Raw genomic sequence first — 57,671 nt, 5'->3', positions numbered from 1 at the left:
CCTCCACGGGTTAGCCAACCTCTTTATGTGTTCTATCAAAAGCAAATGATAAGTAAACCTAATCTAGAAAATTCTGATGCAAAGATAAGCTTTTTCTCCGAAAGTGATGCTTCATTTGGTAAAAAAAAGACGCCATTTGAACAAAAAGTATCTTTTTTATTGCCTGTTACCAAAACTCATTTCGTAAAAAACATGCATTCATTTCGTAAATTCAGTTGGTTTACAATCATTTACAGAGCATTTCTAAATTCATTAGGCGAACAGCCATAAGCAGAAGAAAAGACTCTTCTAAAGGTGGAAAGGGAATTAAATCCCGACTTCTCTGAAATCTCCAGAATGGAAGATTCTGAGTTTCGAAGCAGATTTTCCGCATAACGGAGGCGGTAATTGTTCACAAAATCATAGAACGTGCTGCCATTCTCCTGGTTGAAATACCTGCTGAGATAAGTGCGGTTGGTGCCCACCATGTGTGCCACATCCGAGAGCTTGAGTCGCGGATTGAGATAGATTTTCTCCACTTCAAAGAGACGCTGCACCTCGGTGGCGAGACCTTGCTTTTCCTCTTCACTCTCTTGCGGAGCAGCTTCTGCATGCGCTGCCTCCACATCCTTCAGTTCATCAATCACCGACTCATGTCGATACCCAAAGTAACAGATGAACATCCAGATAGCCAGGGAGCAGACCATATAAAGATTGTCGAAGCCTCCGTCGATGACAAAGCAGCTCAAGGTCCAGATAATCAGGATGAGGAAGAAACTGCCCAGGATGGCAAGGAGCCAGGAAAGGTTGATGTTCTCCTGATAGGAGAAACGCTCCTTGAGCTGGCGATGATACCTGCGGATGAGGAAGAAGAGTACAACGAAGGTGGTGACGCCATAAACGGCACCCCATACCGAGAGAATATAAAAATAGATGTTGGCACCCGAGATGAGAAACAAGAGCGGAAGCAGCACAAAAGGCAACTCCAGCACCACCGCCTTGGTCCAGGTGGTCCATCCCGGTTTCACCAGTTCCATCAGCACAAAGCTATAGAACGGAATGATAAACATATCGACAGCGGAGGTGAAATACCATCCCTCCGTACTGCCGAAACCCTTGTAGTAGAAGAGCACGAGGTCTTTCAGGCACTGTGCGTCCGCTATCAACATCAAAAGCATGATGAGGCGGAAGAGCCGTTCACTGCCCTTACGCCAAAACATCCATGCCATCATGGAAAAGAACATCATGCTCATTCCATAAATAAAACTCGTTACAGCATCCATATACTTATCTGTTAATTGATCTAGTTGCCAGGCTTACGCCTACAGTATTAATTTCTATGATTCTATTATTCCAATTCAAAAAGCAGTTGTCCTCCACTCACTATCTGCTGGTGAGAGAGGCGGTAACCAGTTAGTGGTTTTCCGTTAAGAGAGGTAGACTGGATGAGGTAGCTGCCTGCATCCTTTCTTCGGGCTGACAAGATGAACTTCTTTCCGTTTTCCAGATTCAGCGTCACCTTGTCGAAACCTGGCGTACCTATATAATAATAAGGTGTGCCAGGACAAACCGGGTAGAAACCCAGGGAGGAGAATACATACCATGCCGACATCTGACCCGCATCATCATTGCCCGACAAACCGCCCGGCGTATCATTATACTCCGTCTGCAGGATGTGGTGCACCCATTGCTGGGTCTTCTCCGGAGCTCCGGCAGCATCATAAAGATAGGCTATCTGATGGCATGGTTCGTTGCCATGCCAGTACCATCCCTTGTCGAACATCCTGTCCAGACGGTAGATGACCTTGTCTTCTGCCTTCTTCTCCTTCTTATCCATCGGTTTGCTATGGCGGATTACCTCAAACAATCCTTCCGGATTCTGAGGCACATACCAGGTATAATGACAGGCAGCGCCCTCGGTGATGAAGCTCTGGCGATGAACCAGGTCTTTATTGTTCAGCCATTTTCCATTCTCATATCTGCCATCCGCCCAACCCGAGACGGGGTTGATGACATTGCGCCAATTCTCTGAACGGCGCATCAGTTCGTTGTAATCTTCCTGATATTTCTGTCGCTGCGAAGCATCCCTGCAGGAATCCATCAACGCCTTCGCCATCTGCGCCACGGCAAAATCATCGTAGGCATACTCCAGGGTGCGTGAAGTCTGCTCGTTGGTATGACAAGCTTCCTCCACCATATCCTCCAAAGGAATGTAGCCATTATTGATATACGACTGGATGGCACGGCGTCCCTTTCCTTCCTGATACTCCTTATATATATAAGGTGTAGAGAAAGCATTCATGCGCATTCCCTCGTAAGCCTTCCGCGCATCGAAGTTGCGGATTCCCTTGACGTAGGCATCGGCAAGGGCGGCACTGGCATGGTCGCCTATCATCGCAGCCGTATAACTGTTCCAGCATGGGAAAGCTGGAAGCCAGCCACGGTTCTGATACATTCTGACCAGCGACTGCATCATCTCGCCCGAACGCTTCGGGGTGATAAGCGTATAGAGCGGCAATTCGGCACGATAGATGTCCCACATAGAGAAATCATCATATCTGATTTCATCACCCACATCACTCACTTCGTGAGGGAGGAAGGAACAGCGATACAGGGCACCATAAAACTGGTTGACCTTTGCCTGATCGCGATGCTCCACATCAATGGTATGCAGACGTTCGCACCACAAATCGGCAGCAAACTGCATCATGCTATAGAAATCCAAGCCGCCATAGTTGTAGTTCTCGGCATTGAGATTTGCCAGGGCTTTCTCGCGGGAGGTGAAGGAAGTGCCCGACATCCACTCCATCGCCTTGCCCGCCTTTCCACGGAAAGTGAGCCAGGCGCCGATGCGTGGCTTATCCTGCATCTTCAAGCCCTTGCTAATTCTGTTGTCACCTTCGAACACTCCGTAATCCACCAGATCTCTGGCATCGTAAGCCAGCACGAAGTGACCGCTGAAACCAGCCGACTCGCCCCATCCCTGGTAAATGCGATGCACCGGATTATAGCCATACACCACATGATTGAGGGTATCGATCTCGATGTAGCCCTGCCCTTCATCACTATTCGGATTGATGACCAGATGCACCAGCTGGTCCTTTTCGGGAGTGACACGGAGGATGGAGGTATGGCTCAATGCCGTCATCTCAGCCTTGAGATGCTCCTTCTTCAGATTCACCGCATAGTAATGAGGATGCGAAACCTCATCGGCATGACTGAAAGGAGTGGCACGCTGCTCGGGCTGGAGCCTCAACTCGTCGCCCAAGGCGGCAACGGTGAAGGAACCGTAATCCTGCATGCAGCCACCCACTATCCAATGGCTGCAGCGGAAACCCTGCAAAAGGGAGTCCTTATAATAATAAGGTGCGATGCACTTCTGTTCGGTATCCTGGGTCTGCGGAGTCCAGAAGTTCTGACCATTCGGAACGAGTACGGCAGGCAGGGTCTGTCCATGCTCCTCACTGCCCTTGCCAAACAGGCCGGCACTCAGGGTGTTGGACTGTGCCGTGCCCACCATCGTATTGATGGCATTCAGCTGGCGGATGTGCTCCAGGTCGTGGATGCGTTCGTACATCTGCTTCTTCCACTGGTTCCAGGGATAGTAGCACGTGCCATACTCCACCTGCGAAAGAATATTGAGCTTGATGTCCTTCTCATTGAGCATGAACTTCACCAAGACGGAATCCTGGGCATTCTTATAGAAAATCATCTGCAGATTCGCTGCCATCGGAACCACCCTATCCATCCTGTCCACATCATCGCCCAATACCACCTGTTCCTCATCATCCTTGGCACTTGGAGGAAGGTGGGCGGTATTGAAGAGGAGAGAAAGCAGGCGATAGAGCGCCGTATCATGACCGAAGCGAAGGGTTGCCGACGACTGGCGAGCACGCAGGGCGGCATCAGCCTCAGCCTCGATGTTCTGCCAGAGCGGAATGGCACAGCGTGCAGGAATCGACTCGTTGGTAGGTTCGTTACCATTGACGATGGTCATGCGACGGTTGTTTGCCTCATAGATGGCTTGGAACTCCTCGTCCGTGAAGAGAGCATTCAAGGCTTCTTCAATATCGATAGGATAAACCGGGAAATTCAAGCCCACATCCTGGATGGATGAAGTGATGGCATGCATCTCGACCATCAGTTTCATAGGATCATCTATCTTCGAGATGTCTTTGAAGAGTTGACGGAGAAATCTGTCGGGAGAAATCAGAGGTTCCACCTTGGTTCTGCTTGCCAGCGCCTTGATTTCGGGAGAAACGTGGGCTATCCATGCCATATCAGCAGAATCGGTCTTCACATCCAGGTTCAACTGGGGCTGGAGAATCTGTAATTCCGAAGTAAAGGCTTGCATACTCCTGGCACAACGGTCGGAGATGCTGGAACGTGCCTTCACCTGATTGCCGGCAGCAAAGATTTGCGGAAAGTGGGCAAACATGCGTCGGGCGATGCCCTGATGCTGAAGTGCACCGAGACGGGTGAGCTTTCCACCATTCCCCCTGGCATTCTCCCACATCCTTGCCAGCATTCCCTTCACCTGTAATCCGAGCGGAGTAAGATTACTCTCATCCTCGAAATGCCTGCATATCCATACATAACGGTCGTCATGCGCCATCCATCGGGAACCATGGCGACCGTAATGACTGATATAAAAAGGAGTAAATCCGGCAGGAATAAGACCCGACGAAGGAATCAGGGAATCCTTGAAAGCATGCTTCTGGGAATCTGGCAAAGCGCCTTTCAAGGAATCAAGCACACAACAAGAGTCTGTCCCGAAAGTTCCAGTCTGCGCTGACGGACCTCCGGGATAGGCGTAATAGATACCCCCCATCTGATGGCGGGTCTGTGCTTGCATGGAAAGGACGCAACCTAACCATATATATATTAATGTGACTATTCTGTTCATTGCAGTTTACTTACTCATTGCATCAATGAGGATTACTTTGCAAATATAAGCAAAAAAATCAATATCTGCAATTTTTCTACAAAGAAAATACACTTTGAAGACAAAGTTTCTACACTTTTCTTTCATTATCCGGAAGAATGAGGAAGAAGAAGAAGACAGAGTGCAAACACGCCACATGCATAAATATACTGCATAAAACATGCATAAAAACAAACTTTTAAAACATTTTATCGCTTAAAATGCATTTTCCCTAATATTTATTTGGCTGTTTCGCATATTTTATGTAATTTTGCAACCGCAAACGAATAAAAATACAACGTATGAAAGTAAAGAATAGCAGATTGGAAACATTGAAGATGCTCATCTCTAGTCAAGAGTTGAGTTCGCAGGATCAACTCTTGCAAGCGCTCGCCCAGGAAGGATTTGAGATTACGCAAGCCACATTGAGCCGCGACCTCAAGCTACTGAAGGTAGCCAAGGCAGCTTCATCCAGCGGCAAATACACATACGTACTTCCGAACGATGCACTCTACAAGCGGGTTTCCAACCATATCCCGATCAGCAACATGGCAATGGGAACAGGATTCCTCTCCATCAACTTCTCGGGCAACATGGTGGTTATCAGAACCCGACCGGGATATGCCAGCAGCATTGCCTACAACATTGACAACAGCGACATCACCCAGATTCTGGGAACCATCGCAGGAGATGACACCATCTTCCTCGTCAAGAAAAAGGGAATTACAGAAGAAGAGATCATCAATGCACTTTCGGTGGTTATTCCTGAACTCAGTCTGCACGACTGATTCAACCCATAAATTAAGAAATAGAAACAAGAACATTATTAAATATTTAAGAGAAAATGGAAGAAGTTAAAGTAATGGTGGCTGACGAAAGTCACATCAAGTACATCGACACCATTCTGACTACAATCGCAGAAGCAGCAAAGAAACGTGGTTCAGGTATCGCCAAGCGTTCACCTGAGTATGTCGCCACCAAGATGCGCGAAGCCAAGGCTGTTATCGCACTCCAGGGCGATAAGTTCGCAGGTTTCAGCTACATCGAAACATGGGGCAACAAGCACTATGTCACCACATCAGGTTTGATCGTTCACCCAGACTTCCGTGGTATGGGACTGGCTAAACGCATCAAGAACCTGACCTTTACGCTCGCCCGACAGCGATGGCCTCATGCCAAGATTTTCTCTTTGACATCCGGTTCGGCTGTTATGAAGATGAACACCCAGCTGGGTTATCTTCCTGTTACCTTCGCCGACCTGACCGACGACGAGTCATTCTGGCGTGGTTGCGAGGGTTGCATCAACGTGGATGTTCTCCATCGCACCAACCGCAAATACTGCATCTGCACCGCCATGCTCTTCGACCCAGAGGAGCATCTGCCTATCAAGCTTCCTCAGGAAGTGATTGAGAGAATCCGCAAGATTGACGGTCCTTCTGCAGAAATCTAAATCCTTATATATAATAAGGTGTTGGCAAGAATGCCATCTAAATATTATTCACCACATATTAAACATCAAATAAAATGGCAAATAAGAAAGTTGTAGTCGCTTTCAGCGGCGGTCTCGATACATCATACACAGTAATGAAGTTGACCCAGGATGGCTGGGATGTTTATGCAGCATGCGCTAACACGGGTGGTTTCTCTGCCGAGCAGTTGAAGACCAACGAGGAGAACGCATATAAGTTGGGTGCCAAAGCATACGTCACTCTCGATGTTACCCACGAGTATTACGAGAAATCTTTGAAATACATGATTTTCGGTAATGTGCTCCGCAACAACTGCTACCCTATCTCAGTTTCTTCAGAGCGTATCTTCCAGGCTATCGCCATCGCACGTTACGCCAAGGAGATTGGTGCAGATGCTATCGCTCACGGAAGTACAGGTGCCGGCAACGACCAGATCCGTTTCGATATGACCTTCCTGGTAATGGCTCCTGGAGTAGAGATCATCACCCTGACCCGTGACAAGGCGCTTTCTCGTAAGGAGGAGGTTGACTACCTGAACGAACACGGTTTCTATGCAGACTTCACCAAGTTGAAGTATTCTTATAATGTAGGTATCTGGGGAACCAGTATCTGCGGTGGTGAGATTCTCGACCCAACCCAGGGTCTTCCTGAGGAGGCTTATCTGAAGCACGTTACTGCCAAGGAAGAAGAGGCTGAACTGAAGATTACCTTCGAGAAGGGTGAGATTGTGGCTGTCAACGGCGAGAAGTTTGATGATAAGGTGGCTGCCATCCAGAAGATTGAGGAGATTGGTGCATCTTACGCCATCGGTCGCGACTGCAACGTGGGTGACACCATCATCGGTATCAAGGGTCGTGTAGCTTTCGAGGCTGCAGCTCCTAAGCTCATCATCGAGGCTCACCGTCTGTTGGAGAAGAGCACATTGAGCAAGTGGCAGCAGTATTGGAAGGACCAGGTAGGCAACTGGTACGGAATGTTCCTCCACGAGAGCCAGTACCTGGAGCCAGTGATGCCGGATATCGAGGCTATGCTGACTTCTTCTCAGCGCAACGTAAACGGTACAGCCATCTTGAAGCTCCGTCCATACAGTTTCCAGACTGTAGGTATCGATTCACCAGACGATTTGACCAAGTCTAAGCTCGGTGAGTATGGCGAGATGCAGCATGGTTGGACAGCAGAGGATGCGAAGGGCTTCATCAAGGTTTCTTCAACACCTTTGCGTGTTTACTATGGTATGCACCCAGACGAACAGCGTTAATTCACATTAGCAAGACACTTCAAACAGACACTCTTCACTTAAATTATGGTAAAAGTAGGTATTTTAGGAGCAGCTGGTTATACAGGAGGTGAGTTGATTCGCCTCCTTATCAACCATCCTGAGGCAGAGATTGTATTCGCCAATAGCGAGAGTAACGCCGGCAACCTGGTGGCTGAGGTTCACGAGGGATTGTATGGCGAGACCGACTTGAAGTTTACCGCCGAGATGCCTTTCGACCAGGTGGATGTCATCTTCTTCTGCTTCGGTCACGGCAAGAGCGAGGCGTTCCTGAAGGAGCACAATGTTCCGGAGAACGTGAAGATTATCGACCTGGCACAGGACTTCCGTCTTGCCCCAGAGACAGTGGTTGCTACCCAGCAGCCAACCCCAGCCGCTCACGATTTTGTATATGGTCTTCCAGAAATAAATGAATCAAAAATAGCCGTAGCTCAGCACGTGGCAAACCCAGGTTGTTTTGCAACCTGCATTCAACTTGGTTTGTTGCCTGCTGCTAAGATGGGCCTCATCAACAGCGATGTTTCTGTTAACGCCATTACTGGTAGCACCGGTGCTGGTCAGAAGCCAGGTGCCACTACCCATTTCTCATGGCGCAACAACAACATGAGCATCTACAAGGCATTCAACCATCAGCACGTGCCAGAGATTCGTCAGAGTCTGAAGCAGACACAGGGTTATCTTGATGCAGTCATCGACTTCATCCCTTACCGTGGCGACTTCGCCCGCGGTATCTTCGCTACAGAAGTAGTGAAGACCGACAAGCCTATCGAGGAAATCGTGGCAGGTTACAAGGAGTTCTACAAGGATGCCAAGTTCACTCACTATGTGGATAAGGCTATCGACCTGAAGCAGGTGGTGAATACCAACAAGTGCCTGGTTCATGTAGATAAGTATGGCGATAAACTCCTCATCACTTCCTGCATCGACAATCTCTTGAAGGGTGCCGTGGGTCAGGCTGTTCAGAACATGAACATCATGTTTGGTCTCGACCAGACAGCAGGTTTGAAACTCAAGCCATCAGCATTTTAGATAAAAGAATTCGGAAGAACGGATGAATATTCATTCGTTCTTCTATCATAAAAAATAGTTTATCACAAGATAACTCTATAAGTTGTCTTTCTTAAAACATAGATTTAACATGAAACTTTACGACGTATATCCTCTTTTCGATATTAATATTGTAAAAGGACAGGGCTGCAAGGTATGGGACGACAAGGGTCAGGAATATCTCGACCTCTATGGCGGTCATGCCGTTATCAGCATCGGTCATTGCCATCCTCACTATGTGGAGATGCTCACCAACCAGTTGAACAACCTGGGTTTCTATTCCAACTCTGTCATCAACAAGTTGCAGGTGAAACTCGCTGAGCGTCTGGGCAAGATAAGCGGTTATGAAGATTATCAGTTCTTCCTCATCAACTCTGGTGCCGAGGCAAATGAGAATGCCTTGAAGTTGGCTTCCTTCACCAACGGCAGAACCCGCGTGCTCTCTTTAGAAAAGGCTTTCCACGGCAGAACATCCCTTGCCGTAGAGGTAACAAATAATCCTAAGATCATCGCTCCTATCAATGACAATGGTCACGTAACCTATCTTCCTATCAACGATTTGGAGGCTTGGGAGAAGGAACTTGCCAAGGGTGATGTATGTGCTTGTATCATTGAGGCGATCCAGGGCGTAGGTGGCTGCAACATGGTAACTCCAGAATTTGCTCAGGGCTTGCAGGCTGCCTGCAAGAAATACGGCACCTTCCTGATTTGCGATGAAATCCAGTGCGGTTATGGCAGAAGCGGTAAGTTCTTTGCTCACCAGTGGTTGGGCATCAAGCCAGATCTCATCACCGTAGCCAAGGGTATCGGTAATGGTTTTCCTATGGGTGGCGTGTTGATTTCTCCAGAGTTTACTCCTGTATATGGTCAGCTGGGTACTACCTTCGGTGGCAACCATCTGGCATGTACTGCCGCTCTCGCCGTTCTCGATGTATTCGAGAAGGAGAACCTGGTACAGAATGCGCATGAGGTTGGCGAATATCTCATCGCCCAGCTGAAGGAGTTGCAGAAGCGCAACAGCCACATCACAGAGGTTCGTGGTCGTGGTTTAATGGTAGGAGCCGTTCTCGATATTCCTCACAAGGAAGTTCGCAGCAAGCTCATCCACGAGCAGCACTGCTTCACCGGTTGCGCCGGCACCAACATCCTCCGTATCCTCCCTCCATTGGTATTGACCAAGGAAAATGTGGATGACTTCATCGGAAGATTGGAAACTGTATTGAAGGAAGTATAGAAAGTGAAGAACGAAGAGTGAAGAGTGAAGAATTCAACAGCTCTTCAGCCATATATACAACCCATAAAAGAAATAGGAAACACTCCTATCTTGAGCAGCAAGCCCTTTGCGGTTTGCTGCTTTTTTGTTCCCCTTTTAGGAAAATGTCTCTACTTTCGAATAAAAGTAATAAAAGATATTTATAGTCGATTCAACTCTGCATTACCGGCACCAGTTCCCTTATACTTGCTACGTGTGGTATTGAACTTATAGCGAAGGGTGAGTTGCAGGTCTCTCGTACCTCGCTTAGACACTTGCAAGAGTTCCATCTTCTGGTTATAGAGCAAGTCGGCATCCCAACATTTATAAAGCAGGTCGTTGCCTTTTATTTCCAAGGTAAGGGCATCCTTTAGGAATGACTTGCTGATGCTGACATCCAGTACATGCTGCTCTTTGGCAAGATATACATTCATCGTGTTACCCTTGCTCTGATAGCGATAATCCACGTTAAAGGTGATGCCGCATGGCAAGGAGAAGGCATTGTTGAAGTTGCCCATGAAGATAGGACGATTCAAGCGATAAGATGCCACATCAGTATGGAGGGTGAACCAGGGCTTCTGCATGCCCAAGTTGATTTGCGGCGCCCAAATGCCTATCCTTGGAGCGGCACTGATGTAGGCGGTCATGCTCTTGAGACTCTTCACGTTCTTACGACTTATCATGGTAATAGCTTCGTTCTCAGGCATTTGCTCTGCCCAATAGATGATGGCATTGCGAGAGTCCTTGTAGTTGACCATAAACTGGATGAACTTCCATACACCCGATAATTCCACTCTGTGATTGGTTTCGTTGTCGAGATAAGGATTACCTGTTTGGCGAGTAAATCGATTCATATAAGATACATTGTTGCTCAGTTGACTATATGAAGGACGAGAGGTCTTTACCGAATAGCTCAACAGTGCCATTACCTTACCTATCTTCGCACCATAGCTGATGGTAGGAAAGAGGTTGCGGAAGGAGCGACTCTGCTCGGGCTGATAGATGCCTGCATCATAATACTTGAATCTTACATACTCGTATCGCAATCCTGCCGTGATGTTTCCTATCGGGGTGAGGCGCGCATATTGGATGAATGGACTTGCCGTCTGCTCCTCCAATTTGCTATAAGAGTTGGCGAGGAGATCGGTGCGATTCACTTCGTAGTCATCGTTACGATGAGTATTGATATACTCAGCTCCATAGGAGAGATTACCGCCTAAGAGAAGAGAGGTAATTACGAGTTTGGTAGCTACCATCTTATTGCTCACACGATTCTTGGAGTTGATGTTACGAGAATCGTGCTCCTGGCTCTGTTCATCGCTATAGGCATAAGCCCTGTTTGTACTGAAATAGAGGTCGGTATTCAGATCAATAGTGGTCTTACCCCAAATGCCGTTGTAGTAGGCATTCAATTGATGGCTAGGGCTGTTCTTGTCGACCGTCAGACCATCGGTTTTGATATAATCGTAAAACTTACCGTCGGCTGTCACCTGACTATCGAAAAAATCTTTTGAGCGAGAATAGCCTGGCGAGGTCAAGGTGTATCTCGCACCAATGGAATGATTGACATTGAAATCATAGCTAAAACCACTGATAAGACGATGCGATTCTATGCGACCTGTTACTTCGTTGTTGTTATGCTGTTGCCAAAGCGTATCGACATGTACAGTCTGTTCGTAGGAGGCCTTTTGCATCCATGTTGCATCAGAGAACTTATAAGTGGCAAAGAGATTCAGTCCATTATGACGATAGTTCATGTTAACCTGTTGGATGGTATTGTCATGCTTATTGTACCAATACACAGAGCGAGTATCAAAGCCGAAGCCTTCGCCTTTCTTCTTGATGGTTTTGATTTTGATTACCGCATTTACCGAAGCATCGTAGGCGGCTCCTGGATTCAGGATGACTTCCACACTCTTGATGTCGGAAGATTTGATGTTATCCAACTCACTGATATCTTGCATTTTCCTGCCGTTGATATATATAATAGGTGTACCCTTGCCGACCACCTCATATCCATCTTTCTTCTTCACGATACTCGGCACATGCTTCAATACATCTTCTGCCGTACCCATCTTGCTAAGCACAGTTCCTGCCACGTTGGTCAGCAGTCCTTCATGGGTCTTCTTATATTGAGGAAGATGAGCTTTCACCACCACTTCGCCAAGTTCTTTGGAGAACTTATTAAATAGAGTCGTGTCGGAAATCTGTTCGCCATTGATGTTCTGTGCCATCATCTGTGTTATGGTAATGCCACAGAAGGATGCTACTAACGCAAGTCTTTTCATTGTCTTATTATTCTTTATGTTGTTACTATTCTTATTTGTTGCTAAATAGCAAGGCAACGGCTATGCCAAAAACATAAGCAACTGATTATCAGAATATATAGAAAAAAGGCCATAAGATGACATGTCTAAATACTTGACACTGCTGTCTAATTATTAGACATTGAAGTTTCGCAAGTGGTTCAAGTACGGGCTGAAGGCCCAAAAGCTCCTAGCCCAGGGCATCGCCCTGGGTATAATAGCAATCAACAAGGCGCCCTGTAAGGGCAAAAGCTTTGTAAATTGCCTGATTCTTTTGAAGCTTTTGCCCTTACAGGGCGACAAACTTGCGTCCATGATTACCCAGGGCGCTGCCCTGGGCTAGGAGCTTCTGCCCTTTCAGGGCGTGTGGAGCTCACTTGCGAAACTTGAGTTAGACAGAAAAGCCATCAAAAAGGTTGCGAAGCTATACCATCCCTTCATATACTCATGGTATTATTATTGTATTCTTGCTACAAAAGACTGAAAAACAATGAAATAGCAAAATCTATCGCATTTTTACGAGGGACTTTTTAGAAGATTAATACACTTTTATGAGGGACTTTTCGAGCTATCCATACACTTTTATGAGGGACTTTTCGAGCTATCCATACACTTTTATGAGGGACTTCCTACTTTTTCGTCTTTTGCTGTATCTTTTTGTATTTCAATTGGCTCTATTTCCAACTGATCAAAAATTATTTTATCTGAATTGCAAATTTCATTCTTGAATTTAGAGATATTTTTATTAGAAGCATTATTCAAATATACGACAATTCTATTTTGAATAGGTCTGATACCAACAGCAACCCACCCAATTTCGTCTCGCAATGCAGCTTTCTTGGCAAAAGATACTTTCAATTTAGCGTTTAATTCTTTTAATTCTTGAAGAGAATAAGTACAAGATACAAATGTCACATTTGAATCTGTGCCTAGTCTTTTCTTTATATCTTCTATTCCTTTTGGACTTCCATTTTTGACCATGACAATAAGTTTATTTGCCTTGACATATGAGCCTCCAAAATATTCTGGTGTTATTATGTCATCAGATGTTGTGTTGTTTTTCCTTACTGCAACATTTGCATAAGAATCATATAACTTTTCATTAAGTTGTTCTATGTTGCTTGCATAAGAAGGCCTACACTTATTACTATTCTCTGCACAAGAAGAGATAAATCCTAAAAGGATTAAAGAGAAGATTGTAAAGTATAAATTCTTACTATTCATAGTTGATAAAATTTAATAATACTACAGCATAGGTTAGTTCCACCCATCGAGTCGGACTCATCGTAAAAGCATTCGAGCCCGCTTCTTTCAAAAGGGGGTCGAATTCGACCCCTTTAAAATTAGGGTTGTTCAACTGCTCACAAAGTCCTAAGTACTCCAAGGTGTTTTTGGAACGCAACCAATTCTTTACCACATCTTTGGGTTCAATGGGATTCTTCTGCCTTGCTATATCGGTAATGCAGATGTAATCAACACCATCTTTTGTTAGTGTTTTTTTCGTTTGGTTTCTTACAATAATCTTTGCCATAAGATATTTGTTTTTGCATTCATTTTTTATTTTTTGCGTTGTCGGTTTCCCGATTGCGAATGCGAATATACGAAAAATATCGCTAAAATGGGAACAAAAGAATAAAAAACGGATGAAATTTCGAAATAAGACTTGTTTTTTAACGGTTGTTATAGCATTGGCGCACGTTTATTGTAGTGTTAAGATTGCAAAGACTATAAATAATGGATGTTTCACCACATCAACTTTGGAATATGATGAAATTTTATAAACGTTACGCAGGGTATGATACAAAAGTGCTACGGAGCGTTGCACTTTTGCCGTGGTCGCACAATCTGCTGCTGTTGAGTAAGGGGCTGAATGATGAAGCCACGCTATAGAGGTAGAACTTGCACTTGAAGATATGGGAAAACCTATCGGAGTGGCAGACTATCAGCTGATAGTACCGAAAGAGAAATTACAGAAAGTCCTTACTGATGAGATAAAGGCATTTAGTGAGGAAAAAGAAAAAAAGATTAATTGAGCAAGCAAATGTCAAAAGCAAATAACAGAGCGGCAGCCGATACATTTTTGGCTGTCGCTCTTGGCGTTTTAAGAAAAAGTTATTACCTTTGCCAACAGGAAGAGACAACGCAAGAGTAGCCGACGAATTCTTCACTCTTCGTTCTTCACTCTTCACTTACGAACATGACAGAGAAACAACAGAAAAATGCTGCCGCTGCCTTCGCCAAGCGATGGGAAGGCAGGGGATATGAGAAGGGTTAATACAGAAGACTATGTGGTGTCAAATTGCTCCATGACCCGAAAATTTTCCTCCAAAAAGAGTGAGTTTCTCAGATTTAATTTGTAACTTTGCCATGTCATATCAGAGTTTTGCTTGTTTTCTTATCGCAACACTAAGATAAGTGAGAATTCTGACATAGCAAAGCCCCGGACAACTTTTTGTTGATCAGGCTCTTAAAAGGTTTAATTTACAATAGTGTTGCGGAATTAAGGATTATGAAAATATATCGTGTATTAGGTGTTATCTTAGTTGCATTATGCTTCTTTGCATGTAATAGCAATAAAGAAAATGAGTATGAATATCAGCCTCTGACTATAGATAATTACGCAGAGGTATCCTTGGGTGATACGACAAATCTCATAATAAATGGCGGAAGTGGAAACATTGTTGTTGAAGGAAACGACAAGGTGGACATTTCTACAGATCAGAATGACAAACAGAAAATCACTCTTATCGGCAAGGAAATAGGCACTACTAACATCTTCGTACGAGATAAAATCACGAACGAGTCATGTAGCATTGAGGTAAATGTGATTTTCCCATTTCTTACGTTGAACTTTGAAGAAGAGGGAGGAAACCACCTCAATATAATTCCATATAGCTTATTCGCTTTGGTTGCAAGTGAAGATAGCATATGTTACGTTTTTAGCTATAATAACATGCAGTTTAAGTACAATGACATACCAATGATGAAAGGAACATACCATATATCTCAAAATGGGACCATGTTGTCTTTCGACTTAAAAGGAGAAAATAGTACCTTCGAACATACCTTTAAGGTAAAAAACGATAATGTTGCATACCTTCTGTCAAACATGTCAAGCATAAGCACGCTACCAAAAACTTATTTAACGGCAAGTTTTACTGACGTAGAAACGGGCACTGACTTTCCGCATGTATTCATAGGAAATAAGTTCCTCAAGAATTTACCCAAACGAGAGTAGAAGCTCGTATAACAGTATTGAATTAAACGCAAACGTGTTTCTTCCGAAAGACGAAAATATGTACCAATGGGATTCATAAAGGCAGGGACAATCGTGACAGACCGCATACAAATAATTCCAGCAGCCAGCCTTTATCATAACTGTTCAAGAGGTATACGAAACCGCATTAACAGTCACAACCCTTGCCACATAGCCATTAGGCAAAGATGGCATATCAACTACCTCATTAACTGGATGCTCCTTAAGGAACTCCTCCCAGGTGGTATGAACTACTTTTAATTTATTGTTCTCTTTCATATCTACAAGCGCTTAATATAAATCAGTATAGAAGAACAAGTTCATTATTCCCCACAATAATGTTCCCAATCTGTCTCGTTCAGGTATTTCTCCACTTGAGCCTTGATTTCGGGAATATTCTCTTTTGCTGTAGCCCAAAGAATACGAGGCAACACCTGCGAATAACCATGCACCAAAACATGGCGCATACCTTCCACCTGTTTCCAAGGAATCTCCGGGTGACTTGCCTTGAATTCCTTGGTCAGCATATAAGCAGCCTCGCCTACTATCTCTACATTTTTCATCGTTGCAAAATAGACTAAAAGATTTGAGGAAAACTCCTCAAACTCTATCCCATCAATGATTTTGAGTACGTTGGAAGAATACTCCACAATATCTTCCAGTCTTCCTTTATCCCTAACTAGCTCTCTCATATACCAAGATTTTATCTCGTTCCACACTCTCCTGAGCATACGGACGCAAAGAGCCATCAACTACCAAGTCAACTTCACGACCTAGCAGTTGCTTCAATTCCTCATACATTCCTCCATGAGTAAGCAAAGTAAACGAACCATGCTCAAAATCGGGGACAAAGAGAATATCTATATCGCTCTGAGCCTTTTCTTCACCACGAGCAAAAGACCCAAAGATCCATGCCTTCAATACAGGCTTCTTAGACATATAGTCATGGATTATACGTATAATTTGATATCTATCCATATTTACCTCCTCATTTTAAATAGTAATCACGCTGCAAATATACGCTTTTTATTTTTTATCTCCAAACATTCCTGCCTAAAAGTGCAAACCTACCTCAAAAAAATAATCTTAAATGGCTCTACTTTCGAATGTCAGCAGTCCTTCGTGGGTCTTCTTATATTGAGGAAAATGAGCTTTCACCACCACTTCGCCAAGTTCTTTGGAGAACTTATTAAATAGAGTCGTGTCGGAAATCTGTTCGCCGTTGATGTTCTGTGCCATCATCTGTGTTATAGTAATGCCACAGAAGGATGCTACTAATGCAAGTCTTTTCATTTTCTTACTATTCTTTATGTTGTTACTATTCTTATTTATTGCAAAATAGCAAGGCAACGGCTATGCCAAAAACATAAGCAACTGATAATCAGAATATATAGAAAAAAGGCCATAAGATGACCTGTCTAAATACTTGACACTGCTGTCTAATTATTAGACATTGAAGTTTCGCAAGTGGTTCAAGTACGGGCTGAAGGCCCAAAAGCTCCTAGCCCAGGGCATCGCCCTGGGTATAATAGCAATCAACAAGGCGCCCTGTAAGGGCAAAAGCTTTGTAAATTGCCTGATTCTTTTGAAGCTTTTGCCCTTACAGGGCGACAAACTTGCGTCCATGATTACCCAGGGCGCTGCCCTGGGCTAGGAGCTTCTGCCCTTTCAGGGCGTGTGGAGCTCACTTGCGAAACTTGAGTTAGACAGAAAAGCCATCAAAAAGGTTGCGAAGCTACACCATCCCTTCATATACTCATGGTATTATTATTGTATTCTTGCTGCAAAAGACTGAAAAACAATAAAATAGCAAAATCTATCACATTTTTATGAGGGACTTTTTAGAAGATTAATACACTTTTATGAGGGACTTTTCGAGCTATCCATACACTTTTATGAGGGACTTTCTGCTTTTTTGTAGCAGTTCCCCAAAGTGAACTGTAGCAGTTTGTCATCAAACCAAGACAGTATCAGTACTTATAAATAACTTTACAGATTAAGATATAGCGGAAATATCCCTTAAGGGCAGATTTAATTTCCCTTAAGGCAAAATATATTTTCCCTTAAAGCAAAAAATAAATATCCTTAAGGGAAAATTTTCAATCTCTTCTTTCCCCATTTTATGGGGGGGCTTCTCTTTCATTTCTTTTTAGAATATTATTTACATAGACAGAAGGAGGAAAAGGGAGATGGGTTAAAGATGAAAGAATAATAGGTACCTACTGAACCCGCTTCTTTTAAAAGGGGGTCGAATTCGGCCCCTTTAAAATTAGGGTTGTTCAACTGCTCCCAAAGTCCCAAGTACACCAAGGTATTTTTGGAACGCATGTGTTTTCGTATTTTATGGGTTAAATAACGTACATTTACAAAACAAAGCAATTGGTTCACAAAAAACACGCTACCTCCAGCCATACTTTTGAAATATTATGCTTATCTTTGCACCAAACTTATCAGTATGGAAGAATATCTCATCATATCAAATGCCAACTTCTTGCTCAGAGTGGCTTCCGAACAGATAGCATACGTCTGCTCGGAAGGAAGCTATTGCAATCTTCGACTCACCAACGGCGATGAATACACCTTCTCGTTCAACCTTGTGGTTTTTGAGAAGAAAATAGTAGAGCAACTTGCCCAAACGGCACACTTCTTCGCTCGTGTTGGCAGAAACTACATTATTAATAGTCAGCACATTTTCAGCATCAACCTCAACACTTCAGAACTAGTGTTGTACAACGAGCGGTTTTGCGAGAAATTCACCCTGCACGTCAGCAAGGAACCACTCAAACAATTAAAAGCACTTTTAGACAACTCCATAATATCATAAAAGATATGAAAGAAAAAAACAATCAGGAAGAAACTTATTTCTTGGGCAAAGCACAGGAAACAAGATACACAAAATCTCATTTATATAAAAAGGTATTTGGGATAGCCGCTTGCGTGATAGCAATAATAGGTATAACCATCGTCCTTATGTTCAAACCGCAAAGCGTATCGCAACCTCATATGTTAAAGACGATAGCTGTTTTGCCGGAAGGAGGTCAGATGCCAATCTTCAACGGCAATGGCGACATCAACGATTTCCTAAGATGGGTGATGACAAACATCCAATATCCTAAAGGATTGGAAGACAAGCCTGCGCGAGTCGTCATCAACTTCACCGTTCAAAAGGATGGAACATTGGGATTGTTTAAAGTTCTCGAAGCTCCCAAAGAAAAAGCCTATGAGCAGACTGTGATTGAACTTCTCAAGAGAAGCCCTCATTGGAAGCCTGCCCGACTCTCCGATGGCGAGGAAGTCAACATGGAGTTTACCTTGCCTGTCGTTTTCACTCCCGAAGTAAGAAAGAAATAATCAGCAAAAACGATGAAACAGTTTAGATTGATCCTTATATTATGGCTATGTATGGCAATGAATGCCAAGGCCAACGAGACCGCAGCTAATCTACTTCAACAAGGAGATAGCTGTTTGAGTAGATATGATGTATTTCATGCAACCCAATACTACCAAAAGTATTTGGAAGCAAATCCATCTCACCTGGGAGCACGCAGGAAACTGGCTTCCTGCTATCGGAAAGTAGGCAACTACACCGCCTGCATTTCTAGTCTAGACAAGATTCCATCAGATAGCATCAACCACGAAGACATGCGAATGTTCTATTATGCATATCTCAATCAGAACAACAATGACAAGGTTTCTCTCTGGGGTGAACGCATCGCATTCTTATTCCCATACGACAGCGAGATTATTGCTTCGCTTGCCTCTCATTACAATGGAGCAAACCAACCTGGCAAAGCCGAGGAAGTGGCAAAGAATTACATCTACAAATGTGATTCCACGAACTTGTACATCAACAAGGAATATGCTTATTCCCTATTCATGCAATTCAAATACGATGAGGCTATACCCTTGTATGAGAAACTGATAGCGCAAGGCTTTGATAATTTCGAATCCAACTTCATCCTTGGTCTCTGTTATGAGGACCAGCCGGACAATGAGAAGGCGCTGAAGCATTACCAGAAAGCCGTTCAATTCAAGAGCGACAATGCCACTTGCCTTTTCCACTTGGCTTTGATAGAGAAATCCTTCTGCATGGATTCACTATCCATGGCTCATTTCAAGCAGTCGTTAGAGGTTTCCTTGCCAAAAGACAGAGCATTGCGAACCTATAAATGGTTAGCCGACTTACATTTTCAACACAGCCGATATGCAGACGCTGCCCGTGACTTTGAGTTATGCACCTTATACGATGAGGAAGATAATCCTCTCAACCATTACAATGCCGCCCAAATGTTCATCGCTTCCAAAAACAAGCTGAAAGCGAAACTGCATCTCCAGATGTTCTTAGCAAATGCAAACAGACTGGAAGATAAAAAAGAGGCAACGCAACTCATATCCAAAGCCAAAGAGCAACTCAAGCAATAACCATCAAACAAACATAAACACATGAAAATAAATTTTATCTTAGGTTCAGCATTATTGCTGAGCCAGCCCCTTTGCGCTCAAAACGAAGAGGCAAAAGACACGCTTACCACCCAGATAATGATGCAAAACCTGCCAGAGGTTTTCGTCAAGGCGACACGTCCTATCGTCAAGGCAGAAAGAGGACAGTTGGTTTACAACATGCCACTACTCATAGAGAAAATGCCGGCAGACAACGCTTATGATGCCCTTACCCGAATACCAGGAGTAAACGAACTAAACGGCAACATCAATTATGCAGGAAAGGAACTGACTCTCATCATCAACGGCAAACCAACCACGCTCAATTACGCACAACTGGCAGAGCGATTAAAAGCCATGCCCGCATCACAATTAGCCAAAGCCGAAGTGATGCTGGCAGCGCCAGCACGCTTACATGTTCGTGGAATGGTCATCAACCTGATTACCAAAGACTATGTAGGAAAGAACCTGCTTTCAGGACAAATACAAAGCATCTGGAGCCAAAGCAAATACGGAGAAGGGGAAAGCAAAGGCAACCTGCTGTTCCAAAAAGGAAAATTCGGTCTGGATGCCATGTATTCATTTACAGATGGAACATCATACGGTGAGACTACTACCAATGCCAATCATCCGCTTCAAGGAAAGCGAGTAGCGTATCATGACAAGACCTCACAGAAAACCCCTGGATTGACTCACAACTATCGTATGGGACTGAGTTATGCCATTACTGATAACCACCAGCTATCCCTGGCATATACAGGAAAATGGGACAGCAGTCATCCTCATCATGAAACGATGGGAACAGGCACATCCCAGCAACAGGGCAATGAACATACCTACCTGCACAATGTAGATGCCAGCTACAACCTGCCCTTTGGACTACAAATAGGCATATCCTATCTCAACTACCAAAATCCCAGCCAGCAATATCTGGAAGGAACAATACTTGACGAAGAACGTATTCTATCCACAAACAGCAAGCAGGTAATAGACAAATGGCTTTTCACCGCCGATCAATCCCACTCATTGAAGAAGGGTTGGGAACTGTCGTATGGTATGAAATTCCAAAACAGCAACAACAGAAGCTACCAAGCCACGACCAACAAGGATGGAGCAGACATTCCAGATGCAACCAGCCAGGTGAATATCGAAGAAAGAATCTTGAGTTTCTATGGCGGCATAAGCAAACAAATAAACGAGCGAATCAGCTTGGAAGCCTCTGTCGAAGCAGAGCAATACCATTCTCCACAATGGAACAAATGGCATATTTATCCCACTCTTAATGCATCGTGGAAAGCCAATCCTGGCAACATACTCAACTTATCCTTCAGTTCCAGCTCACAGTTTCCTAGCTATTGGTCAACCATGAGCAGCATTTACTATGCCTCTACCTATATGGAGATATGGGGAAATCCTCATCTCAAGCCTTACTCTACATACGAGACCAACTTGATGTGGACGATCAAAAGTCGCCATACATTGATGGTATTTGCAGAGTTCCAACCCAACTATTCTGTGCAGTTGCCTTATCAGACTACCGACCACCTGGCAGTCATTATGAAGGAGACCAATTTCGACTATAACCATACTATGGGCATTAGAGCATCGACGACTTTCGGAATAGGCAATTGGATGAACGGAAGTGTTTCAGCAACAGGAATCTACAGACATGACAAGAGTAACGATTTCTTTGACTTGCCCTTCAATCGCAAACATATCTCTGCCATTCTTGCCGGAAATCTATCCGCCCAGCTTAGCCGAAGCCATCACATCCATTTCATACTTAAACCATTCTATCAGTCGAAAGCCATTCAAGGACTCTATGACATCAAATCAGTCTTTCTCTTGATTGCTATGTTGAGATGGGCTTCCGATAATGATAAATGGAGCATTGTGGTTAAAGGCAGCAACATCTTCAACGAGGGATTCTCTACAAAATCAGTACAAGGCAATCAAGACTACCACATGAACATCAAGCAAGATTGGGCATCTGCCTCCATCTCCATCATCTGTAAGATAGGCAAGTACAAGGAGAAGAGAACCAAGGACGTGGATACTTCCAGAATGGGAGTAAACTAGAGAATTTCTTAAAATATCGTCAGTAAACAAGCGTACTTCCCTAAAAAATCATCAATAAACACGCTATTTTCAGATAAAAGTAGTATCTTTGCACCGTAATTTCATTTTAACTATAGGACGACAATGAAAATAACAATTATCGGAGCAGGTGCTATGGGCGGTGCCATGGCTGAAGGACTCTTGCAGAGCGAGAAGTTCACTCCATCAGATATTACGGTATCAGACCATAACCAACCAGTATTGGATCACTTCGCAAGCGAAGGAGCCAGCGTAACTCTCGACAACCAGTTGGCTTGCCACGGCGCAGACATCGTATGCGTGGTAGTAAAACCATGGTGCGTGGAGAAAACTTTAAAGGGAATCAAGGATGCACTCGACTACAAGAGCCAGAAACTCGTGGTCGTTGCAGCCGGTGTGCCATCAGCCAACATCAAGGAGTGGTTAGATAAGGATGGTATTACCCCAACCTTCTTCCTCGTGATGCCAAATATCGCCATCGCCTACAAGCAGTCGATGACCTTCATCACTCCTGTAGATGCATCTGCCACAGAAATCCAGCAGATTACAGAAATCTTCGATGAATTGGGCGAAAGCCTCATCATGGAAGAACGCCTCTTCCCTGCAGCCACAGCTATGTCGTGTGCCATCGCTTACGCCATGCGCTATGTAAGAGCCAATGTGGAAGGCGGCGTAGAGATGGGCTTCAAGGCTAAGGATGCCCAGAAGATTGTCTTGCAGACCATCAAGGGTGCCGTAGAGCTGCTTCAGGAAACAGGCGAACACCCAGAGGCTGCCATTGATAAGGTTACTACTCCTGGCGGCTGCACCATCAAGGGCTTGAACACGATGGAGCAGAATGGCTTCACCAATGCCGTCATCAAGGGATTGATAGCAGGAAAGAAATAGATTCTATCTGTAGATGATAGAAGGTACATAGCAAACAACCCATAAAAGAAAACGAAGACTATGGCAGAGATGAACACAAGGAAATTGCCAGCTGGCATACAATTCTTTAGCATTATCCGCAAGGAAGGCTACTTATATGTTGACAAGACCGACTTGGTATGGCAACTTACTCACTCAGGTGATTTATACAATTATCTGAGCCGTCCTCGTCGTTTCGGTAAGTCTCTGCTTCTTGATACTTTGCAATGCTACTTTGAAGGCAAGAAAGAACTCTTTGAGGGGCTGAAGATTATGGAACTGGAAGAAGAATGGACAGAGTATCCCGTCATCAGACTTGACATGAGCGGTGCAGGTGCCACTGCTGCCGAAATCAAAGACTATCTCAATCTTGAGTTTTCGAAATACGAAGCATTATACGGCATCAAGCCTAAAGAGACATCTCGCGAATCCGTACGCCTCCAAGTTATCCTTGACACAGCCTATCAAAAGACAGGTAAGCAAGTGGTGGTGCTGATTGACGAATACGATTCCCCATTGCAACATTCATGGAAGACACCAGAGCATAAAGGTTGCACTGAAGTTTATCGTTCTGTATTTTCCGTGCTCAAACTCAAAGGAAATGTACTTCGCTTTGTCTTTATAACAGGCATCACGAAGTTTACTCAGATTTCCTTATTCTCAGTACTTAACCATCTGACAAACATCAGCTTTCTCCCACAATTTGCCCCTCTTTGTGGCATCACCGAAGAAGAAATGGCAGTTAACTTCGCCCCAGAATTGGAAGCCTTGGCAGATAAGATGGAATGCAGCTTTGAAGAAGCACACGACAAGTTGAAGACCTATTATGACGGTTATCATTTCAGCGATGAGAACATGACCGACATCTACAATCCGTTCAGCTTGCTCAACGCCCTCTCCCAATTGCGTCTGCGCAACTATTGGATTTCATCCGGCGCCACTTCCATGCTGAATAAATTCGTGAACAACATGGAGCTACGCCTTCATGACTTCGAAGATTGCTACATCGACAAAGACACTCTGGAGACATCAGATGTCATAGAAGGCGGTGCCGAACTATTCCTCTATCAGACAGGTTATCTCACTATCAAAGGTTTTGATGAAGATGGATATTCTTTAGGCTTTCCGAATGAGGAAGTAAGAAAGGCTCTCTACAAAGCAGTACTGCCAGCATTGACCCAAAAGGACATTACGGATATTGTCTCCATACAAAGTAAGTTAATGCACAGCTTGAACAATGGCAATTTGGAAGAAGCCAAGAAGTGTATGAAATCTCTCATTTCAAATGTCCCATATAGCAATAAGAAATTAGCAAGTATGGATATGGAGGAACGTTAATAGTTTTATGCTTCATACATAAATATCACTTTAATCTATTAATTTATCAGCAGATTGTTTGGATATATCAACAAAAAGTCGTAATTTTGCCCCAAAATGCGAAGGTATACAATATACCTTCGCCAGGAACAACTATAAAGAATAGAACTATGGATGAAGCAATTAAGCAAATCGGTGAAAGACTGAAAGGTCTCCGCGAGGTTCTCAACATCCCGGCTGAGGAGGTGGCTGAACTTTGCGAAATCAGTCTTGACCACTATCTCAAGATTGAGTCGGGAGAAGCAGATCCTTCTGTATATCGACTTTCCAAGATTTCCAAGCGATACGGCATCGACCTCGACGTATTGCTCTTCGGCGAGGAACCTCGCATGAAGGGATACTACGTTACCCGCAAGGGACAGGGACCGGAAATAGACCGCAACAACCAGTATAAATACCAGAGCCTTGCCGTAGGATTCAAGGATAGAAAGGTGAATCCGTTCATGGTACAGGTGGATCCGTTGCCAGGCGACAAGAAGCCAAACAAGAACGGACACGACGGACAGGAATATGATTATGTAATAGAGGGACAGCTGGAAGTAACCATCGAAGAAAAGGTGATGGTGCTGAATCCGGGCGACAGCATCTACTTCAACAGTAGTAAATCGCATTGCTTCCGCTCACTTAATGGTGAGCCTGCCAAGTTCCTTTGCATCATCATTTAAGTTTCCTTATATCATTATTTAGAAGAGTAACTATGATTGAGAGATTTCTTAAACAGACAAAATTTACTTCAGAGCAAGACTTCAAGGAGCATCTGGAGTTTATCATACCAGAAGATTTCAACTTCGCCTACGACGTGATGGACGAATGGGCAAAGATTAAACCAGACCACGTGGCGCTGCTTTGGGCAAGCGAACGAGGTGAGGAAATCCATTTCACATACAAGGACCTGAAGGAGCAGAGCGACAAGGCTGCTGCTTACTTCCAGAGTCTCGGTATCGGTCACGATGATAAGGTGATGCTCATACTGAAGCGTCATTATCAGTGGTGGCTCGCCATGCTCGGTCTCCACAAGTTGGGCGCCGTAGCCATCCCTGCCACCCACATGCTTACCAAGCACGACATCGTTTACCGCAACAATGCAGCAAGCGTGAAGGCTATCATCTGCTGCGGTGATGATTACGTGGTAGAGCAGGTTAATCAGGCTATGCCAGAAAGTCCTACTGTCAAGACTTTGATCAGTATCGGTCCGGATATCCCTGAAGGTTTCCACGACTGGATGAAGGAATGGAACGAATGCGCTCCTTTCGTTCGTCCAGAGCATGTAAACTCCAATGAGGATACCCTGCTGATGTACTTCACATCGGGAACCACTGGCGAGCCAAAGATGGTAGCACACGATCACCTCTATGCCCTCGGTCATCTGACCACGGGTGTATATTGGCATAATCTCCACGAGAATTCCATCCATCTTACCGTAGCCGATACCGGTTGGGGCAAGGCTGTATGGGGCAAGCTCTACGGACAATGGTTTGCCGGAGCCACCGTCTTCGTCTTCGATCACGAGAAGTTTACGGCGGATAAGATCATGCGCCAGATTGAGAAGTACCACATCACCTCTTTCTGTGCCCCTCCTACCATCTATCGCTTCATGATTCAGGAAGATTTCTCAAAGTATAATCTCAGCAGTCTTGAATACTGCACCACTGCGGGCGAGGCTATGAACCCATCCGTGGCAGAAACCTTCCAGAAGCTGACGGGTGTTCAGATTTACGAGGGCTTCGGACAGACCGAGACCACCATGACATTGGGAACCTTCCCTTGGATCAAGCCAAAGCCAGGAAGCATGGGCAAGCCAAATCCACAATATGATGTTCACATTCTTCGCCCAGACATGACGGAATGCGAGGATGGTGAAAAGGGCGAGATTTGCATCCGCATCGGCGATAACAAGCCTATCGGTCTCTTCAAATATTACTATCGTGATGAGAAGCAGACCAAATCGGTTTGGCACGATGGTTACTATCACACGGGCGATATGGCTTGGCGTGATGAGGAAGGCTACTTCTGGTTTGAGGGCAGAATCGACGATGTGATCAAGAGTTCGGGTTACCGCATCGGTCCTTTCGAGGTAGAGAATGCCCTGATGACTCACCCTGCCGTAGTAGAGTGCGCCATCACCGGTGTGCCAGACCCAATCCGCGGTATGGTTGTCAAGGCTACCGTCGTACTGAAGGATGAATACAAGAGTATGGCAGGTCCAGACCTCATCAAGAAGCTGCAGGATCATGTGAAGCACGAGACTGCTCCTTATAAATATCCTCGCATCATCGAATTCGTAGATGAACTGCCAAAGACCATCTCCGGCAAGATTCGAAGAGTAGAGATTCGAGAAAAAGACAATAAAAAGAAATAGGAAATCAAGCTTTTCAAGTTTCGAAAGCTTTTGCCCTTACAGGGCGTATAGAAATTATAAACCTTAACCCAGGGCGTTGCCCTGGGCTAGGAGTTTCTGCCCTTTCAGGGCGTGTGGCGTCTAGGTGCTTTTGGACTTTCTAGTCGTATGGTGTCTAGGGGGGCTTGTCCATCCTCAAGCCATTTACGAAACTTGCAAAAAGCATTCATCAGCATAAAATTTATGGGAAAAAGAATCGTAGTAAAGGTGGGCAGCAACGTGCTGACCCGAGAAGACGGGAAACTGGATGTAACGAGAATGTCGGCGATTGTTGATCAGATTGTCTGGCTCAGAAAACACGACTATGAGGTGATTCTGGTATCTTCTGGTGCCGTGGCTGCCGGAAGAGCAGAACTGCACGTTGACCACCATCTGGACAGCGTGGAGCAACGCCAGCTGTTCTCTGCCATCGGACAGGTGAAACTCGTAGGTCTCTATTACAACCTTTTCCGTGAATATAAGATAAAGATTGGTCAGGTATTGACCATGAAGGAGAATTTCGGTGCCGAGGAGCAGTACAAGAACCAGGAGGCCTGCATGCAGGTGATGCTGGAAAACAACGTACTCCCTATCGTCAACGAGAACGATACCGTGTGCATCACCGAGCTGATGTTTACGGATAACGACGAGTTGTCTGGCTTGATTGCCAAGATGATGAATGCCGACACTTTGATTCTATTAAGCAATGTGGATGGCATCTACAATGGCGACCCAAGCGAGCCTACCACCCGCATCATCCCATCTGTTTATTACGACCGCGACATCAGCGAGTACATCCTTGCCAGCAAGAGCAGCCACGGCAGAGGCGGTATGACTTCTAAAGTAAAGACCGCCCACGATGTAGCCAATGCCGGCATCAAGGTAATCATCGCCAACGGCAATACGCCAAACATCCTCATCAATCTGAAGGAGCATCCGATGGAGACCCTTCATACTGAGTTTGTGGCAAGACCGCTAAACAAATAAAATCATTAGGGAAAAAAGATACAGATACCTAAAAAAAAGCAGCAAGCCTATTATAGACTTTGCTGCTTTTCGTTTTCATTATGAATAGTTGATACGTTATTCTAATACCAATACATGGCTCGTTCCATCTGTCTGGCTGAATACATTCAAACCGACCTTCATCAGATAGTCACCGCTATACTGCTTGCCATTGCACTCCAAATCAGACTCCTTGCCAGGCATCAGATTGGTCTCCTTTACGGTATAAACCTTATCGGCATCCAATCCCTGCATCTTCACATTCATCAGAGGCTCCTTGTAGCGTGGATGCAAATCGTAAGCAAAGAGAACGGCACGCTGCTTGTCCTTACTTACATAGTTAATGGCACAGTGGTTGCCTTCGTATGGAGAAACCAGGCGATACTGGTCGCCCTCGAGAATCATCGGCTTCATGCTATCGTAGTTCTTAACTGCATTCTGCACAAACTTGTAGTCATCAGCTGTAAGCGACTTGAGGTCGATATCAAAGCCCAACTTACATGAACTGCAAACATCGGTGCGGAACTTCACACTGGTATTCTTGTTCCAGTTAGTTACATGCGAACCCATGGTCTTGGCTGGGAAGAACTTTGACAGGCTCCACTGGATGTAGAGGCGCTCGTATGGATCCGTATCGTCTGAGCACCAGAACTCAGTGAAATACTTCAGCATCTCGTAATCCATTCTGCCGCCACCACCAGAGCAAAGCATCATCGGCAACTTAGGATACTTCTTATGAATACGGGTAAGCACCTTGTAGATACCACGGACATGATCGATATAGAAATTACCCTGATTCTCCTTATGATATGGAGAATAGATATTGGTAATCACACTGTTGCAGTCCCACTTGAAGTAAGCCACATCCGGGTTCTCCGTCATGATACGATCCACGATGCCGAACACATAATCCTGTACCTTAGGATTACTGATATCAAGTACCAGCTGATTGCGGTAATAATAGGTATCACGCTTTGGCTGCATGATGACCCAGTCAGGATGCTTCTCAAAGAGTTCACTCTTAGGATTCACCATCTCAGGCTCAATCCAAATACCAAACTTCACACCAGCCTTTTTGGCATCTCTTACCAATCCAGGGATTCCATCAGGCAGCTTGCTCTTGGTAGCCTCCCAGTCGCCGAGACCTGCATGGTCGTCCTTACGAGGATACTTGTTGGCAAACCAACCATCATCAAGCAAAAACATATCTACACCCAGGTCCTTGGCATCCTTCATCAACTCAGCAAGACTCTGCTGATTGAAGTCGAAGCCTGTATTCTCCCAGTTGTTCAAGAGCGTAAGGCGATCTTCCATACCCATGTTTACCTGATACTGGCGAGCCCAATTGTGCAAATTACGGGAAGCCTCACCGATACCATTATCGCTCATGGCAAAGATAAACTCAGGGGTAGTGAACGTCTCACCAGCCTTCAGCTTATAGTTAGAGGCGTATGGATTGATGGCAGAGATAACACGAAGGGCTCCCACGTTATCTACCTCGAAGGTAAAGCGGAAGTTGCCAGGCCATCCGATGGTTCCAAGCATCACCTTGCCCTCATTCTCCTTGGCAGGCTCATCGAATCCCAGTTCAAAGAAAGGCTCCTCCTGCATGGCTGCACGGGTACCCAACTTGGTATCAACAATTTTCTTACCAGCAGTCAACTGGCAAGTCTCAGGCTGGCCTTCCTTAGCCCAGTCGCTATGATAATTGGTAACGAAATACTTGTTTGCCTTGAAATAAAGCATTGTAGAGCTATATCTCCAAAGCGTTACAGGAGCTTTCTCCTTATGAGAGATTTCGCTCCATGCCTTGATGACGTTCTCCTTAGGATAAGCTGCATAGTGGAGCTTCACGGTCAGCGGATACACCTTGTCCTTAAGAGTGATGATGGTCTCAACACCTCCACTGATAGCCTTTTCTTCAGAAGACTGATAATACAAATAGGTGGTCATGTTACCATCTGCATGGGTCACTGCCACTGCTGGCTCGAAGAAATCTTCAGCACCAGAGGTTGCATAAACCTCATGACCTCGCTGGCAGACGGAACCATCAGAAGCCGCATATACATCCCACTTCAGCTGATTGTAATCAGAAGGATTCTTCAACTTGTCACCCAGATACACCTGGTAGAGGCGACCCTTAGGAGAAACTTGCATCACGAGGTCGGTCTTGTCGGTTGACACTCTGATGGTCTTTTGAGCAGATGCCATGATAGATGTCATGCACATCGCTGCGATAATCATAAATACCTTTTTCATCGTTCTTTGGTTTTTATGTGATTGCTTTGTTATAATTAAACGCTATGATACTCTTGTTATTATCTTAGAATTTGATTCCTGCAGAGAATTCCACCGTGAACGGACGGAGATAGCTACCACTCATGTACTTGCCTTCATATTTTCCGGCTTCCTGCTTGGTAATCAGCTCAGAGCCATTAATGGTACCCTTGGCACCCTTCTCGTTGAAGATATTGATGACACTCACGCCAAGGCTCAGATTCTTGTTCACATTCCAGTTGATTCCGCCGAAAGTCTCCCAGTGACCATTGAAATAGAGTGCCTCCTGAAGGTTGGCATAGGTCTTACCGAAGTAACGGAAGCTCAACCAGGCATTCAGATTCTTGGTGATGTCGTATTTAGGGTCCAACTCGATAAGAACCTGAGGAATCTCCTTGACAATCATATTGTTGGCATTCACTCCCATAGACTGACCGTCACTGAACGTTACACTTGCATTATAGTTCTTATACACCGGCTTCTGATAGGTGAAGAGTGCATGCATGTGGAAGTTCTTGAACGGATTGATTTCTGCCGAGGTTGTCCAACCCAAAGTCTGGATGTTATAGATGAGCAACACGGTCTTGCCCTCTGTAGTGCCAGGCTTGGTAAGATTCTGCTGGTCGATATTGTTCGACTTTGAAATGTAGGTCACCATTGAAGAAAGGTCAATCCAATCATTCTTGTAGAAAATACCACCACGAATCAGTGGGATGGTTACTCGCTTATACTGCTCCTCGGTAGGACCTGTACCTGCATACTCGCTGATGCGTGGGAAACGGGTGGCGATGGTAGCATCGGCTGTCAAACCAAACTGGCGGGTAAGGTTATACGTCAACTGCAAGGTGGCTGCATAATTCAATTTATCCTTGGTTACGTTCTTTGCTTCGATGCTGTGCTCGGTAGCAACAACAGAACCATCAGCAGCAGTGGCGTATGTATTATAGTTACCCATGTGGAATCCTGAGAAACGTGGAGTAGAAATCTGCTCGGCAGACATGCGGTAGTACTCCAATCTACCACCATAGAACACCTTGAACTTAGGACTTACCTTCCATTCGTCGGTAAAGTAGAGTGCCAACTTGTTCTCAGAACCCTTGGTGTATTCAGGACTCAACTCATTATAACCGAAAGTCTCAGAACGACGGGCTGTCTGTGTAGGATCAAGCGGATTGACATACATCTGGCTCAATGTGCGTGGATAAGCTTCTACGGTGCCTGCCCACTGGAACGAAGATGAATAGTAATTGAGATGGTAATACCACTCGTTCAAACCAATCATTAACTTATGGTTGTTCAACTGCTTGGAGATTTCGGTAGTCAAAAGCGCATTGCTCACCTTACCAACATGCAACCAGGTGCGACGGCCTTCTATGTAACCACTGTAGGCAGACCCATCAGAAAGCTGATAGCCATCAGCCTCGCTCACCTTAGAGATGGTACTTCCTCCGAAATCCACATAATTGGCACGTGGAGCATTCATATACTTGGCGTTGAATTTCCACAACCATCCATTATCAAACTGATACTGACTGATGAGGGCAATCTCGTTGGCATGATTCTCACTGCCATCGCTCATATTCCATGTCTCCATCTTTCCTGACTTTGTATTCAAGTATTGGAAAGAACCTTGACGCTGCACGTATGAGTCCATACCAGGGTCAAAGCCATCAATCTTCTTGATACTGCCGTCGCCAGAATAGATAAATGGGGCTGCATTGGCAAAATTGCCAGGGTTCTTGCTGTTGGAATACTTATATAATAAGGAGACACGTCCCTTTCCATCATTCAAGATACGTGTGATACCGAAATGATAAAGTTGGGTACGGTCGGCATAATCAGTAAAGCGAAGCTTGAAACTACCTGGATCGAAATTCTGATACACACTGGCTGTATAAAGCCAATTGTCACCGATTCCACCAGACAGGTTGAGATCTACATTCTGCATACCAAAATGGTTTGCCTTATAGTTGAGCTTGCCCTTGAACTCTTTCTGTCCCAACTCGCTGAAAGAAGAAACTGCGTACGCAATATTACCAGTAGCAATGGCTGACTCAGATGGAGTCATCAAGTCGGTACCTTTCAGTGAGGCATCGCTTCGCCAATGGGCAGACAGCTTGTGTACGGAAGAAGAGTAAACGGCAGGAAGACCGTTCTCATATACGGTTACATCCTCGCTTGGCAATCCTATCTGGATTTCACGAGGCTTGTTGGCATCAGATGCGTTGAGCATCACATTACGCTCTTCCTTTTTCTCCTTGTTTTCAGAATCATCAGAAGGAAGTGCATACACTTGGCTTGCAGCAGACATCGCTACCAAAGCCATAGAAAATGTACGGATTCTTAAGCTCATAATCTTACAGTTGTTTATTCTTAGTTTGACTTGATTTCACTTGCCACCGAATGCGATTCGATTGCGGTTGCAAAGTTAAGGAGATTTTTCAGACATTGGCATCATGTGTAGGTTACGAGTAGATAAATACCAGGTTATAAAGTCCATAACCTACTAATAATCAATTCATCAAAGATATTAATACTTTTTAATAGAGTAGATGATAAAAAGAGGAATAAAAGTAGTATCTTTGCAGAAAAATACAACTCTAAGGCATTCTTATAGCCTATCTGATAGTAACAATAACAATTAAAAGGATAGTTATGAAAGTAGTATTGTGGTTCTTAATGATGCTTATGCCATTGCTGGCAAGTGCTTCTTCCGTAAACGAGGAACAGCTGTTCCATCGTTTAGACAGTTACATCGCTCAGCGAAGCAAGTTTACCCAAAGAAAAGAAGCGAAACTGCTAAGACTCAAAAAGCAACTACACATGACTTCCGACAAGCGTAGCCAGCTTAGTCTCTATAACCAAATCTACAGGGAGTATTATACCTACCGTTACGACTCTGCCATGACATACGCCAAGAAGGGCTACCAGCTGGCTGTACAACTTCAGGATGATTATTTCGTCAACCTGAATAAAATCAATCGCGCGGCAGTGCTGTCAACAGGCGGTTTCTACAGCCAGGCAGAAGACTTAATGCTCGCAATGGATGTGGAGAAAATGTCACCTAAGTTATTGCAATACTATTATTATACCTTGACTTGGGTATATAACTACTGGGGAACTTTCTGCAACAAGTCGGAGTTTCAAGAAGGATTAGAAGCCAAAAAACGTTTTTATTTAGGCAAGACTCTTGAGCATATCGGCAACAAGGAATCCGCTCTTTATTACTATCTTTCAGGAGAGTTTGAATTTCTAAAGCAGCGTACAAGCAAAAAAACACTTCAGTTCTACATGAAGGCGCTTTCAGCCAGTCCCCTGAACAGCCGTGTGCATGCCTCATCGGCTTATTGCATAGCCCGCTATTATAATGATACCGACCAAAAGGATTTGTATGAGAAGTATATTGTAGAAGCAGCCATCTCAGACCAGATATGTCCCCTGAAGGAGAATCTAGCCCTTCAGGAGCTTTCCACCTATCTATATAATAAGGATGCCTCCTATGCAAAGAGGGCTTCCAAATATATCTATTGCTCCATGGAGGATGCCCAATTCTACAACAACCGTCTCCGCATGGTTGAGATTTCCCGCATACTTCCCCTTATCACAGAAACGAGCCATCAGGCAGAAGTACGCAAGAACCGCATCGTAACAGCATCCCTCGTCATCGTGAGTATCCTGTCGCTAGGATTCCTTGCCATGGCTTTCTTTGCGTTCAAGATGAACAAGCGTCTAGCCAAGAGCCGTAGGGAGATAAAAAGCCAAAATACACTCTTGGACGAACTGAACCAGAAGCTGCTCAACACCAATAAGCGAAGAGAGACCTATATGCATTTATTCATGGACATCAGTGCCGTATATATCAGGAAACTGGATGATTATCGCAAACTGGTAAGCCGCAAAATCAAGGCAAAGCAAACTGCCGATCTTCTGACTGCCATCAACAGCTACAAGCTGGCAGAAGAAGAGGCAGCCAACTTCTATATTCGCTTCGACAAGGCATTCATTGACTTGTATCCGAATTTCGTGGAAGAGTTCAACCAACTGCTGTTGCCAGAAAAGCAGATTGTTCTCCCTGCCCCTAACAGTCTCACCAAGGAACTGCGTATCTATGCACTGATGCGACTGGGAATTACGGATGGACAGGAACTGGCCACCCTCCTGTTCTATTCTACGCAAACCATCTATAATTACAAGGCAGCCATCAGAAAGCGAGCCAAAGACCTCACCACTTTTGATGCAGCCATCAACCAACTATGCAATGTGATAGGCTAATAAATGGCAGAAAATTGAGTATGTTCCTCAACTTTCTGCCATTTTCTTTTGCATATTCAAGAATTAGTTGTACCTTTGCCATTACATAATAGTTGTAACACTAAAGATGTAATGGCGTATGAGACTAGGCAACAGGAAATTAGCGAATTCTTTCATCTGTCAAGGGTATGAAAGTCCTGAGTATTTCTGCGATCGAGAAGTAGAGACTGCTACCCTTTTATCTCATCTGAAGAACGGCAGGAACGTAACACTTATCTCTCCTCGTAGAATTGGCAAAACGGGACTCTTCAAGAATACCTTCTTCTATCTCTAGGAAGAAGAGAATTATACCGTCTGCCTCACCGAGTTGATGTTTACCGATAACGATGAATTATCGGGCTTGATAGCAAGAATGCTGAATGCCGGCATCAAGGTGATTATCGCCAATGGCAATGTGCCCAATATCCTCATCGACCTCAAAGAGCATCCGATGGAGACCCTACATACAGAGTTTGCTCCAAGACCGATGGAAAAATAATAGAATCACAAACGAGATAGCACAGAGCTTTGCGACGCAAATGGCTCATCGTGCCTGTCACCGTCAAAGACAAGTACAAGATACTCCGTGTCATCTCATCACTGACGCACGAGCCATTCGAGGTGAAGATTATTGAATAAAATTAATAGGCATAAGAAAAACTAAAAGAAAGAGAAGCGAAGGTAATAGAACTTGCTGTGAACTTCTGCAACGAGAAGTTGGACGAGGAATGTGCCACACTATGCACCCAACTGATACAGAAACTTGGAAGGAAACGCACCAATCCTCTCCAGTCTGGAAGATTAGAGATTTGGGCAGCTGCAGTTGTTTACACAATATGCAGCATCAACTTCATATTCAGCAAGGACTCCCGACTAAGCTTGACATCGAATGACATCTGTGAATATTTTGGCACAAGCAACTCAACCACGGCGCAAAAGTCGAGGACGATAAAAGACTTGCTGAAGATAAGTCAAGTATTCGATCCCAACTTTTCATTGAAAGAGATTGCCACAAACAATCCTTACAACCGTCTTCGAATATCGTCTAATGGCTTTATCTTCTTCGATTAATGTCAAAACATTACGGGCATTCCTTGCCAATAACAATGCACCATACAAAAAAATTGGACAAAGTTTCACCTTTTTGACATGGTGCATTGTTTGTTATATAAAAGACACTAATGGTGGCAACACCTGCCTTTAAGACAGCACCTATTTATATTTACAGCAAGAAAAATCTACCTTACAACAAGAATGTTTCAAAATTATCCCTTGTCACTACCTTAAAATCCACATCAGGATAAGAGCGAGAAAACGATAATGGCATGGCAGCTTTTCGATTCGGATTCCATTTGAACTCCACCGCAGCCAACTGTCCATCCATCTCCTCTATATAATCTATCTCTTGCTTCAACTTAGAACGCCAGAAATAACTCTTTGCGTATGACTTTTCATACCGCAACTTCTTCAAACGCTCTGCCACCATATAGTTTTCAAACAATGCACCAGTATCCAAACGGCTCTCCAACATCTGATAATTACCAATCACAGCATTGCGAATGCCACAATCCCAGAAATAGATTTTACGAGCAAACTTCAACTCGTTTCGCAAGTTGCGACTAAACGAGCCCAACCTAAAGATGATATACGATTGCTCCAAAAGTGTCACATAGCTCTCCACCGTCTTTGGGTCAAGTCCGCATGTCTGTGCCAACTCATTGTACGAAACTTCTGAACCCATCTGAAATGCTAAAGCTTGAAGCAATTTCACCAACTTATCGCTTTTCTTGATTTTATCAAACATCAATATGTCTTTATACAGATAGCTATTCGCCAACTCCGTCAAAATCATCCTTTCGTCGCCTACATTGTTGATGACGTCAGGATAACTGCCGTATATCAAGCGATGAGTCAACAAGCGTTTCTCTTCTAACAAACCATGATGCTCCACAAGTTCACCAAACGATAAAGGATACATCCAATATTCCATTTTTCTTCCAGTCAGTGGCTCATTGATTTTATTGGATAAATCAAAGGAAGAGCTACCCGTAGCCAATACCTGTACATCAGGGATGTTGTCAGTAATCAACTTAATGCCGATTCCGATATCAGGAATACGTTGAGCTTCATCTATCACCACCACAGACTTCTTGCCTATTATCGTCTTTAGCATTGTAGATGAAACGTTCTCAAACAAGTTGCGCACATCCTGCTCATCGCCATTAAGCCATAGCACGTCGTCACGCCTTGCCAGCAAGTTTTTCAGCATAGTAGTCTTGCCTACTTGACGTGCTCCAAATAAGACTATCGCCTTGCCTTGTCCCATCCTACTGGCTATAATTGACTCTAAATATCTATTAATCATATTTTTATTCCATTGTTAAGATGATGCAAAAGTACATACTTTCGTTGTAAAATCCAAAAAAAACAACACTTTTTTGGAATTGATTCCATAAAAAGCATAACTTTTAAGGAATTGATTCCATAAAAGTCTAAATTTTTTAGGAATACAAGCTTACTTTCAAGAGCAAGTTTGTCTCTGTCATAAACAAGATATTGCGACTTGAGAAAGAACAGAATAACCAATAGCAGAAAAAGGATGTGTCATAAGTTCATAAAGCACCCTTTTTTAGTTTTTCAAGAACGCAAGTCCGCCAGGATGCCTAGCGGGTTTACGCTCTTGGAGACACCTAGGTACTTTGGGCGCTTTTAATTTGCAAACTGCACGCAGACAGGTTTTCCAACCTTTATATCCTGCTTCGTATCAACCATCATTCCTGTTTTCCTGTCGATTTTGAAAACCTGAATCACATGGCTGTCACGGCACGCCACAAGCATGAACTGTCCGTTAGGCGTGATGGCGAAATTGCGAGGATGGGCAGCTGTAGGTTGGAAGCCTATCTTTGTGAGCAGACCCGATTTCTTATCTACGGCAAATACCGAGATGCCCTCATCGGTTAACCGATGGGATGCATAGAGAAAGCGACCGTCAGGAGACAGATGAATATCAGCACTTCCAAGCGTACGGGTCTTTGAAGCCTGTATGCGCTGCAACTCCTGCAATGTACCCTTGTTATATCCCAATACGGTTACCGTGCCATCCAGTTCGCCTATCAGATAAACCACATTGCCTTTTGAGTTGAATACAAGATGGCGTGGTCCCGTTCCTTTAGGTGCCTGATAGGCAAGAACAGGATTGGATAAGAATTCCCTGCCATCATTTACCTGGAAGCGCCAGATACAGTCGTTCCCCAAATCATTGGCAAGCATATATTGATGATCAGGAGTCATCTGGCAGCAATGGATATGCGAAACCACGCCACTCCCCTCTCGATGCATATCGAAATATTGCGATTCTGGCGCCACACTTCCATCTTCCTTGATTGGGAATACGGAAATATCACCCCCATTATAATTGGATGTCACTACATATCCGCCATACAGCATCACATTGCATGGTGCAGCACCAGGCATATTGTTTTCCTGTCGAGTAGCCTTCGTTCCACACTTCTGATACCCAAGCGGAGTCATCGTTCCCTCCTTCTTATTGAGGATGAAAGCCCCGAGCCCTTGTCGCCCATCATCATATTCGCTCACGGCATAAACCCGATTTGCATCATGATTCATCAGGAGAAACGAAGGGTTGTCAGCCTGCACATCGCCCACCAATTGCGATTTCCCCGTTCGTTGGTTGAAACGATAAACATACATTCCGTCAGAAGTACTCTGGTCGGTATAGGTACCTACTACCATTGTAAGTTCATCACTCGCCACAGCCGGCATCCCCACAGCCATCGTCAATGACAAGCCTGCCAATATCGCCTTTATATTGTCCATAAGTCGTATCATTTTATCAAGTTTATAATATTAATATTGCTTCAGAAGCAAAAATACAAAAAGAAATGGAAACGGGCAAGCGAAAAAGCAAAAAACTATTATTTTTAACTCTTTAAGCAAGAGAGGCAACTACTCTGCACCCCAACCAACCATATACATTCGGCATCTCCTTCTGAATGACGGTGCAAAGATACGGCTTTTTTTCGACTCACTCTGAACTTTCGTGAAGATACGCAAAAAAAAACTAAAAAAATCTCTCTGTGGCTAAAATAGAATTCTCTGTGACTAAGATAAATCTCCCAGTGACTAAGATAAATCTCTCAGTGACTAAGATAGAAATCTCAGTGACTAAGATAGAAATCTCAATGACTAAGATAAAATCCCAGTTTGTGTGAAGGCAAGGCTGTGATGTGAAGGCATGGTTTCGAAAAACTAGTTTTCTAATACTAAAAACCTATATCTAAAACCCTGATATTCATTTCATTTACCTTTATAACACGCTGTATATACAAAAGTATTGGAGCCTAGGGTTCACATCACACCTTCAAACCAGCGGTCATTCGGGCTTGATTTCGGTTGCAAATGTAGGCAATGGCAGGAGAAAGTCCTAAGTATTTCTGCGACAGAGAAAATGTGCTTTAAACGTGCGGAATGTGCTTAAAAAAGATAGATTCCGCACGTTTAAAGCACATTTCTTAGATATCGCTTCATATTTGGGCTATTCCACGTACTCTTTTCTTTACTTTTTATTATAACAAACGTTAAAGATATACTTTAAACGTGCGGAATATATCTAAAAAAGATAGATTCCGCACGTTATCTCACTATTTTTTCGTATATTTGCCCCAGAAACATAACTATTTGAATCATGTTAATAGGTAGAAAAGAAGAACTGAAGACACTTCATCAAGCATTGATTGCTGATGAATCGAAGTTTGTTGCCATATATGGGCGCAGACGAGTGGGAAAGACTTTCCTGGTAAGGGAAGCCTTCAACAATCCTTATGCCTGAGATGTTCAGTCGGTAGTAACAATGGACGACTTGTTTGTTATCTAAAAAGTCGTACCTTTGCTATTACAATAAAATTGTAACACAAAAGGTGTAATGGCATATGAAACCAAATAACAAGAAATCGATTTTCGAGTAAGAAAGCATAACTTTCCGGGTAAGAGAGTATAGCTTCTTCTGCTTTGTCACTAGGCTCGGCAGGCCTGCTGAGGCTAGTCAGCAGATCTGCTTACTGCAGTCAGCACCTCTGCTGAGCCTAGTGGCAATACGTTAAAATTGTACAACATCATACCCTATAGTTGTACAAGCATACACCCTATAATTGTACAACTTCACACCCTATAGTCGTACGACAACAAATCTCGTGTTGTACGACTATGCATATATTGTTTCTATGCGCTACAGTTCGTTTGATTTACTCGTCCAACAATCAATATACTCAGTTCGTAAAGTCCATACATTGGAAGCGTGACCATGCAACAAGTGAAGAGGTCAGGAGGAGTAATAATGGCGGCAATGATGGCTATCACTACAAAAGCATGGCGGCGGTATTGCTTCATAAAGCCTGCCTGAAGCATACCTAATTTGGCCAAAAAGAACGACAACACTGGTATTTGAAAGACCAAGCCCATCACCAACGTCAAAGTAATAAATGTTGAGATATAGGAAGAAAGATTAATCTGGTTCACTACACTTGCCGCCACCTGATAAGTCCCCAGAAAACGCAATGCGAAAGGAAACAAGACATAATAGCTCATCAGCACGCCGAGCATAAAAAGCAGATATACCGCTATGGCCACTGATGCGGAATATCGCCGCTCATTCTCATAGAGAGCAGGAGCTATAAAGCGATATAGTTCTATCACTACATACGGCAGGGAGAACAACAAAGCAAGATAGAAGGAGGTAGAGACATGCGTCATAAACTGGCTCGACAGTTCCGTATTGATTAGTTGCACATGGTACGGCTCAAAATGAAAATCTATCCCTATTTCTCTCGCCAACCATTCTATCACTTGATAGGTAGAAAAGTCGCTGCCGCTCGGTGCCAGTAATAATGAAAAGGTCGTATCCTTGGCACAGAATATAACGATAGCTATGATTATCGCCACGGCTAAAATACGGAAAAGCATCTTGCGGAATACCTCAAGATGCTCTCCGAATGTCATCAGTGGGTTCTGATTATTCTCCTTTTCCATCATTCTCGTCTATAGAAGGATCTACCTGATGGGCATCCTTTGGCTGTTTTTTTGCATCATCATGCTTGCCAGCAGATGAAGTTGTTTGCTTTGCAGCATTATCGTCCTCAGGTTCTGTAACTTCTCTCATTCCGTCCTTGAAGCTGCGCACACCTTGTCCCAAGCCCTTCATCATCTCTGGCAATTTCTTTCCACCAAAGAGCAGAAGTACCAAGGCTGCGATAAGCAACAGTTCGGATGTTCCTATCATTAACAAATGGTTTGCCATCATACGCTTCCTCCCACTAAATAGATTTCACATGTCTCGAAGTTGATTTCCCAGTTGCCACCTTCAATGCTCTCCCATTGGTATTTCTCGCCCATGCGATCCCACCAGCTTTGGAATTTTGTACCTGTTTCCCCCATATCCTTGACCAGCTTCTCATAGAGCTCATGGTTGTCTGCCGTCAAGATTTTTGCCAGTTCATTCAAACCATTGCGGCGCTCAAAGAGTTGCTGAATCTCGTTTCTTTCTTCTATGGTCACTTGACCTACTACTTTTCTTATTGCCATATACAGTTATATCTTTAATAGTTATTGATTGTTCCACTCATTCCTCATATCATAAGGATCAAGATAAGAAATTTCCTTGATTTCTTCCTTGTCGGGAAGAAACTCGCCATACCTGCGCAAAGTCTGCATCAAGTTACGACTCTCATTCCGCTCCAAATGCGCCACTACACACTGCTCATGGCTCGGGGTGTTCACCTCCAACGTCAGTTTGCGGTTCAACCAGATGCAACGCTTGCACTGGTAAGCATCACAATGGCGACAGATGGGTGCATGATCAAGCCTATAGAGCTGCGGATTCCTTACATCCAGTCCATTGTGCAGACTTCCCACCGAATATCCATCTTCCGAAAGATAGAAGGCGGGACACACATAGAAGTTGCCGTCTGGAGCCAAGGTGAGGCATGTATCCCCTGCCCCACAGTTGTTCATCCCATCAAGCATCATACGGTCAGTGAGCAAATTGAGTTGCGGTGATTTACCATCCACATAAAGACTCGCAACAGACTTATTGATATCCTGAAGCCATAATTTGTAAGCGTCAAAGTCTGCATTAGAAAAACGTTCTAAGTCCGTTATAACAATATTCAAACGAGCCACCTTATTTAATATGGTCACAATAAGGGAAGACTGGGTGAACAAAGAATCTTTGTCTATTCTCAATACATAAGAAGTGGCATACTTCGCGCCTTTTCTTACGAGTAGTTCAGCCTCTTCCATACCATCCAACACCACAACATCCGCACCATCAGATACGACCAAAGGCTTTATCTTTACATGGTCAATGCACTCTATCGCCGCCTCATATTCCGCAGGGAGAGGATAATCGGGATAGACGAACTGCACATTGAGGTTTTCTTTCATCGCATAGAGAATGCTAGCCTTCAAGGTATCCAAAGGCATCAGCCTACGCTCCTGTTCCTTGTTCGGATAAAGGCAGAATGACACCGAGGTATCATCCAATAATATCACAATGTATTGTCTCATGCTTTCTCTATTTTACGATAAAGTTTGTTCCAATAATAGTTGTTGGCGTGTACCCTTGCCTTGTGCATCTTGCAGATGGCTGTGGCACGCTGGTAGATGGTCGGTGTATCGGCGGCATCATAATTCTCTCCCTGACACCAGGCACAGCCTTCAGCCACTTCACAATCGATGCACTCTTGTGTGGACTGCGTACAACGGTCTAAGGTCAAGAACGGTCGGAGTTTATTCTGGTCAATGCCATCATGAATATTACCGATAATCCATGCTTTCTTGCTACGTAGAGAATACTGGGCAAATCGGGTGCAGGGATAAAAGTTACCCTCCGCATCCACTGCGAGCATCTTACCAGCTCCACACCAGTTCTGATTTTGTAAGTGGCAGTCCATCGGCTTGCCCATGTGCTCAGTAAAGAACGAGCAGGCATAGTCTTCGTAATAGCCGCCATCGATTATCGCATCCGCCAACAGCATGAGTTGTTCCTCGAAGAGTTTGTCATCCCCTTCTTCCCATACATTCTCAAATACACAGTTGATATTCACCTCATGAATACCCAACGAATAGAGATGCAACACACTATCCTTGATATAAGGAATGTCAGCACTGCTGATAGTCACCTTGGTACTCGCATTAGGAAACTGTTCTAGCCACAAAGGGATATTCTTTACCACATCCTCATAAGACCCTCGTTCTTCCTCAGGCCTGGGCATGATGCCTTTCTCCATATCCCGAGTCTTCCAAATACGATTGAGATCATGTTTCTGCTTGGTACCATCGATAGTGATTCCGATGGAGAGATGTTGTCGGTTCTTTTGGATAAATCGCTGTACTTTCTCTGTTCCGTAATTGATGCCATTTGTAGAGAATGAGAAGCGATAGGAGTTGAACCAATGATGGTTTCTGCGGAACATCTCCACCTTGAGATAGTCGCATATCTTGTCGATAAGGTCTATCTCCAGAAAGGGTTCGCCGCCTATAAAGTCCCATATCACGCTCTCCTCCTTCATCTCGTCCTCATGGTCAAGCACATAGTCAATGGCTTGCTTAGCAACCTCCCAGGACATTCTCTCTTTCGTGTTCTTTCCCACGAGGTAGCAGTATTTACAAGCCAATTGACAATCCTTGGTGACGATGAAGGTGATATTCTTGGCGATGCCTGATTGCCATTCACTGCGACTTGTTCTGATCTTTTCCATTTACTATTAATAACTAACAAATACAACACCGCCAGAACAACCATTAGAGCATCCTAATCCACAGCTTCCACGGCAAGTTCCTGTACAGTCACCACGGCAATTACCGCTACAACCACGGCCGCAACCTCCTGTACAAGTTGATAAGCAGTTATTGCCACAATTATATATACATTCGTTGCTGCAACTCTGTTGACAAGTCTGTGAACACATAATTCCACAATCTGACTGACATGTACTTGCGCATCCCTGTCCGCAACCACTTCCACAAGAGGTTGTACATGTTGTCTGACAACCACCTTGACACCCTTTACAGCCAGACTTACAACCATTTGTACAAGATGTAGTACATAATCCATAACATGAGCCATTACAAGTCTGCGGTGCTAATTGTTCTTCATCACTACCCCAAACCACAGATGAAGGCAGAATCAAGCAACCTAAAATTGGCAACACTCGTTTTGTTGCGTTTTTAAGAAATGCTCTTCTATTCATATTTTCCTTTTTCATGTCCGATACTAATCAAAACTAAAACCAAAACCTACATTTTCCCACCAAAGATTATATGTTCCAATCTTATCACCTTTAGTGGGAGAAATTTTTATCGTTACTATTTTCTTCACCTTAATTACAGGTCTTGTATCAGAATAATTATATTCTATCCACTGCCAATTCTTTTTAAATATATCGTAAGCGGTTGGATAATCATCACAAATATAGTACTCTATTGTTCCTGTGAACTCCAGCCATTGCTTGTTTTTAAACATCACTTTTCTCTGCTTCTTATCTGGTAATGTTTCAGGATTATCAATAGTTATACGAAATAGATAATTATGAACACTACCGCCATTTGCATTATATATCACAAAATCGTGCCAATTACCAGATGCCCTTGCAAAATAACGAGGGCTCCATTCTGACCATAAGCCATCATAAAAATAACTCCAACTAATAGCCTTTACAGCAACCGACATAAGAACCAACCCCAATATGACAATTAATCTTTTCATGTTCTATCATTTTATATTGTTCATCGTCACACTATTTTTAAGCTTACCAAGATTTTTCAAGTCATTGAAAGCTGTAGCCAAAATATTAATTCTATCGTGAAACACTCGATATTCCTCATCTGTTTGATGAGTCATATAGATATTACAAATCCATTCTACTACTTCACTTGGAGGCAAAGAATTGATTGCACACTGATACAAATATTCAAGAACCTTTCGGTAACTTCCTGCATTTCCAAAAGGATCTCCGTTAGTATAAGAAACATGCTCTACTTCATCTACTAACGCTTGTTTTGCTGTTTCAACACTTTTCACCATATTACTAATTATTTATTACACATTGCACCTACTAATGCTACCAACCCATAATATCCACACGGTATCTCATATCACGATACACTTTATCACCTTCTGTCTTTATATACACAGAATATCTCTGTATTCCACCAGGTGATAGACTCACTATTCCTTCAGAATCAGAATCATGGCGTTCTACATAATTACACTCACCGATGACGTGAAAGTTACATTCATTTGCATACTGTCCTTCCTTAAATTCTGCACTCTTAAGAGAAAAACTATTTAAATGAAGTTTCTTGCTTCCTCGATAATAATCAAAGAGTTCCATTTCACGTAGCAACTGGAGCAAATCTTTCTTTAATATATCTTCATCTACTTTCATATACTACTTATTATTTAATTCACTATCATTTATTATTTGTTTCAAAAGGCCAAAAACGCACCTGTTTGCCAAACTGCAAATACTAGCGAATCGCCTAGATTTTGATTCATATTTAACCTTTTCTACTATATTGCATGTACGTCGGAATTATGATAGAACACTATTCATAGTTGAATCCATTGTATGGCATGCTTAAACTACCCTCCTCACGTGGCTCCTCGTGCTTTTAAAAAGTTTAACCACCCATACACAAAAAAGAAACGTGGAGCCAGTCCGTCACTCGTTCCACTGTGTGAGGCTTCTCGCATTGCCCGATAAGTCGAAACGAGCAACGCTGAAAGCCCCACGTAAATGTATATATAATCATCCCACAAGATACAATCCATCCATAGAAATGGATACTGCATCTTGAAAGGAATGTATACAATACACCCAAGGGGCGTTCCCGTTGCTTTGTTCTTGACTTATCGTTGAACTTTGCGAGAATTCCACACAGTCAAAACCAAAGCGTACAGTTACGCCTTTTATGTATATGTGTCTCCCTAAGCATCCCACCCACGAGGGCTTTCAGCAAGGGCTTGACGATGCAAAGATAGTAAAAGTTTTGGTTTCCACAAACTTTTTAACCATATTTTTGCACTTTACCAATAAAAAAGCGTATCTTTGCACTCATCATACATAAAACAAGGCATAATTATGAAGCAGATGGAGCACTCATATAAAGGAGAAGAGAAGTTTCTCGTAAATGATTTGAAGACAATAGTCAGCAAAGCAAGGAGCAAAGCTTTCGCTGCCGTCAATTATTCTCTGGTGGAAAGAAACTGGAGAATAGGGAAACGTATTGTGGAAGAGGAGCAGAACGGAGAAGCAAGGGCTGAGTATGGAAAGCATATTATTGAGGTGGCATCCGCTGCACTTACAGAGGAATTTGGGAAAGGGTTCTCTGAGACAAACCTCATAAATTTCAAGAAGTTCTTCCTATTATTCAAAGAATTAGAAATTCATCAGACAGTGTCTGAGGAATTCAGAAAGCAAGTATTACATTTACTTCCTTGGTCTCATTACGAGCGACTTATACGAGTAGAAGACAAAAAGGCTCGTGAATGGTATGCAAAGGAGGCATTCGAGCAAGGTTGGAGTTTCAGAACCTTGAACCGCAACATCAACACCTTATATTATGAACGTCTTCTTATGTCAAAGAAGAAGCAGCCAGTCGTTAACGAGATGCAAGACAAGACAAAGGCTTATCAGCAAGACAAACTCGAATACATCAAATCACCAGTTGTCTTGGAATTCCTTGGATTGCCAGAAGACACATCCCTCGCTGAATCAAAACTGGAGACTGCCATCATCAACAACCTAGAGAAATTCTTGATGGAAATGGGAAAGGGATATGCGCTTGTGGCTCGCCAGCAACATATCCGAACCGAGGAGAACGACTACTACATCGATTTGGTGTTTTACAATTACCTCATTAAATCCTTTATCTTGGTCGATTTGAAGGTAAATCGCATCACCTACCAGGATGTAGGACAAATGGATATGTATCTCCAGATGTACGACAAGATGAAAAAAGGACCAGACGACAACCCTACCATCGGCATCATCCTTTGCACCGAGACCGATTCGGATGTAGCACGATACTCTACCCTCGCAAAAAACGACCAGATGTTCGCTGCAAAATACAAGCTTTACCTGCCAGACAAGGAAGACTTGAGAAGAGAAATCGAACGACAAAAAGAACTATATCTGATGGCTCATCCTGAAGAAAACGATAAAGAGTAATTCTTCTGGCAGTATCAAAATTATTAAAAGACACCATTACAAAAAGGTCAGACGCTGTCTGACCTTTTTTAATCTCATTTTCCGTATAACTATACATTTTTATGTAAAATCATCACTTTTTCTTGCATAAAGTTTGCGATTTCCAATAATTATACTTACCTTTGCAACGAAATAACATCTTATCATTAAATAAGAAAGGAAATTGTAAATGGAACTAAAAGAGACTTTCCAAAAAGTGAAGGCTGCCAGCAAGACCCTGGGCTTGCTCAGCGATGAACAACGTAATGAAATCCTGCAGGCGGTGGCTGACGCTATCATCGCCGAGACTCCTGCGCTCCTCCAGGCAAACGCAGAAGACTTGGCGAAGATGGATAAGACTAACCCGCTCTACGACCGATTGCAACTCACCGAGCAGCGACTTCAGGATATTGCTTCGGATATGAGACACGTAAGTACCCTGCCCTCACCGCTCGGAAGAGTTCTCAAAGACAAGACACTCGACAACGGATTGCACCTGCAGCGAGTAGCCGTTCCATTCGGAGTTATCGGTATGATTTACGAGGCCCGTCCTAATGTTACCTACGATGTTTTTTCTCTCTGTTTCAAGAGTGGAAATGCATGCGTACTGAAAGGTGGAAAGGATGCTAACGCCTCTAACTCAGCGGGTGTCGAACTTATCCACAGGGTGTTGATAAAGTATGGCGTGAATCCAAACGTATGTACGCTTCTACCAGCTACCCATGAGGCTACAGGCGAAATGCTGAATGCCGTGGGCTATATCGATCTCTGCATTCCTCGAGGTGGAAAGAAGCTTATCAACTTCGTTCGTGATACTGCCAAAGTGCCGGTTATCGAGACTGGAGCTGGCGTGGTACACTGCTACTTCGATAAAGATGGCGACCTGGAGATGGGCGAGCGCATCATCACAAATGCCAAGTGCCGAAGAGTGAGCGTATGCAATGCACTCGACTGCCTGCTGATTCATGAAAGCAGATTAAACGACCTCCCTGCCCTCTGCGAGGGGCTCGCCGAGAAGCAGACCAAGATTCATGCAGATGCCAAGGCCTACGAGGCATTAAAGGGGCACTATCCTGACACCTTATTATATAAGGCTGAGGAAAGCGAAGCGAAGATGAAGAAAACTGATGCTAACATGAAGAGCATCTGGAACACCGAATGGCTCAGCATGCAGATGGGTATCAAGACCGTGGCTTCGGAAGATGAGGCACTCGAGCATATCGCCACCTACGGAAGCGGACACAGCGAGAGCATCGTTTCCAATAACGAAGCAACCCAGAAGAAGTTCCAGGCATTGGTAGATGCAGCCTGCGTTTATGTAAACGCTCCTACCAGCTTTACCGATGGCGCACAGTTCGGATTGGGCGCAGAAATTGGCATCAGTACACAGAAGCTTGGAGCCCGCGGACCTATGGCGCTAGAAGAGATTACCACCTACAAGTGGTTGATTACAGGAAATGGACAGACAAGGAAGTGAAGAACGAAAAGTGAAGAGTGAAGAATTCAATAGCTTTATATTAGAAATAACAAACAAAAAACGAAATAACAATGAAGACATTCTTTAATGTTGAAGACCTTGGCGACTTGAAAGCAGCGCTCGCCGAGGCACAGGAAGTGAAAGCTAACCGTTTCGGTTATCAGGAGTTGGGCAAGAACAAAACCTTGCTGATGATATTCTTCAATAACAGTCTCCGTACCCGACTGAGTACACAGAAGGCTGCGATGAACCTAGGCATGAATGTGATCGTGCTCGACGTGAACGCCGGTGCATGGAAACTGGAGACAGAGCGTGGCGTTATCATGGATGGCGACAAGAGCGAACATCTGCTGGAAGCTATCCCAGTAATGGGTAGCTTCTGCGATTTGATTGGCGTGCGCAGCTTTGCCGGTTTGAAAGACCGTGACTACGATTACGCCGAGACCATCGTAAACCAGTTTGTGAAGTACAGCGGCCGCCCAGTCTTCGCCATGGAGACAGCCACCGTTCACCCACTCCAAGCATTCGCCGACCTCATCACCATTGAGGAGCATAAGAAGGTGGCTCGTCCTAAGGTAGTTTTGACCTGGGCTCCTCACTGCCGTGCCCTGCCTCAGGCTGTGCCAAACTCATTCGCCCAGTGGATGAATGCAGCCGATGTTGATTTCGTGGTTACTCACCCTGAGGGCTACGAGCTTGATCCAAAGTTCGTAGGCAACGCCAAAGTGGAGTACGACCAGAAGAAGGCACTGGAAGGTGCAGACTTCGTTTATGCCAAGAACTGGAGCTGCCCGGGCGTGAAAAATCCAGCACAGTATGGTGAGATATTGAGCAAGGATATGAGCTGGACCATCGACGAGGAGCACATGAGCTGGACCAATGATGGTTGCTTCATGCACTGCCTGCCTGTTCGCCGCGGTCTGATTGTTACCGATGATGTCATCGAGAGCAAGAACAGTCTGGTAATTCCAGAGGCAGCCAACCGTGAGATTTCAGCCGAAGTTGTAATCAAGCGCATGCTCGAATCGCTTTAATATTTTACAGATAGCAGGAATACCCATCACCATAAGTAGGTATTTTCATCAAAAGTCCATCTTGTTTTTTTCTTTTCTCATGAATTATCCGTAACTTTGCAGAAAAATTGTAGAAGATATTCAGAAGAAAAGACAAAAACAAGATGGATAAATACAGCATTATTACACCAGAAGTGATGGGGACATTCAATGACCGCCTCAACTTTCTGTATCTAAAACTAGGTAATTATCTCGATATTGAGAAACAGGAGCATCGCACTTTGCAATATTGCAAGGTATTTCTCAGCGACTCCCAAAATCAGATTCAGGATTTCCAGGACTCTCTTCTCTATCAAGAGTATCTGAAAGATATACACCTCACCATCGTAGAGCAAACACCCCTCTGCGGCAGCAAGATTTCACTTCTGGTCAAGACCACGGACGATGAGACACCACTCCTATTCCATAGTCTTCGCCTGACGGAGGAAGAAGCAAAGGGGAAGGATTCATACGAGCAGACCAACCTTCTTTTCAACAAATATCTGCAAATCATTGCAGATACGGATATGACGATGGAACGCAATCTTGTGCGTACCTGGATATACGTTACCAACATCGACGTGAATTACCAGGGCGTAGTGGAAGCACGCAACGACATTTTCGACAAGGAAGGATTAACTGCCGACACCCACTACATCGCCAGCACCGGCATCGGAGGAGCCACTCCCGTTCGCCATGCAGCAGTAGCCATCGATTTCCTCACCTTCCCCGGCATCAAGGAAGAAGACAAGAAGTATCTCCAGGCACTGGAACATCTGAACCCTACCCATGAATATGGCGTAGCCTTCGAAAGGGGAACCCGGGTTACGCTGCCAACGCATTGCAGCAATTCTGATGGAAGCCAGCATTTCAAGCAGCAATACTTCATCTCAGGCACGGCGAGCATCGACAAACTGGGAAACGTAGTTTATGAAGAAGATATTGTGAGACAGACCGGCAGACTGCTGGAGAACGTAGGAGCCTTACTGAAAGATGGCGATGCCACCATGAACGATATCCAATATTTCATCATCTACCTGCGAGATATTTCCGACTATCATACGGTAGATAGAATGATGCAACAGTTTTATCCGCAGATACCCCGCATCATCGTAGAAGCCAAAGTCTGCAGACCAGGATGGCTGATTGAGATGGAATGTATCGCAGAAAGATAATAAAAATGCAGAAATTTGCCCCCAACAAGCAAATTTCTGCATTTTTATTATCTAATCTTATATTTTTTTTCTACCTTTGCAATAACCAAACTTATCAAATTATGAGTAGTAATCTAAAAAGCTTTTGCATATTCATCATATATATGCTTGGGGCAATAGCATGTTTTGCTTTCTTCCAATTCTGCTATCCCTATCATCTGTATTACCAGGAGCAGAACCAGCTGTTCCTGGCATCATGGGATTATCTTACCACCTATCTGGAAAAACCAGGTTGGCTGGCATGTATGGCTGGTGATTTTCTCACACAGTTCTATCTCTATCGCTTTATGGGGGCAACCATTCTTACTCTCTGCATCCTTCTCGCCGGGCATAACATCAAATGTGCGGTAAGAAAGGCAGATATCAAGGGTACATGGCTACCCAACCTTGCGGCATTCGTCGTGATGACGCTGCTGGTATGCTTCAGCTTTGACTACGACTACCGCCTGAGCAGCATTCTGGCAATAGCCGGTGGTGCCAGCGTATTCTGTATCAGCACCACAATACTTGTCAGCACCAGAAAGTTGATCAACAAGATAGAAAAGATGGACGAAAATAATCCTACATTGCATCGCATGGGACTTCCGATCTGGATCTCAACATTCAGTATCACCATATCAATTTTCGTATGTCATTGGTTCTTCGGATACGGCGTATGGATTTACGGCGCACTGGTCTTCATAGGCAACCTCATGAACATCATGAAAGCAGGCACCTACTATTGCCTGACCGCCCTGGTGATTACCTTCTTCCTGCTCATGCTCTGCAAACGCCTTTACTTCTGTGATTTCCAAACCATCTATACGTATCCGGGTATAGGCAAATTGGTAAAACCACAATTAGACCAAGAAAGGACACTCGCTGTGGATTGTGAATACTACTTTGGCAACTACAACCGGGTAATCAACATGGTTGAAAAGGATAAGAACCCGAACCAGTACATGAAGTTTTACCATGACCTCATTATGGCACAATTTCGCAGTCAGCCTGCTTCCTTAAATAAGTACCCCAACAAAGACATCGGTACCTTTGAGACATTGGAAACCAACCCTTCCCTGCTCACCATCCATGCACTGAATGAACTATACTGGGTTCTAGACGATATGACCTTCTGCGAACGGGCAGCCATGCTGGGAAACATATATTCCCCCAACTGCCGCAACATCCGCATGGTGAAGCGACTTGCAGAAATCAATCTGGTGAGAGGAAATTATGCCGCCACCCGCAAATATCTTCGTATTCTTCAAAAGACATTCGTCTGGAAAAGATGGGCCGACCGCATTTTCGCTTCTCTCGGCAAAAACGCCAGTGCAGAAGAGAAAGCCATACTGCAGACGTATCTCGACAAGCGCAAGAACATCAGACTTGAGCAGTAAGACAACAACAACCAGTTTATAAAGCAAGTAAGATGAAACACAAGAACATTCTAAATAGCACCCTGGCAGGACTTCTTCTGTTCGCCTCATGCGCCCAAACTCACGAGAATGCGGAGCAGGTGAACCATCTGCCCAATATGTATCCCGACTATGCCGATGTTACCATTCCCGTGAACATCGCACCGCTCAACTTCGAGATTCGAAACAAGCATCTCTGCAACATAGAGACCATACTCACCATAGAAGGAGCAGATGAGGATGATGCAGATAATACCCTGACGGCTACCAGCAATAGCCAAAATCTGAAGTTCGACTTAAAAGAGTGGAAATATTTCCTGGCGAAGGCAGCTGGCAAGAACATCAAGGTGCAGATATATTCCAAGAGCGATGAAGGAAAATGGACAGCCTTCAGACCTTTTACCTGGCAAGTGGTGAGCGACAGCATCGACTCGTATCTTACCTATCAGCTCATAGAACCAACCTATGATGTATGGAGTAAGACCAAAACAAAACAACGCTGTATAGAGAACTGGGATGAAAAGATAATCGCCGATTACACCTTGATTAAAAATCTCAAGATGAACACGTATGCGTATGGCAACCAGGACGCGAATCTCAGCATCATCTATCTAAGAGGAGAAAATGGAGGTACCATACTCAACCGCAACGGTAAACTGAGAAAACTCAACCTGCAAGGCAAGGGCATGGCTTCACCTGGAATATATTACAGTTTCAATCCTTCGGGCAGATATCTCACCTATTCAACCAATACAATGGTGAGAGATTTCAATATCAATACCGACAAGCGACTGGAAGTATATGATACGGCAAGCAGCATATATGTGGCCGACCTCAACGACAACCACATCATCTCATCACCACTGGCAAGCGACAGTAGCCGTCTGGAGACTTTTCCCACCTTTTCGCCCAACGGCAAATACATCTACTACTGTGCTGCCAACAAGAAGGAACTGTCCGACAAGAATCTGAAAAATCTGAAATATGCCTTGGTGCGCATTCCCTTCAATGAGGGAAATGGCAGATTTGGAGAAAGAATAGACACCCTCTACTCATCCCGTTCCGTATGTCATCCTAAGCTCAGCCCTGACGGCAGATTCTGTCTCTTCACGGTCCTGGATTACGGTACCTTCCCAGCCTGGCACACAGAGTCAGACCTCTATATGCTGGATTTACAGACAGGCAAGACCGACAGCCTCAACATTGTGAACAGCAAGAAGAGCGACACCTATCACTGCTGGTCACATACCGGTAGATGGTTTGTCTTCATCAGCAAACGGGATGATGGCATCTACGGCAAACCTTACTTCTGCTATATCGACCGGCAAGGCAAGGCCCACAAGCCATTTGTACTCCCACAAAAGGAGCCGACCTTTTACGACGACTGCCTGAAGAGTTTCAACATCCCGGAATTGAGCCGAGGTCCTGTACCTTTCAATACCATTGGCATCGAACAGGCACTGAAACAGGAAGCAGAACAATTCAGATAAACAAAAAAAGTCCGGGCCTATGAAGGCTCGGACTTTTTTGTTTATCCATACTTTATTTATTTACAGCCAAATAATTGCGTGCCGGATTGGCATACATGGTTAAGAATCGCTCCTTCAAATATGCTTCATCCTTACCAGGAAGGTCAATTTTAGCAAGCTGCCCCTCCATATATCTTTCAAAATTAGCTTTTTCTTCTGCAGTATATTCTGCCTGATGCGCATCAGAACCCTCCAGAAGATCCAGGGCTACATAGTTGCCCGGATAGAGGCGGTAGTTCTTGAATATCTGCTCATCTATATAGGCTGCCACCTTATTATACAGTTCCTGCTTAGGTGTATCAGGATCCAGAGAATCGAGATACTTATCAAGACATGGAGCTGCATGATAATGCACATGACCCTTATAGCCGAAGATACCGGTCTGCATGCTTACCAAATCATCCATAGGGCCCTTCTTCCAGTCGGCGTTATCGCGCTTCTGCTGGAACTCCTTTGCCTTCAGAAAATCGCATGGGTCGTACTCATAACTGATAGACAGAGGTACAAGATGCAGCTGCTTCAAGCGTTCGATGATACTGCCTTCTCCACCCATCGACATCATCTGCAGAATACTCTTCTGGGTGCGGTCGTTGCTATCCTTGGCTCTACCCTCTCGCTGGGCAATCCAGATATTCTCATTCTTCTCCTTGATGGCGAAATGCATGTAATCGGAAAGACGCTTGCTCGACACGAGCATCTGGCGCATACTCAAGGCACGCTCCACGATAAACGCCTTGTTGACACGTACCAGGTCCTTGACCCAAGGAAGTGACAGAAGGTTGTCACCGATGGCAATCTCGCAGGTGGTCTTGAAGCCATTATCGATAAGCATTACATCGAGGATAGCTGAATCGAGCACGATATCACGATGGTTACTGATGAAGGAATAGTTGCGGGTATTATCGATGGCTGTGCAATCCATCTCACAACCCGTTGCTGCCTTCTTCAGGATGCCATGGACAAAATCGTAGGCTAAAGCCAACTGAAAGTCGAGGTTGGTCTTGCAAGCCTTCAACTTCTGGGCAATCATCTCGAAAGGAACTTGTGGATAAAGATAAGCAAGTACCTGCTTAAACTGATCGTTTGAAAGCAAACGGTCGAACACCTCAGGAAGGTCTTCTGGCTCCCAAGGTCGAATGGTATCAAATTCTTGAGGGATCTTCATAACTTTATGGTTTTCGGGAGTTAAGGAGTTATAGGAGTTAAGACAAATGTTCTAAAACGATATATTTACATACCATTAAATTCTACCGTTGTCTTAACTCCTTAACTTCTTTAACTACTTAACTCCTCATTAATTATTAGAACTGATTCTCCACGATGTCGCTGAGCACGTCCTTGATGTCAAGACCTGCAGCACGCACCTGCTGAGGAATGAAACTAGTAACGGTCATACCCGGAGTGGTATTAATCTCCAGCATATTCACCTTGTCCTTACCGTCCTTATCCTTAGAGATGATGTAGTCGATGCGGATGATACCGTTGGCATGGAGAATGTCGTAGATGCGGGATGTGGTCTTTGCCACCTCTTCTGCTGTCTCTGGAGAGAGACGGGCTGGAGTGATTTCCTGTACCTGACCATTGTACTTGGCATCATAGTCGAAGAACTCGTTGCTGGTTACTACCTCGGTAGCTGGCAACACTACTGTCTTCTCGGCTGTCTTGTAGATACCCTGAGAAATCTCGACTCCATCAAGGAAGCCTTCAATCATTACCTCGTTGCTCTCCATGAAAGCCACACGGAGGGCTGGAGCCAACTGGTCGGCATTCTTCACCTTGCTCACACCGAAGCTGCTGCCGTCGGCTGCTGGCTTCACGAAACAAGGCATACCGATGCGCTCGGCAATGGCATCCTCATCATACTCCTCACCACGACGAAGCAAGATACTGTCAGCCACGTTGATTCCAAAGCCACGGAGATAGTTGTTGAGCACATACTTATCAAAGGTCAGTGCCTCTACCAGCACGCCGCTGGTAGAATATGGCAGATGGATGAGGTCGAAGTAGCCCTGCATCACGCCGTTTTCACCAGGCTGTCCGTGGATGGTGATATAAGCATAATCAAAGTAAACATGCTTGCCGTCTTTTACAAACGAGAAGTCGTTCTTGTCAATCTCAATAGTCTCACCATTATCCAAGGCCACGTGCCAATCAGTGCCCTTCACGTCGACGAGATAGATATCATAACGCTCCTTGTCGAAGAAAGAATACAAACCCTGACCTGAGCGCAATGATACGTCGTGCTCAGAAGAATCACCACCACATACGATGGCTATCGTTCTCTTGCTATTTTCCATAATCACTAAATATTTTTGAATGTATCTTGTGTGGTGCCTGCAATGAAGCCGCGCCACTTTTCTATTAACTTACTGAAATCTTCAGGCCACTCGCTGTCGAAGTCCATCTGCTCCTTGGTTGTTGGATGAACAAAGCCGAGTGTCTTGGCATGAAGTGCCTGACGTGGACAGAGCTTGAAGCAGTTCTGGATAAACGCCTTGTAACTGCTGCTTCGCTGACCTCTCAGGATTTCGGCTCCACCATAGGTCTCGTCCATGAAGAGCGGATGACCTATCTGCTTCATGTGGGCACGAATCTGATGGGTACGTCCTGTTTCCAGGATGCACTGCACCAAAGTGGTGTAACCGAATCGCTCCAACACCTTATAATGGGTCACCGCACTCTTGCCGATGCCGCTATCCGGGTCGAACACCTTCATGCGGAGACGATTCTTAGGGTCACGACCGATGTTGCCCTCGATGCGTCCCTCATCTTCCACGATGTTTCCCCAAACCAGGGCATTGTAGCTGCGATGGGTAGTCTTGTTGAAGAACTGCTTTCCCAAAGCCGTCTTTGCCGTAGGAGTCTTTGCCACCACGAGCAAGCCGCTGGTATCCTTGTCTATGCGATGAACCAAACCCACCTCTGGGTCGTTGGCATCAAACTCAGGCATATCTCTCAGATGCCACGCCACAGCCTGAATCAAGGTACCATGGAAGTTTCCAGCACCCGGATGCACCACCATACCTGCCTCCTTGTTGATGACCATGAGCTGGTCGTCTTCATACACCACATTGATGTCGATTTCCTCAGGCTTGATACTTGTCTCATGACGAGGACGGTCGAGCATCAAGGTAACCAGGTCGTTAGGGCGCACCTTATAGTTACTCTTCACAGGTTTGCCGTTCACGTGGATAAATCCGGCATCGGCAGCCTGCTGAATGCGGTTGCGGCTCTGATAAGCCATCTTGTCCGCCAGATACTTGTCTATACGAACCGGATCCTGGTTGGCATCTACCTGCACTTTCCAATGCTCATAGAGGTCGTCGCCTCCATTGCCAGCCTGTGCAGCTCCGCCTTCATCCATCTGGATTTCGTCATCAAGTTCCTCCATATCTCCTGCATCATCAAAACCGAAGTCATCCTCTACAGGAGCATATACCTTATTACTATAATATATATAATTCAGAATTTCCACTCTTAACTATCAATTATTAATTATCAATTATTCATTAGCTCACTCCACCACTTCGTTCGGCTGGTGTTCATGCGAAGGAGCAGGTTCAGTAGGTTCCGTACCAGGAACCACCTCAAAGTTGTCCACATCACCCGTGGTTTCATCCCCCTCGCCTTCCATTACGTCATCTTCGCCGTGATATACCGGATCAATCTCATCGATGGAGTCGGAGGCATCACGCTGTCCATTACCTACCTGTATGATGAGCATGTCGTCGATGGAAACCTTGTCGCCAGCTACCACATGCCTACCCTTTACCAGGATGCCATACACCCAGTCTTCTTCGCCAGGAATATATTGCGGAGGCCCCAGTTTGAATCCCATAGCCGTGAGCTTAGCCATCGCCTCTCTCAAGGAGCTGTTGTCGATGACATCCGGAATAGTGATACGAGGCGAATGGTCGGAATTGATGGTGACATAGATGATATGTCCCGATTTCACCAGTTCTCCGAAAGCCGGACTTTGCTCCAGGATGCAGTCGGCAGGCAAGGATCTCACGTATCCCGTATCCGTAACCACGATTTCCAGCCCCGCATCATCGAGGATGTGGGTGGCATCATCAATATTCTTGTATCTGATGTCAGGCACACGGATGGCCTCACCATGATGGGTATAGATATCGATGCCAAACTTGACACCAACACAGAGCAACACGAGCACCAGAACCATGGCGCCGAGATTTCCCCAAAGATACTTACTCTTAAACTTATTTATAAACTCAGATGAAGTCATACTTTAATTTTTGGTGCAAAGATAGGAATAATCGAAGACAATACAAAATAAAACGCCAAGTTTTTGCGTTTCATTACCTCATAAAAAGGCATAAAAAGACAAAAAGCAGCAAAGAATCTCTCTTTGCTGCTTTTAATGTCATCGTCCACCGACGAATTTTCCTACCGGAAATTACTTTCCGTGGTGCTCGTCAGATACTGTTAACTTCTTACGGC

At 44.4% G+C, this 57,671-nt stretch carries 50 protein-coding genes and 3 pseudogenes (1 of these 53 only partly in view); 27 read left to right on the top strand and 26 right to left on the bottom strand.

Annotation, left to right across the window (positions count from 1 at the left end):
* Positions 1-230: 230 nt before the first annotated feature.
* Positions 231-1,262 carry a helix-turn-helix domain-containing protein gene (locus tag V8Z93_RS04075; RefSeq protein WP_439432478.1) on the bottom strand — a complete coding sequence of 344 codons (1,032 nt, stop codon included), beginning with the start codon at positions 1,260-1,262 and terminating at the stop codon, positions 231-233.
* Between the two features lie 65 nt (positions 1,263-1,327).
* Entirely contained in the window at positions 1,328-4,885 is a 3,558-nt protein-coding gene (locus V8Z93_RS04070) for a GH92 family glycosyl hydrolase (protein WP_439432477.1), read from the bottom strand.
* Between the two features lie 320 nt (positions 4,886-5,205).
* On the opposite strand from V8Z93_RS04070, the gene argR reads away from it, so the two are divergent.
* The 5 genes from argR (at position 5,206) to V8Z93_RS04045 (ending at position 9,929) form a co-directional block, all read left to right on the top strand.
* On the top strand, positions 5,206-5,691 hold the full coding sequence (argR, locus tag V8Z93_RS04065) for an arginine repressor (RefSeq protein ID WP_203041609.1): 486 nt from the start codon (positions 5,206-5,208) through the stop codon (positions 5,689-5,691).
* A gap of 56 nt (positions 5,692-5,747) precedes the next feature.
* On the top strand, positions 5,748-6,353 hold the full coding sequence (locus V8Z93_RS04060) for a GNAT family N-acetyltransferase (RefSeq protein WP_203041610.1): 606 nt from the start codon (positions 5,748-5,750) through the stop codon (positions 6,351-6,353).
* A 74-nt stretch (positions 6,354-6,427) separates the two neighbouring features.
* Positions 6,428-7,630 (top strand): argininosuccinate synthase, encoded by a 1,203-nt coding sequence (locus tag V8Z93_RS04055; protein ID WP_439432476.1) that lies wholly within the window; start codon positions 6,428-6,430, stop codon positions 7,628-7,630.
* Between the two features lie 45 nt (positions 7,631-7,675).
* A complete protein-coding gene (gene argC, locus V8Z93_RS04050; RefSeq protein ID WP_439432475.1) occupies positions 7,676-8,677 on the top strand; it encodes an N-acetyl-gamma-glutamyl-phosphate reductase in 1,002 nt (333 codons plus the stop codon).
* 109 nt (positions 8,678-8,786) lie between these two features.
* Positions 8,787-9,929: an aspartate aminotransferase family protein gene (locus tag V8Z93_RS04045; protein WP_118312761.1), complete on the top strand. Its 1,143-nt coding sequence runs from the start codon at positions 8,787-8,789 to the stop codon at positions 9,927-9,929.
* A 179-nt stretch (positions 9,930-10,108) separates the two neighbouring features.
* On the opposite strand, the gene V8Z93_RS04040 is transcribed toward V8Z93_RS04045, so the two are convergent.
* The 3 genes from V8Z93_RS04040 to V8Z93_RS04030 form a co-directional block, all read right to left on the bottom strand.
* On the bottom strand, positions 10,109-12,235 hold the full coding sequence (locus tag V8Z93_RS04040) for a TonB-dependent receptor domain-containing protein (RefSeq protein ID WP_439432474.1): 2,127 nt from the start codon (positions 12,233-12,235) through the stop codon (positions 10,109-10,111).
* Between the two features lie 633 nt (positions 12,236-12,868).
* Positions 12,869-13,477 carry a hypothetical protein gene (locus V8Z93_RS04035; protein WP_203050498.1) on the bottom strand — a complete coding sequence of 203 codons (609 nt, stop codon included), beginning with the start codon at positions 13,475-13,477 and terminating at the stop codon, positions 12,869-12,871.
* Positions 13,470-13,784, bottom strand: coding sequence for a KilA-N domain-containing protein (locus tag V8Z93_RS04030; RefSeq protein ID WP_439432473.1), 315 nt, complete (start codon positions 13,782-13,784; stop codon positions 13,470-13,472). Before V8Z93_RS04030 ends, V8Z93_RS04035 begins: the two co-directional genes overlap by 8 nt.
* Before the next feature lie 978 nt (positions 13,785-14,762).
* On the opposite strand from V8Z93_RS04030, the gene V8Z93_RS04025 reads away from it, so the two are divergent.
* Both V8Z93_RS04025 and V8Z93_RS04020 read left to right on the top strand, forming a co-directional pair.
* Positions 14,763-15,491 carry a hypothetical protein gene (locus V8Z93_RS04025; RefSeq protein ID WP_147381877.1) on the top strand — a complete coding sequence of 243 codons (729 nt, stop codon included), beginning with the start codon at positions 14,763-14,765 and terminating at the stop codon, positions 15,489-15,491.
* Between the two features lie 21 nt (positions 15,492-15,512).
* Positions 15,513-15,770 carry a type IIL restriction-modification enzyme MmeI gene (locus tag V8Z93_RS04020; protein WP_439432820.1) on the top strand — a complete coding sequence of 86 codons (258 nt, stop codon included), beginning with the start codon at positions 15,513-15,515 and terminating at the stop codon, positions 15,768-15,770.
* Between the two features lie 62 nt (positions 15,771-15,832).
* Here V8Z93_RS04020 and V8Z93_RS04015 read toward each other — a convergent pair whose 3' ends face one another.
* The 3 genes from V8Z93_RS04015 to V8Z93_RS04005 form a co-directional block, all read right to left on the bottom strand.
* Positions 15,833-16,201 carry a HepT-like ribonuclease domain-containing protein gene (locus tag V8Z93_RS04015; RefSeq protein ID WP_439432472.1) on the bottom strand — a complete coding sequence of 123 codons (369 nt, stop codon included), beginning with the start codon at positions 16,199-16,201 and terminating at the stop codon, positions 15,833-15,835.
* Positions 16,185-16,448 carry a nucleotidyltransferase family protein gene (locus V8Z93_RS04010; protein ID WP_439432471.1) on the bottom strand — a complete coding sequence of 88 codons (264 nt, stop codon included), beginning with the start codon at positions 16,446-16,448 and terminating at the stop codon, positions 16,185-16,187. Before V8Z93_RS04010 ends, V8Z93_RS04015 begins: the two co-directional genes overlap by 17 nt.
* Before the next feature lie 147 nt (positions 16,449-16,595).
* Positions 16,596-16,802, bottom strand: coding sequence for a hypothetical protein (locus V8Z93_RS04005; protein ID WP_439432470.1), 207 nt, complete (start codon positions 16,800-16,802; stop codon positions 16,596-16,598).
* 1,162 nt (positions 16,803-17,964) lie between these two features.
* Here V8Z93_RS04005 and V8Z93_RS04000 point away from each other — a divergent pair.
* From V8Z93_RS04000 to proB, 9 genes and pseudogenes are all read left to right on the top strand, one after another.
* The gene (locus V8Z93_RS04000; RefSeq protein ID WP_439432469.1) at positions 17,965-18,333 is read left to right on the top strand and encodes a LytTR family transcriptional regulator DNA-binding domain-containing protein; all 369 of its coding nucleotides are present in this window, start codon (positions 17,965-17,967) and stop codon (positions 18,331-18,333) included.
* Positions 18,334-18,338: 5 nt separating this feature from the next.
* The gene (locus tag V8Z93_RS03995; RefSeq protein WP_439432468.1) at positions 18,339-18,860 is read left to right on the top strand and encodes an energy transducer TonB; all 522 of its coding nucleotides are present in this window, start codon (positions 18,339-18,341) and stop codon (positions 18,858-18,860) included.
* Positions 18,861-19,022: 162 nt separating this feature from the next.
* A complete protein-coding gene (locus tag V8Z93_RS03990) occupies positions 19,023-19,931 on the top strand; it encodes a tetratricopeptide repeat protein (protein WP_439432467.1) in 909 nt (302 codons plus the stop codon).
* A gap of 21 nt (positions 19,932-19,952) precedes the next feature.
* Positions 19,953-22,028 (top strand): outer membrane beta-barrel protein, encoded by a 2,076-nt coding sequence (locus V8Z93_RS03985; protein ID WP_439432466.1) that lies wholly within the window; start codon positions 19,953-19,955, stop codon positions 22,026-22,028.
* Positions 22,029-22,151: 123 nt separating this feature from the next.
* Positions 22,152-22,934, top strand: a complete 783-nt coding sequence (locus V8Z93_RS03980; protein WP_439432465.1) for a pyrroline-5-carboxylate reductase family protein — start codon at positions 22,152-22,154, stop codon at positions 22,932-22,934.
* 60 nt (positions 22,935-22,994) lie between these two features.
* Positions 22,995-24,290: an ATP-binding protein gene (locus V8Z93_RS03975; RefSeq protein WP_439432464.1), complete on the top strand. Its 1,296-nt coding sequence runs from the start codon at positions 22,995-22,997 to the stop codon at positions 24,288-24,290.
* 149 nt (positions 24,291-24,439) lie between these two features.
* Positions 24,440-24,994: a helix-turn-helix domain-containing protein gene (locus V8Z93_RS03970; RefSeq protein ID WP_439432463.1), complete on the top strand. Its 555-nt coding sequence runs from the start codon at positions 24,440-24,442 to the stop codon at positions 24,992-24,994.
* Positions 24,995-25,026: 32 nt separating this feature from the next.
* On the top strand, positions 25,027-26,688 hold the full coding sequence (locus tag V8Z93_RS03965) for an AMP-binding protein (protein ID WP_439432462.1): 1,662 nt from the start codon (positions 25,027-25,029) through the stop codon (positions 26,686-26,688).
* Positions 26,689-26,910: 222 nt separating this feature from the next.
* Positions 26,911-27,681: pseudogene (gene proB, locus V8Z93_RS03960) on the top strand (glutamate 5-kinase); the annotation flags it as partial.
* Positions 27,682-27,789: 108 nt separating this feature from the next.
* Here proB and V8Z93_RS03955 read toward each other — a convergent pair.
* Both V8Z93_RS03955 and V8Z93_RS03950 read right to left on the bottom strand, forming a co-directional pair.
* A complete protein-coding gene (locus V8Z93_RS03955) occupies positions 27,790-29,970 on the bottom strand; it encodes an alpha-galactosidase (protein ID WP_439432461.1) in 2,181 nt (726 codons plus the stop codon).
* Between the two features lie 64 nt (positions 29,971-30,034).
* The gene (locus V8Z93_RS03950) at positions 30,035-32,314 is read right to left on the bottom strand and encodes a TonB-dependent receptor (RefSeq protein ID WP_439432819.1); all 2,280 of its coding nucleotides are present in this window, start codon (positions 32,312-32,314) and stop codon (positions 30,035-30,037) included.
* 329 nt (positions 32,315-32,643) lie between these two features.
* Between V8Z93_RS03950 and V8Z93_RS03945 the strand changes: the two genes are divergently transcribed.
* From V8Z93_RS03945 to V8Z93_RS03930, 4 genes and pseudogenes are all read left to right on the top strand, one after another.
* The gene (locus tag V8Z93_RS03945; RefSeq protein ID WP_439432460.1) at positions 32,644-34,260 is read left to right on the top strand and encodes a DUF6377 domain-containing protein; all 1,617 of its coding nucleotides are present in this window, start codon (positions 32,644-32,646) and stop codon (positions 34,258-34,260) included.
* 118 nt (positions 34,261-34,378) lie between these two features.
* Positions 34,379-34,570: pseudogene (locus V8Z93_RS03940) on the top strand (AAA family ATPase); the annotation flags it as partial.
* Positions 34,571-34,579: 9 nt separating this feature from the next.
* Positions 34,580-34,759: pseudogene (locus V8Z93_RS03935) on the top strand (glutamate 5-kinase); the annotation flags it as partial.
* 203 nt (positions 34,760-34,962) lie between these two features.
* On the top strand, positions 34,963-35,349 hold the full coding sequence (locus tag V8Z93_RS03930; protein WP_299333600.1) for a DUF6398 domain-containing protein: 387 nt from the start codon (positions 34,963-34,965) through the stop codon (positions 35,347-35,349).
* Between the two features lie 172 nt (positions 35,350-35,521).
* On the opposite strand, the gene V8Z93_RS03925 is transcribed toward V8Z93_RS03930, so the two are convergent.
* Together V8Z93_RS03925 and V8Z93_RS03920 are read right to left on the bottom strand one after the other, a co-directional pair.
* The gene (locus tag V8Z93_RS03925) at positions 35,522-36,643 is read right to left on the bottom strand and encodes an ATP-binding protein (protein WP_439432459.1); all 1,122 of its coding nucleotides are present in this window, start codon (positions 36,641-36,643) and stop codon (positions 35,522-35,524) included.
* Positions 36,644-36,987: 344 nt separating this feature from the next.
* Entirely contained in the window at positions 36,988-38,115 is a 1,128-nt protein-coding gene (locus V8Z93_RS03920; RefSeq protein WP_439432458.1) for a lactonase family protein, read from the bottom strand.
* Between the two features lie 868 nt (positions 38,116-38,983).
* Between V8Z93_RS03920 and V8Z93_RS03915 the strand changes: the two genes are divergently transcribed.
* Positions 38,984-39,127, top strand: coding sequence for a hypothetical protein (locus V8Z93_RS03915; protein WP_439432457.1), 144 nt, complete (start codon positions 38,984-38,986; stop codon positions 39,125-39,127).
* Between the two features lie 389 nt (positions 39,128-39,516).
* Here V8Z93_RS03915 and tatC read toward each other — a convergent pair whose 3' ends face one another.
* The 9 genes from tatC to V8Z93_RS03870 form a co-directional block, all read right to left on the bottom strand.
* Positions 39,517-40,326, bottom strand: a complete 810-nt coding sequence (gene tatC, locus V8Z93_RS03910) for a twin-arginine translocase subunit TatC (RefSeq protein WP_439432456.1) — start codon at positions 40,324-40,326, stop codon at positions 39,517-39,519.
* Entirely contained in the window at positions 40,307-40,594 is a 288-nt protein-coding gene (locus V8Z93_RS03905; protein WP_118254399.1) for a Sec-independent protein translocase subunit TatA/TatB, read from the bottom strand. Before V8Z93_RS03905 ends, tatC begins: the two co-directional genes overlap by 20 nt.
* Complete coding sequence (locus tag V8Z93_RS03900; protein WP_118254439.1) at positions 40,591-40,869, bottom strand: CXXX repeat peptide modification system protein; 279 nt, start codon at positions 40,867-40,869, stop codon at positions 40,591-40,593. The genes V8Z93_RS03905 and V8Z93_RS03900 overlap by 4 nt, the downstream gene beginning before the upstream one ends.
* A 27-nt stretch (positions 40,870-40,896) precedes the next feature.
* On the bottom strand, positions 40,897-41,859 hold the full coding sequence (locus tag V8Z93_RS03895) for a CXXX repeat peptide maturase (protein ID WP_439432455.1): 963 nt from the start codon (positions 41,857-41,859) through the stop codon (positions 40,897-40,899).
* Positions 41,856-43,052 (bottom strand): radical SAM peptide maturase, CXXX-repeat target family, encoded by a 1,197-nt coding sequence (locus V8Z93_RS03890; RefSeq protein ID WP_117662190.1) that lies wholly within the window; start codon positions 43,050-43,052, stop codon positions 41,856-41,858. The genes V8Z93_RS03895 and V8Z93_RS03890 overlap by 4 nt, the downstream gene beginning before the upstream one ends.
* A gap of 53 nt (positions 43,053-43,105) precedes the next feature.
* Complete coding sequence (locus tag V8Z93_RS03885) at positions 43,106-43,408, bottom strand: hypothetical protein (RefSeq protein ID WP_439432454.1); 303 nt, start codon at positions 43,406-43,408, stop codon at positions 43,106-43,108.
* Positions 43,409-43,567: 159 nt separating this feature from the next.
* Entirely contained in the window at positions 43,568-44,059 is a 492-nt protein-coding gene (locus tag V8Z93_RS03880) for a hypothetical protein (RefSeq protein WP_203040086.1), read from the bottom strand.
* A 6-nt stretch (positions 44,060-44,065) separates the two neighbouring features.
* The gene (locus V8Z93_RS03875) at positions 44,066-44,377 is read right to left on the bottom strand and encodes a hypothetical protein (protein ID WP_203040085.1); all 312 of its coding nucleotides are present in this window, start codon (positions 44,375-44,377) and stop codon (positions 44,066-44,068) included.
* A gap of 37 nt (positions 44,378-44,414) precedes the next feature.
* Positions 44,415-44,741, bottom strand: a complete 327-nt coding sequence (locus V8Z93_RS03870) for a hypothetical protein (protein ID WP_203040083.1) — start codon at positions 44,739-44,741, stop codon at positions 44,415-44,417.
* 696 nt (positions 44,742-45,437) lie between these two features.
* On the opposite strand from V8Z93_RS03870, the gene V8Z93_RS03865 reads away from it, so the two are divergent.
* From V8Z93_RS03865 to V8Z93_RS03840, 6 genes are all read left to right on the top strand, one after another.
* Entirely contained in the window at positions 45,438-46,526 is a 1,089-nt protein-coding gene (locus V8Z93_RS03865) for a PDDEXK nuclease domain-containing protein (RefSeq protein ID WP_439432453.1), read from the top strand.
* Positions 46,527-46,734: 208 nt separating this feature from the next.
* Positions 46,735-48,021, top strand: coding sequence for a glutamate-5-semialdehyde dehydrogenase (locus tag V8Z93_RS03860; RefSeq protein WP_439432452.1), 1,287 nt, complete (start codon positions 46,735-46,737; stop codon positions 48,019-48,021).
* 71 nt (positions 48,022-48,092) lie between these two features.
* Entirely contained in the window at positions 48,093-49,055 is a 963-nt protein-coding gene (locus V8Z93_RS03855) for an acetylornithine carbamoyltransferase (protein WP_117694653.1), read from the top strand.
* 143 nt (positions 49,056-49,198) lie between these two features.
* Entirely contained in the window at positions 49,199-50,248 is a 1,050-nt protein-coding gene (locus V8Z93_RS03850; RefSeq protein ID WP_439432451.1) for a Rid family hydrolase, read from the top strand.
* A gap of 143 nt (positions 50,249-50,391) precedes the next feature.
* On the top strand, positions 50,392-51,663 hold the full coding sequence (locus V8Z93_RS03845; RefSeq protein ID WP_439432450.1) for a DUF6057 family protein: 1,272 nt from the start codon (positions 50,392-50,394) through the stop codon (positions 51,661-51,663).
* A gap of 32 nt (positions 51,664-51,695) precedes the next feature.
* The gene (locus V8Z93_RS03840; protein WP_439432449.1) at positions 51,696-53,171 is read left to right on the top strand and encodes a hypothetical protein; all 1,476 of its coding nucleotides are present in this window, start codon (positions 51,696-51,698) and stop codon (positions 53,169-53,171) included.
* 52 nt (positions 53,172-53,223) lie between these two features.
* Here V8Z93_RS03840 and V8Z93_RS03835 read toward each other — a convergent pair whose 3' ends face one another.
* The 5 genes from V8Z93_RS03835 to rpmH all read right to left on the bottom strand — a co-directional run.
* Positions 53,224-54,375: a 1-acyl-sn-glycerol-3-phosphate acyltransferase gene (locus V8Z93_RS03835; RefSeq protein WP_439432448.1), complete on the bottom strand. Its 1,152-nt coding sequence runs from the start codon at positions 54,373-54,375 to the stop codon at positions 53,224-53,226.
* 136 nt (positions 54,376-54,511) lie between these two features.
* A complete protein-coding gene (locus V8Z93_RS03830; RefSeq protein WP_203050466.1) occupies positions 54,512-55,507 on the bottom strand; it encodes a D-alanine--D-alanine ligase in 996 nt (331 codons plus the stop codon).
* 5 nt (positions 55,508-55,512) lie between these two features.
* A complete protein-coding gene (locus tag V8Z93_RS03825; RefSeq protein ID WP_439432818.1) occupies positions 55,513-56,574 on the bottom strand; it encodes an RluA family pseudouridine synthase in 1,062 nt (353 codons plus the stop codon).
* A 150-nt stretch (positions 56,575-56,724) separates the two neighbouring features.
* Positions 56,725-57,456: a PASTA domain-containing protein gene (locus V8Z93_RS03820; protein ID WP_203050464.1), complete on the bottom strand. Its 732-nt coding sequence runs from the start codon at positions 57,454-57,456 to the stop codon at positions 56,725-56,727.
* Between the two features lie 171 nt (positions 57,457-57,627).
* Positions 57,628-57,671 carry the end of a 50S ribosomal protein L34 gene (gene rpmH / locus V8Z93_RS03815; protein WP_004351099.1) on the bottom strand. It continues 112 nt past the right edge of the window, so only the last 44 of its 156 coding nucleotides appear in the window; its start codon lies beyond the right edge, outside the window; it ends in the stop codon at positions 57,628-57,630.

The organism is Segatella copri, from assembly GCF_051861805.1.
Taxonomy (GTDB): Bacteria; Bacteroidota; Bacteroidia; order Bacteroidales; family Bacteroidaceae; genus Prevotella; species Prevotella copri_M.
The sequence above is the reverse complement of the archived record's forward strand: the minus strand, read 5'-3'. Positions and strand labels throughout refer to the sequence as shown.

Bases quoted from the DNA above. Each gene is read 5' to 3' on its own strand.
- V8Z93_RS04075 (WP_439432478.1), bottom strand. From the start codon at position 1,262: ATGGATGCTGTAACGAGTTTTATTTATGGAATGAGCATGATGTTCTTT.
- V8Z93_RS04070 (WP_439432477.1), bottom strand. From the start codon at position 4,885: ATGAACAGAATAGTCACATTAATATATATATGGTTAGGTTGCGTCCTT.
- argR (WP_203041609.1), top strand. From the start codon at position 5,206: ATGAAAGTAAAGAATAGCAGATTGGAAACATTGAAGATGCTCATCTCT.
- V8Z93_RS04060 (WP_203041610.1), top strand. From the start codon at position 5,748: ATGGAAGAAGTTAAAGTAATGGTGGCTGACGAAAGTCACATCAAGTAC.
- V8Z93_RS04055 (WP_439432476.1), top strand. From the start codon at position 6,428: ATGGCAAATAAGAAAGTTGTAGTCGCTTTCAGCGGCGGTCTCGATACA.
- argC (WP_439432475.1), top strand. From the start codon at position 7,676: ATGGTAAAAGTAGGTATTTTAGGAGCAGCTGGTTATACAGGAGGTGAG.
- V8Z93_RS04045 (WP_118312761.1), top strand. From the start codon at position 8,787: ATGAAACTTTACGACGTATATCCTCTTTTCGATATTAATATTGTAAAA.
- V8Z93_RS04040 (WP_439432474.1), bottom strand. From the start codon at position 12,235: ATGAAAAGACTTGCGTTAGTAGCATCCTTCTGTGGCATTACCATAACA.
- V8Z93_RS04035 (WP_203050498.1), bottom strand. From the start codon at position 13,477: ATGAATAGTAAGAATTTATACTTTACAATCTTCTCTTTAATCCTTTTA.
- V8Z93_RS04030 (WP_439432473.1), bottom strand. From the start codon at position 13,784: ATGGCAAAGATTATTGTAAGAAACCAAACGAAAAAAACACTAACAAAA.
- V8Z93_RS04025 (WP_147381877.1), top strand. From the start codon at position 14,763: ATGAAAATATATCGTGTATTAGGTGTTATCTTAGTTGCATTATGCTTC.
- V8Z93_RS04015 (WP_439432472.1), bottom strand. From the start codon at position 16,201: ATGAGAGAGCTAGTTAGGGATAAAGGAAGACTGGAAGATATTGTGGAG.
- V8Z93_RS04010 (WP_439432471.1), bottom strand. From the start codon at position 16,448: ATGTCTAAGAAGCCTGTATTGAAGGCATGGATCTTTGGGTCTTTTGCT.
- V8Z93_RS04005 (WP_439432470.1), bottom strand. From the start codon at position 16,802: ATGAAAAGACTTGCATTAGTAGCATCCTTCTGTGGCATTACTATAACA.
- V8Z93_RS04000 (WP_439432469.1), top strand. From the start codon at position 17,965: ATGGAAGAATATCTCATCATATCAAATGCCAACTTCTTGCTCAGAGTG.
- V8Z93_RS03995 (WP_439432468.1), top strand. From the start codon at position 18,339: ATGAAAGAAAAAAACAATCAGGAAGAAACTTATTTCTTGGGCAAAGCA.
- V8Z93_RS03985 (WP_439432466.1), top strand. From the start codon at position 19,953: ATGAAAATAAATTTTATCTTAGGTTCAGCATTATTGCTGAGCCAGCCC.
- V8Z93_RS03980 (WP_439432465.1), top strand. From the start codon at position 22,152: ATGAAAATAACAATTATCGGAGCAGGTGCTATGGGCGGTGCCATGGCT.
- V8Z93_RS03975 (WP_439432464.1), top strand. From the start codon at position 22,995: ATGGCAGAGATGAACACAAGGAAATTGCCAGCTGGCATACAATTCTTT.
- V8Z93_RS03970 (WP_439432463.1), top strand. From the start codon at position 24,440: ATGGATGAAGCAATTAAGCAAATCGGTGAAAGACTGAAAGGTCTCCGC.
- V8Z93_RS03965 (WP_439432462.1), top strand. From the start codon at position 25,027: ATGATTGAGAGATTTCTTAAACAGACAAAATTTACTTCAGAGCAAGAC.
- V8Z93_RS03955 (WP_439432461.1), bottom strand. From the start codon at position 29,970: ATGAAAAAGGTATTTATGATTATCGCAGCGATGTGCATGACATCTATC.
- V8Z93_RS03950 (WP_439432819.1), bottom strand. From the start codon at position 32,314: ATGGCTTTGGTAGCGATGTCTGCTGCAAGCCAAGTGTATGCACTTCCT.
- V8Z93_RS03945 (WP_439432460.1), top strand. From the start codon at position 32,644: ATGAAAGTAGTATTGTGGTTCTTAATGATGCTTATGCCATTGCTGGCA.
- V8Z93_RS03925 (WP_439432459.1), bottom strand. From the start codon at position 36,643: ATGATTAATAGATATTTAGAGTCAATTATAGCCAGTAGGATGGGACAA.
- V8Z93_RS03920 (WP_439432458.1), bottom strand. From the start codon at position 38,115: ATGGACAATATAAAGGCGATATTGGCAGGCTTGTCATTGACGATGGCT.
- V8Z93_RS03915 (WP_439432457.1), top strand. From the start codon at position 38,984: ATGTTAATAGGTAGAAAAGAAGAACTGAAGACACTTCATCAAGCATTG.
- tatC (WP_439432456.1), bottom strand. From the start codon at position 40,326: ATGATGGAAAAGGAGAATAATCAGAACCCACTGATGACATTCGGAGAG.
- V8Z93_RS03905 (WP_118254399.1), bottom strand. From the start codon at position 40,594: ATGATGGCAAACCATTTGTTAATGATAGGAACATCCGAACTGTTGCTT.
- V8Z93_RS03895 (WP_439432455.1), bottom strand. From the start codon at position 41,859: ATGAGACAATACATTGTGATATTATTGGATGATACCTCGGTGTCATTC.
- V8Z93_RS03890 (WP_117662190.1), bottom strand. From the start codon at position 43,052: ATGGAAAAGATCAGAACAAGTCGCAGTGAATGGCAATCAGGCATCGCC.
- V8Z93_RS03885 (WP_439432454.1), bottom strand. From the start codon at position 43,408: ATGGATTATGTACTACATCTTGTACAAATGGTTGTAAGTCTGGCTGTA.
- V8Z93_RS03880 (WP_203040086.1), bottom strand. From the start codon at position 44,059: ATGAAAAGATTAATTGTCATATTGGGGTTGGTTCTTATGTCGGTTGCT.
- V8Z93_RS03875 (WP_203040085.1), bottom strand. From the start codon at position 44,377: ATGGTGAAAAGTGTTGAAACAGCAAAACAAGCGTTAGTAGATGAAGTA.
- V8Z93_RS03870 (WP_203040083.1), bottom strand. From the start codon at position 44,741: ATGAAAGTAGATGAAGATATATTAAAGAAAGATTTGCTCCAGTTGCTA.
- V8Z93_RS03865 (WP_439432453.1), top strand. From the start codon at position 45,438: ATGAAGCAGATGGAGCACTCATATAAAGGAGAAGAGAAGTTTCTCGTA.
- V8Z93_RS03860 (WP_439432452.1), top strand. From the start codon at position 46,735: ATGGAACTAAAAGAGACTTTCCAAAAAGTGAAGGCTGCCAGCAAGACC.
- V8Z93_RS03855 (WP_117694653.1), top strand. From the start codon at position 48,093: ATGAAGACATTCTTTAATGTTGAAGACCTTGGCGACTTGAAAGCAGCG.
- V8Z93_RS03850 (WP_439432451.1), top strand. From the start codon at position 49,199: ATGGATAAATACAGCATTATTACACCAGAAGTGATGGGGACATTCAAT.
- V8Z93_RS03845 (WP_439432450.1), top strand. From the start codon at position 50,392: ATGCTTGGGGCAATAGCATGTTTTGCTTTCTTCCAATTCTGCTATCCC.
- V8Z93_RS03840 (WP_439432449.1), top strand. From the start codon at position 51,696: ATGAAACACAAGAACATTCTAAATAGCACCCTGGCAGGACTTCTTCTG.
- V8Z93_RS03835 (WP_439432448.1), bottom strand. From the start codon at position 54,375: ATGAAGATCCCTCAAGAATTTGATACCATTCGACCTTGGGAGCCAGAA.
- V8Z93_RS03830 (WP_203050466.1), bottom strand. From the start codon at position 55,507: ATGGAAAATAGCAAGAGAACGATAGCCATCGTATGTGGTGGTGATTCT.
- V8Z93_RS03825 (WP_439432818.1), bottom strand. From the start codon at position 56,574: ATGGATGAAGGCGGAGCTGCACAGGCTGGCAATGGAGGCGACGACCTC.
- V8Z93_RS03820 (WP_203050464.1), bottom strand. From the start codon at position 57,456: ATGACTTCATCTGAGTTTATAAATAAGTTTAAGAGTAAGTATCTTTGG.